The organism is Streptomyces sp. NPDC048361 (assembly GCF_040651795.1).
Lineage (GTDB): Bacteria > Actinomycetota > Actinomycetes > Streptomycetales > Streptomycetaceae > Streptomyces.
On record NZ_JBEZKW010000004.1, the window covers coordinates 1 to 57,671 of the forward strand.

Consider the following 57,671-nt stretch of genomic DNA (forward strand, 5'->3'; position numbering starts at 1 on the left):
TTCTGACGTGTGCTCTTCTGTTGTGGGTGTTGGTGGGGGGGCGGGCGTGGGGCGCCGGACCGGTCGGGCCGGTCCGGCGCTGCCCACTGGGCCGGGCGTCAGGCTCCGGTGCTCTCCATGCGCTCACGCAGGCTGCGGGGTCGCATGTCGGTCCAGACCTCGTCGACGTACGCGGTGCACTCGGCCTCGGTCCCTTCCTTGCCGACGGGCTGCCAGCCGGCGGGGACCTCGATGTCGACCGGCCACAAGGAGTACTGCTCCTCGTCGTTGCGCAGCACCTGGTAACGGGTGTTCTCGTCCATGATCGTTCCTCCGTGGTGAGGGGGTGGGTGAGGGGGTGACGCTCGGATGGGTGGGTCGGGGGGCGGGTGGGTCGGGGACGGCTCGGGGTGGCGCGCGCGGGGAGGAGGAGGGGATGTGTCTCTGGTCCCCTCCCCGGCCGGTCCGGGGCCTGGGTCCCTGGTTCCTGCCCCGGCGTACCCGGGGCCTGGGTCCCTGGCCCCCTCCCCCGCGCACCCGGCGTCGAGGCGGTTCGCTCATCGGCCGTCCCTGGCGTCGCCGGCGATGTGGCGCAGGGCCTCGGCGAATTCCTCGGCCAAGCGGCGTACCGTCTGCGTGTCGTGCACGGAGGGGCGGTGGTGCCAGGTGAAGGCGAGCCGGCCGTGCTCAACGGAGCCGACGACCTCCAGGGCATGGGAGCCGGGGTCGCGGGGGTCGTGGTCCTGGCCCAGGGGGCCGTGCTGGGCGCGGATGAGGCCGCTGCCTGCGGCTTCGGGGCGGGCGTCCCACTGGCCCAGGTAGTTGAAGACCAGCTCGCTGTGTGCGCCTGCGCCCAACTGCTCGCGCAGTTCCGGCGGCCCGAACGTGCGCAGGGCGCCGAAGCCCACGCCCTTGCCGGGTACGGCGCGCAGTTGACGGCGCACCGACTTCACCAGCGTCCGCCAGTCGCGGTCGGGTCCGAAGCGGCCCGGGTCGTCGACCTTGAGGGCGATGGGGTGGACGCTGGTGAACCAGCCCACGGTGCGGGTCAGGTCGACCCCTTCGATCAGGTCCTCACGACCGTGGCCCTCCAGGTCGAGGCGGACGCGCTCCTCACCGGTCCAGCGGGCGAGGGCCAGGGCCAGAGCGGCGAGCAGCACGTCGTTGATGCGGGTGCGGTAGGCCGTGGGTGCCGCACGCAGCAGGGTTTCGGTGTCCTTCTCGTCGAGTTCGACGCCGATCACGGCGGCCGGGGCGGTGTCGCCGGGCTCGGGTGTGTCCTCGGGGGCGGGCGCCGCGCGGACCACTTCGCGCCAGTGCGGCAGCTCGGCGTCGAGGCCGCCCGCGCGGACGTGTGCGGCAACTCCCCGGGCCCAGTCCCGGAAGCTGGTGCTCCGCTCCCCCAGGTCGACGGGAGCGCCCTGGACGGCTTGGCGGTAGGCGGTTTCCAGGTCGTCGCCGATGATGCGCCAGGAGACGGCGTCCACGACCAGGTGGTGCGCGATGAGCAGCAGGTACGCGGGGCGTCCCGGGCCGCCAGTGAAGAGGGCCGCCCGCAGGTGCGGGCCGCGGGCCAGGTCGAAGCCGGCGTGCAGTTCGTCGGCGGTCTTCTCCATGACCGCTTCCGCGTCCTCGGGCGACAGGCCCGCCAGGTCGTACCGGGTGAGCGGGTCGTCGTCGTCCGGCTCGTCGGTCGCGGGCGGCGGGTTGAACTGGTGCCAGCCGTCGGCGTCCCGGGTGAACCGCATGCGCAGCGCGTCGTGGTGTTCCAGCAGGGCGCGCAGGGCGGTGCTCAGGGCCTCCGGGTCGGGGGTGCCGTCGAGTTCGAGCAGCGTCGACTGGTTGAAGTGGTGGTGGGCGGCGCGGGGCGTGGTGAGGAACCAGTCCTGGATGGGGGTGAGCGGCACCGCGCCGGTCGCCGGGCCCTGAGCGGACTGTTGGGGGGCGGTGCGGACGACGGAGGCTAGCGCTCCGAGGGTCTGGTGGGTGAACAGGTCGCGGGTCGCCAGGTGGAGGCCGTCGCGGCGCAGCCGGGAGACGACCTGCATGCTGAGGATGGAGTCGCCGCCGAGAGCGAAGAAGTTGTCGTCGACGCCGATGTCCGTGACGCCGAGGACGTCGGCCCAGATCCGGGCGACCCGGCGTTCGGTGTCGGTACGCGGCTGTCGGTGCGGCCTGCCGGTGGCCCGGGCGGCCGGTCCGGGGGCGGGCAGCGCCCGCCGGTCGAGCTTGCCGTTCGGGGTGAGGGGCAGCCGTTCCAGTGGTACGAAGAGCGAGGGCACCATGTGGGGCGGAAGCAGTCCGCCGAGGTGCTCGCGCAGGTCCTCGACGGGGAGCGGGACGGGTCCGGCCGGCTCGCCGTGCGTCGCTCCGGCACGCTCAGCGGCCTCGCCGGACACGGCTTCGGCCGGTACGACGTAGGCCACCAGCCGAGCCGGGCCCGCGGCCGTCGCCGGCCCCTCGCCCCCGTCGTCGTGTGCGGGTGGGGCCGCGTCCGTGCGGACGACGACCGCCGCGTCCCGGACCAGGGCGCTGCGGCGCAGTGCGCTCTCTATCTCGCCGGGTTCGATGCGGAAGCCGCGCAGCTTGACCTGGTCGTCGGCGCGTCCGGCGTAGACGAGTTCGCCGTCCGTGCGCCAGCGGGCCAGGTCGCCCGTGCGGTACATCCGCTCCCCCGGCGCCCCGAACGGGTCCGGCAGGAACCGCTGGGCGGTCAGGCCGGGACGGCCGAGGTAGCCGCGGGCCAGGCCGGGGCCGGCCACGTACAACTCGCCCGTGACGCCGGGCGGTACGGGTCGCAGCGCTGTGTCGAGGACGTACAGGCGGGTGCTGCCCGAGGGGCGGCCGATGGTCGGTGTGCCGGCGTCGGGGGTGAGCGGGCCGGTCCAACTGGCGACGACGGTGGCCTCGGTCGGCCCATAGGAGTTGATCATGCTGCGGCCGGGTGCCCAGGTGGCGACCAGGTGGGCGGGGCAGGCCTCGGCGCCGACGATCAAAGTGCGCAGGGCGGTGAGTTCGGCGGCCTTCTCCGCAGGGACGGTGGCGAGGGCGGCCGGCGGGATGAGGGTGTGGCTGACGCGCCGGACGGCGAGCACCTCGGCCAGGCGTTCGCCGACCAGCGGTCCTTCCTCGCCGGTGACCAGGGTGGCCCCGCTGAGCAGCGAAGTGCACAGTTCGAGTACGGAGGCGTCGAAGCTCGGCGACGCGAACTGAAGGACCCGGTCGCCGGGGCCGGCCGCGTACCGCTCGGCCGCTGCGGTGGCGAAGGAGGCGAGACCCCGGTGGGTCACCACTACGCCCTTGGGTGTGCCGGTGGAGCCCGAGGTGTAGATGACGTAGGCGGGGTGCCCGGGCAGCAGGGGGGCGGTGCGGTCGGCGTCGGTGGGCGCGGTGTCCGGTCCGTCCGCGGTCAGGACCTCGGCCGGGTCGGTGACGACGCGGTGGACGCCCGCGTCGCGGATCATGAACTCCCGGCGGGCCGCGGGGTAGTCGGGGTCGACGGGCAGGAAGGCGCCGCCCGCTTTGGCGACCGCGAGCTGGGCCACCACCATGGCGGACGAGCGCGGCAGGGAGAGGGCGACCACCCGGTCCGGTCCGACGCCGTCGCGGATCAGACGGTGGGCGAACCGGTTGGCGGCCCGGTCGAGCTCCGCGTAGGTCACGTCCCGGTCGCCGTCGGACAGGGCGGCCACGGCGGGTGTCCGGGCCGCCTGCCGCTGGAACAGATCGGGCAGCGACGTCGGCGGTACGGCGCCGTCGGTGCCCCGGCCGTGCGCGAGGAGCGCACGCTCCTCGGCCCCCGTGGTCAGGGGCAGGGCGCCGAGCGGACGGGAGGCGTCGGTGGCGACGGCGTCCAGGAGGATGCCGAGATGTGCGGCGAGGCGGTCCGCCGTGGCCGCGTCGAACAGGTCGGTGTTGTAGGTGAACGCGCCGTGCAGCGTTCCGTCGGGCGCTTCGGCGAATTCGAGGGTGAGGTCGAAGGCAGCCTGGTGCAGGTCGGTGTCGACGTCGGTGACGTGCAGGTTCGGGAGGTCGAGGTCGGCGGCGGGGGTGTTCTGCAGGACGACCATGACCTGGAAGAGCGGGGTGCGACTGGTGTCCCGGACCGGCTGGACCTCGTCCACGACGCGCTCGAAGGGCACGTCCTGGTGGGCGAAGGCGTCGAGGACCGTCTGGCGCACCGTGTCGAGGAAGTCGGTGAAGGGCCGGCCGGTGTCGGCCTGGGAGCGCAGGACGAGGGTGTTGACGAAGAACCCGACGAGGTGCTCGGTCTCGGCCCGGTCGCGCCCGGAGGTCACGGTGCCCACTGCGATGTCGCTCTGTCCGGACAGCCGCGCCAGGTAGGCCTGGGCGGCGGCGACCAGGGTGGTGAACAGGGTGGTGCCGTGCTCCCTGGCGAGCCGGGTCAGCCGCGCGGTGGTGTCGGCCGGCACGACGAGACGGGTGGTGGCGCCGTTGCTGGTGCGGACGGCGGGGCGGGGCCGGTCGGTGGGCAGCTCCACTGGCGGTGTGTCGGCCAAGTGGTCTGCCCAGTAAGCGAGTTGTTCTTCCGCGTCCGCGGCTCCCGTGGTGCGTTGCCAGGCCGCGTAGTCGCCGTACTGGATCGGCAGAGGCGTCAACGCAGCTTCGCTGTGGCCGAGTTGAGTGCGGTAGAAGTGGGCCAGGTCGCCGAGGAGGACCGAGGTGGACCAGCCGTCGGTGACGATGTGGTGCAGGACGAGGGCGAGGACGTGGTCGTCGTCGGCGAGCCGGACCAGGCGGGTGCGCAGCAGGGGCCCTTCGCGCAGGTCGAAGGGGCGCTCGCGGTCCTCCGTGAGCAGTGAGCGCAGGGCGGGTTCCCGGTCCACCGCGGGCAGCGGGGACAGATCGTGCAGCGGCACCGGCACCGGCACCGGGAGCGGCGGGTGGACGCGCTGCACGCCGAGGCCGTCCACGCTGTCGAAGGTGGTGCGCAGCGACTCGTGCCGGGCTACCAGCGAGGTGACGGCGGCGGTCAGCGCGCCGGTGTCCAGGGGGCCGCGCAGGCGCAGGGCGAGCGCGGTGACGTACTCGCTGCCACCGGGCGCGAACTCCTCAAGGAACCAGAGGCGTTGCTGGGCGTACGACATGGGGAGCGCCGTGTCGCGGGCGGCCGGGGTGATGGCCGGGCGGGCGCTCCTGGTCTCCTCGGTGAGGAGGGCGGCGAGGGCGGCCGGGGTGGGGCGGGTGAAGACGTCCCGGGGGGTGAGGTCGGCCGCGAAGGCTTCGGAGAGGCGGGCCGCGAGCCGGATGCTGAGGATCGAGTCGCCGCCCAGGGTGAAGAAGTCGTCGTCGACGCCGGGCGGTTCGACCCCGAGCACCTGCCCGAAGACCTCGGTCGTGCGGCGCTCGGCCTCGGTGCGGGGCTCGGTGCGCTCGGCCCGCGGCGCGGCCTGCGGCTTCGGCAGGGCGGCGCGGTCGACCTTGCCGTTGGCGCTCAGCGGCAGCGCGTCGAGCGGGATGATGTCCGTGGGCACCAGGTAGTCCGGCAGCGTGCGGCCGGCGAAGGCCCGCAGATCGTCCGCGTTCCGGCCGGCCGGGCCGACGACGTAGGCGATCAGCCGCTTGGCGCCGGACCTGCCGGTGCCGGCGAGCACCGCCACGTCCGTCACGCCGGGGTGCCCGGCGAGGACGGCCTCGACCTCGCCGGGCTCCACACGGAAGCCGCGGATCTTGACCTGGTCGTCGGCGCGTCCGAGGAACTCCACGGTGCCGTCCGGGCGGCGGCGTGCCAGGTCGCCGGTGCGGTACATGCGGGCGCCGGACGGGCCCGCGGGGTCGGCGAGGAAGCGGGCCGCGGTGGCGCCGGGGCGGCCGAGGTAGCCGCGGGCGACGCCCTCGCCTGCGAGGTACAGCTCGCCGGCGCTGCCCGGCGGGACCGGTCGCAGCCGGCCGTCGAGGATATGGACGCGCATGTCGTCCAGGGGCTTGCCGATCGGCACGGTGTCGGGCACCTGGGACGCGTCGGTGAGCTCGTGGGACGTCGCGAAGGTGGTGGCCTCGGTGGGTCCGTAGCCGTCCACGACGCTCACTCCCGGGCAGGCGGCCAGGACGCGGCGCAGCGCGGCGGCGGGGACCACGTCACCGCCGGTCCACACCTGTCGCAGCCCGGCGAAGCAGTCCGGCGCGTCCTGGGCGAGGAGGCGGAACACTCCGGCCGTCAGCCACAGCGCGGTCAGCCCCTCGGTGTCGGTGAGCCGCCTGATGAGGGCGCCGTCGACGGTGCCGTCGGGGGCGACGACCACACAGCCGCCGTTCAGCAGGGGCGCCCACACCTCGAAGGTGGCCGCGTCGAACGCCACCGGGGAGTGCAGCAGCACCCGGTCGCTGACACCGCCGGCGAATCGGCTGTCGGTGGCCAGAGCCGCCACGTCCCGGTGGCGCACCGCCACCGGCTTGGGCCGGCCGGTCGAGCCGGAGGTGAACATGATGTACGCGAGGCGGTCGGGGTCGACGGTCGGCAGCGTTTCGTCCCCGGTGTCCGTGCGGGCCGCGGCGACGTCGGCGGCGGTGAGCCGGACCGTGACGCCCGCCGCTTCGAGCAGGATCCGGCGGCGTTCCTCAGGAGCGCGGGTGTCCACCGGTACGTAGGCGCCGCCCGCGGCGAGGACCCCGAGCTGGGCGACGACGAGGTCGGCGGAGCGGTCCATCAGGAGGGCGACCCGACCCTCGGGGGCGAGCCCTCCGGCCCGCAGTTGTGCCGCCAACCGTGCCGCGTGCGCTGTCAGTTGACGGTACGTCACCTCGTGGTCACCGTCGCGTACGGCGATGGCGTCCGGGGTGCGGCGGGCCTGCTCGGCGAACAGGGCGACCGGGCTTCGGGGCAGCGTGGGGCGGGCCGGGATGTTCCAGGATGCCAGCAGTCGCCGGTCGTCGTCGGTGAGCGCGTCCAGGCCGTCGAGGTCACCGTCCAGGCCGTCGGCGAAGGCGGTGAGCACGACCGCGAGACGCTCCACGGCCCGCTCGACGGTGACCGGGTCGAAGAGGGCCGGGTCGTAGACCAGGTCGAACCCGAGCCGCTCCGCGAGGTGGGCGCGCAGGCACCACGGGAAGGTCGGCGCGTCGTCGGCCCGCACCTCGGCCACCTGGACGCCGGTGCGAGCGGTGGCCGACTCGTCGACGGGGTAGTTCTCGAAGACGACCATGCTGTCGAACAGGGCTTCTCCGGACGGCACTTGGCTGCCTGCCTGGATACGGGACAGGGCGACGAAGTCGAAGCGGCGGGCCTCGGTCTGGGTCTCCTGAAGGTGGCGCAGCCAGGGCAGCACGTCCCCGCCGGGCAGCCGGACCCGGGTCGGCACGGTGTTGATGAACATGCCGATCATGCCCTCGACGCCGGGCAGTTCGGCCGGGCGGCCCGAGACGGTGGTGCCGAACACCACGTCGTCGCGGCCGCAGCCACGGGCAAGGAGCAGCGCCCAGGCGCCCTGGACCAGGGTGTTGACGGTCAGACCGGCACGGCCCGCGGCCGACCGCAGTCGCGCGGAGACCGGCTCGTCCAGTTCGCGGCGGACCTGGGCGGTGGCGCGGGCCCGGTGCGCCTCGCCCGGTGCGCGGTCGTACGGGAGCGGGGTGCGGACGGTGAATCCGGCGAGCGCGTCGTACCAGTGGCGTTCGGCGGCCACCTGGTCCTGTCCGCCCAGCCAGTGCAGGAAGTCCGCGAACGGCCGCCGTACCAGGGGCTCCGGGTCGGGGCCGCCGGTGAGCGCGGCGTAGCGCTCGCACACTTCGGTGAGGAGCTGGCCGGTGCTCCAGCCGTCCAGGGCGATGTGGTGGGTGGACCACAGCAGCAGCACCTCGTCGTCGGGCAGCGCGGCGAGGGTGAGGCGGGTGAGCGGCGCGGTGTTCAGGTCCATGCCCGCGGCGCGGTCCTCCTCGACGAGGCGCTCGGTGTGCTCGGCGCGTTCCGCCGTGCCGAGGGTGCGCCAGTCGAGGTGGCGTACGGGCAGCCCGGTCCGCCGGTGCACGACCTGGACCGGCTGGGGCAGGTCCCGCCAGTGCACGCTGGTGCGCAGCGCCGGGGTACGGTCGGCGACCTGCTGCCAGGCCGCGGCGAACGCCTGCGGGTCGGCCACTCCGGACAGGCGGACCGCGATCCGGTCGAAGTAGGCGCCCTCGGTGTCCACCAGGCCGTGGAAGAGCATGCCCGCCTGGAGCGGGGTGAGCGGGAGGACGTCCTCGACGTGCCGTCCGTCGCCGACGAGCCGGTCCAGGGCGTTCTGTGAAAGACCGGCGAGCGGGAAGTCCGAGGGCGAACGGCCGCCGGCTTCGGGGCTCGCGCAGTGCGCCACGATGGCGCGCAGCGCGGCGACCGTCTGCTCGGCCAGGGCGCGGACGGTGGCCTCGTCGTGGACGGCCGCCGGATAGTTCCAGCCCAGTTCGAGCCGTCCTTCCTGGACGATGCCGGTGATGTCGAGGACGTACGGGCGCGGGGCGTCCGGGTCGGTGTCGCGACCGGTCGGTGTCAGCGCGGTGCGCAGCAAACCGTCGCTGCCGCCGGTGCCCGCGTCCCACTGGCCGTGGTAGTTGAAGCCGACCTGGGGTGCGGGGGCGCCGGCGAGGGGGCTGTCCGGCAGGAGGTGGCGCAGCGCGCCGTGGCTCAGGCCGTGCACGGGGACGGCGCGGAGCTGTTCCTTCACCGAGCGGAGGGTGTCGTGCCAGCCGGCGCCGGGGTCAACGCGCAGGGCGAGCGGGAACTCCGCGGTGAACCAGCCGACCGTGCGGGACAGATCGATGTCGGCGAAGAGGTCCTCACGTCCGTGGCCCTCGACCCCGATCAGGACCGTGTCCCGCCCGCACCATTGCGCGAGGGTGTGGCCGAGTGCGCTGAGCAGGACGTCGTTGACCTGGGTGCGGTAGGTCTCGGGCACCCGGCGCAGCAGGGCTTCGGTGGTCTCCGCGTCGAGGGTGACGGTGACCGTGGCCGAGGTGCCGTACGTGTTGGGGCCGGGCCTGCCCGCAGGCAGCTCGGCCGGGGCTTCGGCGGTCTGCCGCCAGTGCTCCAGGTCGGCGGTGAACGCGCCGGTGCGGGTGTGTTCGGCCAGCCGGGTCGCCCAGTGGCCGTAGGAAGTCCCGGTGGGTGCCGTGTCGACGGGGAGTCCGGCCGCGGCCTGTTGGTAGGCGGTGGCGAGGTCGGCCGGCAGGATGCGCCAGGAGACGCCGTCGACGGCCAAGTGGTGGACGGTGACGACGAGTTGGCCCGGCCGGTCCGGGCCGCGGTCCAGGAACAGGAAGCGCGCGACCCGGCCCTCGATGGGGTCGAGTGCGGCCTGTGCGCGGTCGGTGAGGCGGTGTGCCTCGGCCTCCGCGGCGGCTTCGTCCAGTGCGGCGAGGTCGTGCCGGCTGAACACGCCGTCGGGTGCGGCGGGCAGCGCCTCCTGGAGCCAGCCGGACGCGGTGTGCGTGAACCGGGTGCGCAGGGCGGCGTGCCGGGCGACGACGGCGCGGGCGGCCCGGCCGAGCGCCTCGCCGTCCGTGCCGGGCGCCAGCTCGAAGCGTTGGGTCATGGTGAAGCGCATGGCGTCGCCCGGGCTGCGGCCGTCCAGGTACCAGTGCTGGATCGGGGTGAGCGGAGCCGGCCCGGCGGGGGTCTCGGTGACCGGGGCCGTCGCCGGAGTCAACTCGCCTGTACGCAGGGCGAGTTCGGTGATGGTCTGGTGGCGGAAGACGTCCTTGGTGGTGAGGGCGAGTCCGGCGCGGCGGGCGCGGGAGACGATCTGGATGCTGAGGATGGAGTCGCCGCCGAGCGCGAAGAAGTTGTCGCGGGCGCCGACGCGCGGGACGCCGAGCACGTCGGCCCAGATGGCTGCCAGCCGCTCCTCGGTGCCGGGCCGTGGCGCGACGTACGCGTCGTCGGTGCCGGGTTGCGCGGGCGGCTCCGGCAGGGCGCGGCGGTCGGTCTTGCCGCCGGTGGTGCGCGGGACGCGGTCGAGCGGGACGAACGCGGCGGGCACCATGTGGTCGGGCAGCGTGTGGCGCAGCCGCATCCGCAGCGCGTCGGCCGACGGCTGCCGCCCGTCGCCGGTGACGACGTAGGCGACCAGCATGGGGCGGCCTGCGTGCTCCCGTACGGTGACGGCGGCGTCGGTGACCTCCGGCAGGGCGCGCAGCGCCGTCTCGATCTCGCCGGGTTCGATGCGGAAGCCCCGGATCTTGAGCTGTTCGTCGGCGCGGCCGAGGAATTCGAGCTGCCCGGCGGTGTCCCAGCGGGCGCGGTCGCCGGTGCGGTACATGCGCTCCCCCGGCGCCCCGAACGGGTCGGCGAGGAAGCGGCCGGCGGTCAGGCCGGGCCGGTTCAGGTAGCCGCGGGCCACCTGGGCGCCGGCGAGGTACAGCTCGCCGGGCGTGCCGACGGGCACGGGGCGCAGATTGCCGTCGAGGACGTAGGCGCGCAGCCCGCCGCCGGGGCGGCCGATGACCGGCCGGTCGGGATGGTCGGTGCAGGGGGCGTAGACGGAGTCGACGGTGCACTCGGTGGGGCCGTACATGTTGAGGGCGGTGACGCCGAGTTCGCCGTGGGCCGCGACCAGGTCCCGCCAGGTGGCGGCGGAGACTGCTTCGCCGCCGACGAGCAGGAGTTTCGGGTGGTGGCGGCCGGGGGTGAGCAGTCCCGCGGCCAGGAGTTCGCGCAGGAAGGTCGGCGTGACGTTGACCAGGTCGAGGCGGTCGGTGGTGACCTGGGCGCAGAACGCCTCGGGGTCGAGGCGGGTGTCGTCGTCGATGAGGTGGACCTGCTGGCCGAGGGCGAGCAGCAGCGGTCCCTCCCAGGAGGTGTCGAAGGCGAAGGACGCACTGAGGGCGGCCCGCAGCCGGGTGCCTTCGCCGGTGTGCGGGGCGACGAGGCTCGCCTGGTGGTCGCGGCAGAGGTTGACGAGCTGCCGGTGTTCGACTGCTACGCCCTTGGGGCGGCCGGTGGAGCCGGAGGTGTAGACGATGTACGCCGTGTTCTCGGGCCGCAATGGACGGACGCGGTCGGCGTCGGTGGGGTCGTGTTCGGGCAGGCCGGTGGCGTCGGCGGCGCGCAGGGTGTCCTCGGTGAGGACGGTGACCGGGCGGGCGTCGTCCATGAGGACGCGGACGCGTTCGTCGGGCAGGCGCGGGTCGAGGAAGAGCAGCGCGGCGCCCGCCTTGGCGATGGCGAGGAGGGCCACGAACAGGCCGGAGGTACGCGGCAGGCGGACGGCGGCGACGGTCTCGGGGCCGGCGCCCCGGCGGATGAGGTGATGGGCGAGCCGGTTGGCCAGGCGGTTGAGGGTGGCGAAGTCGAGGGTGGCGTCGGGGGCGACCAGCGCGGTGAGGTGCGGGATGCGGGCGGCCTGCGCTTCGAACAGGGCAGGGAAGGTGGTGTCGGGCACGGGCAGCGGCAGGCCCCGGCCGAGTTCCAGGAGGCGCCCGCGCTCGGTGTCGGTCATGAGGGGCAGGGCGCCGACCGTACGGTCCGGGTCGTCGGCGGCGGCTTCGAGGAGGATGCGCAGCCGCTCGGCGAGGAGCTCCGCGGTGGCCGGGTCGAACAGGCCGGTGTTGTACTCCAGGTGCCCGGTGACGGCGCCGTGGTGTTCCACGAAGTCGAAGGCCAGGTCGAAGGTGGCGTGCCGGACCGGTGGGGTCACCGCTTCCACGGCAAGGCCGGGCAGCGCGGGGACCTCGCCGCCGAGGTTGTGCAGGGCGACCATGACCTGGAACAGCGGGGTGCGGCTGGTGTCACGTTCGGGCTGGACCGCGTCCACCACGCGTTCGAAGGGCACGTCCTGGTGGGAGACGGCGTCGAGGACGGTGGAGCGCACCTCGGCCAGCAGGTCACGGAACGACAGCTCGGGGCGGACCCGGGCGCGCAGCACCAGCGTGTTGACGAACATGCCGACCACGTCGTGCAGTTCGGGGCGTTCGCGTCCTGCGGTGACCGTGCCGACGGTGACGTCCTGCTGGCCGGCCCAGCGGGCGAGAAGTACCTGACAGGCCGTCAGCAACGTCATGAAGAGGGTGGCGTCCACCTCCCGTCCGCGGATGCGCAACCGGTCGGTGAGCGCGGCGGGCAGGGTGAAGGTGATGAGCGCGCCGTCCCGGGTGCGTACGGCGGGGCGCGGCCGGTCGGTGGGCAGCTCCAGGGGCGTCACGCCGTCCAGGGTCCGGCGCCAGTACCCGAGGTCGGCCTCGGCCTGCTCGGCACGTGCGCGCTGCCATGCGGCGTGGTCGGCGTACCGGACGGCCGGGACGGGCAGGCGGGGCGGCCGCCGGTCGAGGGCGGCCGCGTACAGCTCGCCGAGGTCCCGGCCCAGCACACCCATGGACCAGCCGTCGGTGACGATGTGGTGCACGGCCAGGACGAGGACGTGCTCCTCCATGTCCGCGGCGGCAAGACGGGCGAGGCGGGCGCGCAGGAGCGGCCCGGTGGCGAGGTCGAAGGGCTGCGCGGCCTCGCTCGCCACGAGGGCGTCGAGCGCGGCGGAGTGCGCACAGTCCTGGGCGCGCAGGTCCACGGACGTCGGCGGGTGGACGAACTGCCGTGCCTGGCCGTCATGTTCGGCGAAGGTGGTGCGCAGCGACTCGTGCCGGGCGACCAGCCCGTCGAGCGCCGTGTGCAGGGCGGCACGGTCGAGCGGGCCGGTCAGGCGCAGAACGGACAGGGTGGTGTATTCGGTGCTGCCCGGTTCGAACCGGTCGAGGAACCAGAGCCGCTGCTGTGCGTGCGACAGCGGGGCGGGGACGCCGGGGTCGGCGGCCGGGATGGAGTCGGCGGAGGCGGGCTCGTCGGACGGGTCGCCGAGGGCCGCCGCGAGTGCCGACAGCGTCGGGTGGGTGAACAGCAGGCGGGGCGAGACGTCCGTGCCGAACACGGCGCGCAGCCGCGAGACGACCCGGACGGCGAGGATCGAGTCCCCGCCGAGGGCGAAGAAGTCGTCGTCGGCGCCGACGTCGTCGGTGCCCAGGACGTGCTTCCAGGCGTCGGCCACGAGCCGCTCGGCCGGGGTGCGCGGCTCCGTGCGCTCGCCGCCGGTCGCGAAACCCTCGGGTCCCGGCGCGGGCAGCGCACGCCGGTCGAGCTTGCCGTTGGGGGTGAGCGGCAGGGCAGTCATCGGCACGTAGGCGGCGGGCACCATGTGCGCGGGCAGCAACTGCCCGAGGTGGGCGCGGAGTTCCGCGGCGGACGGTGGGACGCTGCCGGTGGCGACGACGTGGGCGACCAGGCGCCGCGTTCCTTCGGCGTCCTGGTACACGCCGACGGCGGCGCCGGCGATGCCCGGGTGGCCGTGCAGCGCCGCTTCGATCTCGCCGGGCTCGATGCGGTAGCCGCGGATCTTCACCTGCTGGTCGGCGCGGCCCAGGTACTCCAGGCTGCCGTCGGCCCGCCGGCGGGCCCGGTCGCCGGTGCGGTACATGCGGGTGCCGGGGCGGCCGAACGGGTCGGCGAGGAAGCGGGTCGCGGTCAGGCCCGGCCGGTTGAGGTAGCCGCGGGCCAGGCCCTCGCCCGCGACGTACAGCTCGCCGATGGCTCCGGGCGGAGCGAGGTTGAGCGTCTCGTCGAGGACGTAGGTCCGCAGGTCGGGTATGCCGGTGCCGATGGGGCTCGCGGGGCCTGCCTCCGCCGTCGCCCGGTCAAGTGGGGCGTAGGTGACGTGCACGGTGGTCTCGGTGATGCCGTACATGTTCACCAGGCGCGGCGCGGTGTCCGGGTGGCGCAGGTACCAGTCGCCCAGCCGGGACACGTCGAGCGCCTCGCCGCCGAACACGACCGTGCGCAGCGCCAACCGGGCACTCTCCTCGGGGTGTGCGGCATCCGCGCGGATCAGCGGATAGAAGGCGGACGGTGTCTGGTTGAGGACGGTGACCTGCTCGTCGGCGAGCAGGCGCAGGAAGTCCTCCGGGGAGCGGGCGGTGTCGCCGGGGACGACGACGAGCCGGCCGCCGTGCAGGAGCGGCCCCCACAGTTCCCACACCGAGAAGTCGAAGGCGTACGAGTGGAACAGCGTCCACACGTCGCTGGAGTCGAAGCCGAACCAGTCGCGGGTGCGGCTGAAGAGGCGGACCACGTTGGCGTGCGGGATCACCACACCCTTGGGGCGGCCGGTGGAGCCGGAGGTGTAGATGGCGTAGGCGGGGCTCTCGGGGAGTGGGTGCCGCTCCAACGGGGCGGTGGCTGGACGCCGTTCGAGGTCGGCGCGCACCTCGGGGTCGTCCAGGCGCAGTACGGGTACGGCGACGAAATCGGCCGGTGCCGCGCTGGTCACGTAGGCCACCGGGGCCGCGTCGTCCAGGATGCCGGTGATGCGTTCGGCGGGGAGCGCCGGGTCGATGGGCAGGTACGCGGCGCCTGTCTTGAGGACGGCGAGCACGGCGACGACCAGGTCGGTGGAGCGCGGCAGGGCGAGGGCGACGTACTGCTCGGGGCGGGCGCCGAGCTCGGCGAGACGGTGGGCGAGCCGGGCGGCGCGGGCATCGAGTTCGGCGTAGGTGAGCCGCTCGGCGCCGCAGGTGAGGGCCTCGGCGTGCGGGGTGCGGGCGGCCTGTGCCTCGAAGAGGTCGACCAGCGTCTGGGTGGGCCGGCCTTCTTCGGCGGCGTTCCCGAAGTCGAGGAGGCGCCGTTGTTCCCCGGGGGTGGTCCGGGCGAGGGCGGTGAGGGGACGCTCCATGCCGTCGGCCAGGTCGGTGAGGATCAGACAGAGCCGTCCGGCGAGGTCCGCCGCGGTGGCCGCGTCGAACAGTTCCGGGTCGTAGGCGAGGTCGAATCCGAAGCACTCACCGTGGTACGCGCGCAGAACCAGCGGGTAGTTGGTTGCGTCGCGCGAGGAGACGTCGGCGATGCGCACGCCGGAGCCGGCCGCACTCGTGTCGTCGAACGGGTAGTTCTCGAAGGCCACCATGCTGTCGAACAGGTCACTGCCGGACGGTACGTCGCTCAGGCCGGTCAGTTCGGCGAGGGACACCGCGGCGAAGCGCCGTGCCTCGGCCTGCTTCTCCTGGAGGTCGCGCAGCCAGGAGAGGGCGGAGTGGCGGCCGCTCACCTGGACGCGGGTGGGCAGGGTGTTGATGAACATGCCGATCATGTCCTCGGCGCCGGGCAGGTCGTCGGGGCGACCGGAGACGGTGGTGCCGAACAGGACGTCCGGCTCGGCCGCGTAACGGGAGAGGAGCAGGGCCCACGCGCCCTGGACGACGGTGCCGAGGGTGAGCCCGGCGCCGCGGGCGGTGCGCGCGAGGCGGGCCGAGACCTCGTCGGTGAGGGCGGCGGTGTGCACGGCGGCGGAGCGCGACTCGTGGCCTGTCGGGCGCGGGCGGTCGACGGGCAGCGGGGTCGGCGTGGCGAAGCCGGCGAGGACGCCCGTCCAGTGCGCGCGGACGGCTTCGGCGTCCTGGTCGGCGAACCAGCGCACGTACTCCCCGAACGGGCGGCGCACGGCCGGCGCGGGTTCGGTGCCGGTGGTGAGGGCCGTGTACTCGGCGAAGACGTCGGTGAGGACCTGAGCCAGGCTCCAGCCGTCCAGGATCAGGTGGTGGGAGGTCCACAGCAGGTGCAGACGGGCGTCGGGCAGCCGGACGAGGGTGAGGCGCATCAGGGGTGCGGCGCCCAGGTCGAGGCCGCGCGCCAGGTCGTCGGCGCGCAGCCGTTCCGTGCGGACGGCCTGCTCCCCCGCGTCCAGGGCGCGCCAGTCCAGTATCTCGACCGGCAGCCGTACGTCGCGGTGCACGCGCTGGAGCGGGACGGGCACGCCCTCCCAGACGACCGAGGTGCGCAGGGCCGGGGTGCGATCGGTGACGCGCTGCCAGGCGGCGGCGAACGCCTCGGGGTCGGCCACGTTGTCCAGGATCAGGGCGGCCTGGTCGAGGTAGACGTCGTCCGCGCCGCCGACCAGCCGGTGGAAGAGCATGCCCTCCTGGAGCGGGGTGAGCGGCAGCAGGTCCTCCACGGTCCTGCCGTCCCCGACGAGGCGGTCCACCGCTTCCTGGTCGAGCCGGGCCAGCGGGAAGTCGGAGGGGGTGCGGCCGCCGGCGCCGGGGCGGGCGCAGTGTTCGGTCACCTCGGTGAGGGCCCGCAGCATGCCGTCGGCGAGTGCGCGGACGGTGGGTTCCTGGTGCACCTGGTCGCTGTAGTGCCAGGTGATCTCAAGAGCGCCGTCCCGCACCACGGCCGACACGTCGAGGAGGTGGTCGAGCGGCTCCGCCGGGTCCATGTCGCCGGGCGGCACGTCGGCAGCGGGCGCGAAGTCGCCGCCCGCGCCGGACTCCCACTGTCCGTGGTAGGTGAAGCACACCTGCGGCAGCGTCAGTTCGCCCAGGGCGCGGGCCTCGGGCGCGGGCGAGCCGAGGCGTCCCAGCGCCTCGTAGCCCACGCCGCGGCGCGGCACGGCCCGCAGCACCTCCTTGACGGACTTCAAGGTCGCGGCCCAGTCGGGCGCCCCGGCCGGGCCCTGCGGGGTGAGAGTGACCGGGAACTGGCTGGTGAACCAGCCGATGGTCCGCGCCAGGTCGGCGCCCTCGACCAGGTGTTCCTCGCGACCGTGGCCCTCAAGGGCGACGGTGATGTGGGGCGCGTCCGCCCAGTCCGCGAGGACCCGGCCGAGAGCGCTCAGGAGCACGTCGTTGACCTGCGTGCGGTACGCGCCGGGGACGCGGCGCAGCAGGGCCTCGGTGGTGGCGGTGTCGAGGCGTCCGCGGACCGTGCGTACGGAGCCGGCCAGGGGGGTGCCGGACAGGTCGACGGGGAGCGGGGTGCGCGGGCGGGCGGCCTCTGCGCTCCAGTACGGCAGGTCGTCGTCGAGCGCGCCCGCGCGTACGCGCTCGGTCAGCTCGCGGGCCCAGGCGGACAACGGGGTTCGCTCGGGCTCCAGTTGGATGCTCTCGCCGTTCTCGATCTGCCGGTAGGCCCCCTCCAGGTCGGCGAGCAGCACGCGCCAGGAGACGCCGTCGATCGCGAGATGATGGACCGTCAGGAACAGCTGCGGGCGGGCGCCTTCGGCGGCCGGGAGCAGGGCCGCGCGCAGCATGCTGCCGGTGGTGGGGTCGAGTTCCGCACGGGCGGATTCGGCCGCCTCGGCGAGGGCCACCCTGTCGGCGCGGGTGAGGAAGCCGGTGGCCGGCCCGGTGCCGGGGTGCTGGCGCCAGACACCCTCTTCCTGTTCCTGGGCGAACCGGGCGCGCAGGGCGGGGTGGTGTGCCACGACCGCGTCCAGTGCGCGGGAAAGCTTCGCCGCGTCCGCGTCGTACGGCAGGTCGAGGAGCATCGACATGGCGAAGCGGGTACGCGGGCCGTGAGTGGCGAAGAACCATTCCTGGACCGGGGTGAGTGGGCCGGGCCCGGTCTCCTGCGGGCGGCGGGGCGCCGGCACCGCGGTGGCGCGGCGGGAGGCGGCGGCGAGTTCGGCGACGGTCTGGTGGCGGAAGACGTCCTGCGAGGACAGGGCGAGGCCGGCGGCCCGGGCGCGTGAGACGGCCTGGATGCTGAGGATCGAGTCGCCGCCGAGCTCGAAGAAGTTGTCGGTGACGCCGACGCGGCGCAGGCCGAGAATCTCGGTCCAGATCCCGGCCAGGGTCTCCTCGTCCGGGGTGCGCGGAGCGACGAACTCCCGTTCCCCTTCGGGGCCTTCGAGGTCGGGGGCGGGCAGGGCACGGCGGTCCAGTTTGCCGCTGACGTTGAGCGGCAGCGAGTCCAGCGATGTGAACGAGGACGGCACCATGTGGCCGGGCAGGACTCTGCGCAACGCGTCGCGCAGCTCGGCGGGTTCGGGCCGCGCGGTGCCCGGCGCGGGCACGGTGTAGGCGGCGAGCCGCAGGTGCCCGTGGGTGTCGGGCACGGCGACGACCGCGGCGGCGGCGACGGACGGCAGGTCGCTGAGGGCTGCCTCGATCTCGCCGGGTTCGATGCGGTGGCCGCGCACCTTGACCTGGTCGTCGGCGCGGCCGAGGTAGTCCAGGCGGCCGTCGGCGGTCCAGCGGGCCAGGTCGCCGGTGCGGTACATGCGGGTGGCGGGCGGCCCGTAGGGGTCGGGCAGGAAGCGTGCGGCGGTCAGGCCGGGCCGGCCGAGGTAGCCGCGGGCGACCTGTTCGCCGGCGAGGTACAGCTCGCCGCCGACGCCCGGGGGCACCGGTTGCAGGCGGTCGTCCAGGACGTAGGCGCGGGTGTGGGGAAGCGGGCGGCCGACCAGCGGCCGGCCGGTTCCGTCGACGCGGCAGGACAGCGCGTCGACGGTGCACTCGGTGGGGCCGTAGAAGTTGTACGCGGCGACCTCGGGGTGGGCGTTGAGTTCACGCCAGAGCGCGGGGCCGATCGCCTCGCCGCCGAGCATCAGCACCCGGGGGCGGTGGCGCGGGTCGCTCAGCAGTCCGGCGGGCAGCAGTTGGCGCAGGTAGGAGGGGGTGAGGTCGAGGAAGTCGATGCGGTGGCCGACGACGTAGTCGACGAGGGCCGGCGGGTCCATGCGTGTCGTCTCGTCCACCAAGTGCAGCGGATGGCCGTCGGCGAGGAGCAGCACGCCTTCGAGTGAGGTGTCGAAGGAGAAGGACGCGGTGAGGGCCACCCGCAGCGGTCCGCCGCCCGCCTCGGCGACGAAGCCGGCCCGGTGGGCGGCGAGCAGGTGGGCGAGGGCCCGGTGCGGGACGGCGACACCCTTGGGGCGGCCGGTGGAGCCGGAGGTGTGGATGACGTACGCGGTGTGCAGCGGGTCAAGGGGCGCGCGGCGGTCGGCGTCCGTGGGGTCGGTCTCCGGGAGGCCCTCGGGCAGGGCGGTCACCGCGGCCGCGTCCAGGACCAGGGCGGGGCGGGCGTCGTCCAGCAGGAAGCGGACGCGCTCCTCGGGCAGGGCCGGGTCGAGCGGGAGGTAGCCGGCCCCGGACTTCCAGACGGCGAGAATCGCGGTGATCATGTCGGCGGTGCGGGGGAGCCGGAGCGCGACGAGGCGTTCGGGGCCGGCGCCGAGGGCGATGAGGTGGTGGGCGAGCCGGTTGGCCCGGGCGTTGAGCCGTGCGTAGTCGAGCCGTTCGCCGCCTGCCACCAGTGCGAGCGCGTCGGGGGTCAGGGCCGCGCGCTCCTCGAAGAGCCGCGGGTGCAAGGTGTCCGCGACCGGCAGGTCGGTGGTGTTCCAGTCGTGGGTGACCTGGCGCACCTCCTGCTCCGACATCAGCGGCAGGGTGGCGAGCGGCCGGTCCGGGGCGGCGGTGGCCGCCTCCAGGAGGCGCAGGAGCTGGCCGGCCATGCGGCGGGCGGTGTCCGGGTCGATCAGGTCGGTGCGGTATTCGAGCAGTCCGGTCAGCGCCTCGCCGTCCGGTACGAACTCGATGCTCAGGTCGAAGGTGGCGGCCTGCCGGGGCACGGCGACCGGGGCGATGTCGAGGTCGCGGGGGGCGGTGGCCACGGGCGGGTCCGGGTGCAGCAGGACCATCACGTCGAACAGCGGGTTCCGGCCCGCTTCACGCGTGGCCCCCACCGCTTCCACGATCCGCTCGAAGGGCGTGTCGCCGTACGCGAAGGCGTCGTTGACGGTGTCGGCAGTGCGGGCCAGGAGGGCCCGGAAGGAGTCCGCGGGTGCCACCGCGGTGCGCAGCACTACGGTGTTCACGAAGAAGCCGACCGCCCGCTCCAGATCGGTGCGCGACCGGCCCGGGGTCAGCGACCCGACGGCGCTCTCGTCCTGCCCCGACCAGCGGGCGAGGAGCGCCTGGGCGGCGGCGACCAGCGCGGTGTACAGCGTGGTGTGCTGCTGCGCGGCGAGTTCGCGGAGCGTACGGGTCACTGCGGCGGGGACGGTGAAGGCGTGGACGGCTCCCGCGCCTGCCTCTTCGCCGCGCCGGGGCCGGTCCAGCGGGAGTTCGGGAAGGACCGCCCCCGTAAGGCGCTCCTTCCAGTGGGCCAGCTGCCGTTCGAGCCGGGCACCGGTGAGCTGCTCGCGCTGCCAGACCGCGAAGTCCGGGTACTGGGTCGACACCGCTGGCAGGTCGGGTTCTCCGCCCCGCGCCAACGCCTCGTAAGCGGTGCACAGTTCGTTCAGGACGATGCCCATCGACCAGCCGTCGGTGGTGATGTGATGGGCCGTCAGGACAAGTACGTGGGACGTGGGGCTCTCGCGCAGCAGCAGGGCCCGCAGCAAAGGTCCTGAGCTCAGGTCGAAGGGCGCCGAGTACGCGGCGAGCAGCGCCTCGTCGAGACCGTCCGCCGGTACGTCCCGGACGGGCAGAGGTACGGGGGCGGCCGGGTGCACCTGCTGGGCGGCGCGGCCTTCGCTCTCCTCGAACGTGGTCCGCAGTGCCTCGTGCCGGGCGACGACCGTGGCGAGAGCACGCTCCAGGGCCCGGTGATCGAGGGTGCCGGTGAGGCGTACCGCGACCGCGCTGTTGTAGCGGGCGTCGCCGGGGTGGAGCCGGTCCAGGAACCACAGGCGCTGCTGGGCGAAGGACAGGGGCAGCGGACGGGTGCGGTCGGCGGGCGGGATGCCGGCGGGCGCGCCTCCTGCGGCGCCCGCCGCCGTGCGTCCCGCCAGTCGGCGGCGCAGGGCTTCGCGCATGTCGTCGGGCAGGGCTGCGGCGCGGTCTCGTCTGGAAGGCTTCGAAGACGTCATGATCGTCGGATCCTCACCGTTCGTCGTGGTCGGGGCCGCCGTACGCGGCGTCTTCGAGTTCACTGAGCACTTGTTCCTCGACGTGTTCCGCGAGGGCGGCGACGGTCCCGGAGACCAGGACGTCGCGCGGGGTGAGGTTCACCCCGAACAGGTCGTTGGTGCGGGACGCGATGAGCAGGGCGCGCATCGAGTCGCCGCCGAGCAGGTAGTAGTCGTCCTCGGCGCCCACGGTCGTGCCGAGCACGTCCTCCCACAGCGAGGCCAGCGCCTCCTCGGTGGGCGTGCGCGGCGCCACGTACTCGGTTGTGGCGGCCGGCGCGCCGGGGTCCGGCGCCGGCAGGGCGGCCCGGTCGGTCTTGCCGTTCTCGGTGAGCGGGAAGTGTTCCAGGGCCACGAAGGCCGAGGGCACCATGTAGCCCGGCAGCGACCGGGCGGCGAGGGTGCGCAGTTCGCCGTCCGTCGGCGGTTGGGCGCCGGGGGCGGTGAGCAGGTGGGCGACGAGGCGGGGCAGGCCCGGTTCGTCCTCGCGGACGCTCACCACCGCGTCGAGGACATCCGGGTGGCGGGTCAGGACGGCCTCGACCTCGCCGGCCTCGATGCGGTGCCCGCGCAGTTTCAGCTGGTGGTCGGTGCGGCCGAGGTAGTGCAGCTCGCCGCGGCTGTCGCGGCGCACCAGGTCTCCGGTGCGGTACATGCGGGTGCCGGGCGGGCCGAACGGGTCGGCGGTGAAGCGTGCGGCGGTCAGGCCCGGACGGCCGAGGTAGCCGCGGGCCAACGCCGGTCCGCTGAGCCAGAGTTCACCGGGTACGCCGTCGGGGACGGGGCGCAGCCGGCTGTCCAGGACGTAGGCGCCGGTGGCGGGCAGCGGACGGCCGATGGGCGGGGCGGCGCCGTCCGGGGCCAGCGGCGCGGACCAGGTGGCGACGACGGTGGCCTCGGTGGGGCCGTAGGAGTTGACCATGCGGTGGTGGGGGGCCCAGCGGGCGACCAGGTCGGCGCCGCACGCGTCGGCGCCGACGATGAGGGTCTTGAGGTCGGGCAGGGTTCCGGGTGTGTCGGTCGGCAGGGTGGCGAGCGCGGCCGGCGGCAGCAGCGTGTGGGTGATGCGTTCGGCACGCAGCACCCGGGCCAGTGCCTCGCCGAGCAGCGGTCCCGGCTCGGGGACGACGAGGCGGGCGCCGTGCGGCAGTGAGGCGCACAGTTCCAGCACGGAGGCGTCGAAGCTGGGCGTGGCGAAGGCCAACACCCGGTCTCCTGCGGTGACTTGATAGTGGGCGGCCTCGGCGGCCGCGAACCCGGCGAGGCCGCGCTGGGTGACGACGACGCCCTTGGGGGTTCCGGTGGAACCCGAGGTGTAGATGACGTAGGCGGGATCGTCCAGGCCGAGCGGGCGCCCGCGGTCGGCGTCGGATGGCCGGTGGCCGGGGCCGTCCTCGCCCAATTCGGCCAGCAGAGCGGCGACTTCCTTGGCGTCCAGGGTGAGGGCGGGCGCCGCGTCCCGGAGCATGTGGGTGATCCGCTCGTCCGGGTAGGCGGGGTCGACGGGCAGGAAGGCCGCGCCCGTCTTGGCGACGGCGAGCTGAGCCAGGACCATGTCGAGGGAGCGCGGCAGCACCAGCGCCACGATGGTGCCGGGAGCAGCGCCGCGCCCGATGAGCCAGTGGGCCAGGCGGTTGGCCAGCTCCTCGGTTTCGGCGAAGGTCAGCAGCCGGTCCGGGTCGCCGAGCGCGGGCGCGTCCGGCAGGCGGTCCACGACGGCCTCGATGAGGGCCGGGAGGGTGGCCGTGGCCACCGGTTCCAGCTCTGGGCGGGCCGGTCCCCGCAGCAACTTCCCTCGCTGCTCGGGCGACAGCGTGTCGACGGCGTCGACGCGGGCTGCGCCGTCGGCGGCCAGGGAGCGCAGGGTGTGCAGCAGTTGTCCGGCGAGGGAGCGGGCCGTGTCCGCGTCGAAGTGGCGCGGGTCGTAGCCGAGTTCGACGGCGAGCCGGTCACCGGGTGAGACGACCACGGTCAGCGGATAGTTGGTCGCCTCGCGGGCGTCGAGGTCGCGCAGGGTGAGGCCATGGGCGCCGGCCGTGGCGTCCCCGACGGGATAGTTCTCGAACACCACCAGACTGTCGAACAGAGCGGCGCCGGGCGGCAGTTGAGTGAGGCCGGTCAGTTCGTTGAGGGGCATGTGGTCGAAGCGGCGGTCCTCCGCCCGCGCCTCCTGCAGGGCGCGCAGCCAGTCGGCACAGCGCGCCGCCCCGTCGACGTGGGCGCGGGCGGGCAGCGTGGTGATGAAGAGGCCGGTGATGGTATCGGCGCCGGGCAGGTCGGCCGGACGGCCGGAGACGGTGGTGCCGAAGCAGACGTCGGGCGTGCCGCTCCAGCGGGACAGCAGCAGCGCCCACGCGCCCTGCACCAGCGTGTTGAGGGTGAGCCGGTGACGGCGGGCGAACTCCTGCAGCTCCGTGGTCCGTTCGGCGCTGAGCCGTTCGGAGAGCCAGGTGCCGGAGCGAGCGGTGCTGTCCGGTGCGGGCCTGCGGTCGTAGGGCAGCGGGGTCGGGGCGGCCAGGTCGGCGAGGACGCCGCGCCAGTGGTCGCGGGCCCGCCCGGTGTCGCGGCCCGCGAGGTGGGCGACGTAGTCGGCGAACGGCCGGCGTTCGGCCGGCTGGGGTCGCTCGCCCCGGGCGAGCGCCGCGTGCGCCGCGAGGACGTCACCGAGGACGTGGAAGACGCTCCAGCCGTCAAGGAGGACGTGGTGGAAGGTCCACACCACGCGCACCGCGTCCGGGCCGAGCCGGACCAGCGCGAGGCGCAGCAGCGGCGGGCGTTCCAGATCGATGCCCAACGCCTTTTCCTCAGTGAGGAGTTGTTCGAGTTCTGCCGGATGGCGGTCGTCGGGCAGGGTGGTCCAGTCGTGCCGGGTGACCGGCAGGGTGACGTCCCGGTGCACGGTCTGGAGCGGTACGGGTGCGCCGGTCAGGACAACGGCGGTGCGCAGGATCGGGGTGTGGTCGACCACGTGCTGCCAGGCGGCGGCGAGCCGGTCCAGGTCGCGGGCCCCGTCCACCACGAAGGTGATCTGCTCGACGTACAGGCCCTGTGCTGCCTCGTCCATGCCGTGCACGACCATGCCGGTCTGGGTGGGCGTGAGCGGATACACGTCCCGTACGTCCCGGCCGGTGCCCACGATGGTGTCGACGGCGGCCTGGTCGAGTGGGGCCAGCGGGAAGTCGGACGGGGTGCGGCCGCCCGCGCCGGGCTCGGCGCAGTGCCGTACCAGTGCCCGCAGTTCGCCGGTGAGCTCGGCGGCGAGGCGTTCGACGGTGTCACGGCGGTGCAGGGCCCGCGAGTACGACCAGCCGAACTCCAGCCGTCCGTCGGTCACATGTCCGAGGACGTCGAGCAGGTGGGGGCGCTCGGCCGAGCGGTCCATCCCGCCGGTGAGGCCGCCGTGCGCGGCGTGCAGCAGGCCGTCGCTCGCGGCTTGGCGGTCCTGCCGTCCGAGGTAGTTGAAGCTGATCTCCGGCAGGGGCGGCAGGCCGTGGCCGGCGGTGGGGCTCAGATGGCGCAGGGCGCCGTAGCCGATGCCGCCCCCGGGCACGGCCCGCAGATTCTCCTTGACGGCCTTGAGTGCGGCGCCGGTGGCGGCGTCCCGTGCCACGTCCAGGGCGACCGGGTACAGGCTGGTGAACCAGCCGACGGTGCGGGAGAGGTCGACCTCCTCGAACAGGTCCTCGCGGCCGTGTCCTTCCAGGGCGACCGCCACCCGGTCCCGCCCGGCCCAGCGGGCCAGGACTCGGCCGAGGGCGTACAGGAGCACGTCGTTGACGCGTGTGCGGTAGGCGTCCGGGACGTTCTGGAGGAGCCGCCGGGTTTCGTCGGCGTTCAGCGCGGCGGTGACCGTCTCCTCCTCGGCGGCGGTGTTCGCGCCCCCGGGCAGGTCGACGGGGAGCGGACCCTCGGCCTGCTGGGTCTGCCAGTACGGGACTTCGGTGTCGAAGCCGCCCGCCGCGGTGTGCGCGGCGAGGCGCTGTGCCCAGGCGCGGAAGGACGTGCTCTTGGCGCCGAAGTCCGGGCGCTGCCCGGCGCGCAGGGCGCGGTACGCGGTGTCGAGGTCCTCCAGGATCAGCCGCCAGGACACCGCGTCCACGACGAGGTGGTGGGCGGCGAGCGTCAACACCGGCTGCCCGGTGTCCGCGTCCCGGCGCAGGACGGCCCGTAGGAGCGGACCGTTGGCCAGGTCGAAGCCGTCGGTCGGGCTTGGTGCCGCGTCGGCGGTCGGCGGGCCGTCGTGCACCTCCAGGTGCGGCTCCTCGCCGGGCGCGGTGCCGTGCTGGCGCCACGCTCCGGTGGTGTCCCGCTCGAAGCGCAGCCGCAGGGCGTCGTGCCGTTCCAGGACGGCGGCCAGGGCGCCCCGCAGCAGCGATACGTCGGTGTCCTCGGCCAGTTCGTAGGAGACGGCCTGACTGAAGTCCGCCGGATCGCCGGGGAGCGTGTCGAGCAGCCAGTGCTGGACCGGGGTCAGTGGTGCCTCGCCGACGACCGGCCCCTGCTCGGCCACGACCGTCGAGTGCGTCAACTCCTGTGCTGCTGCTGCCAGTTCGGCGAGGGTCTGGTGGGCGAACAGGTGGCGGGGGTTGAGGGCGAGTCCGGCCCGGCGGGCGGCGGAGACGATCTGGATGCCGAGGACGGAGTCGCCGCCGAGCTCGAAGTAGTTGTCGTCGGCGCCGACTTCGGGCAGGCGCAGCACCTCGCACCAGATGGCGGCGAGGGTGATCTCGGCCGCGGTGGCGGGGGGACGGCCCGACCGGGCGCCCGCGGTCCACTCGGGGTCGGGCAGAGCCCGCCGGTCGAGCTTGCCGGTGGCGCCGAGCGGGAGGTGGTCGAGGGGCACCACGAGCGCGGGCACCAGATGGTCGGGCAGGGTGCGGGAGAGGAAGGTCCGCAGCTCGGCCGTGTCCGGCAGACCGGCCGGGGCGGCCCCGTCCGGCACACCGGCCGGGGCGGGCACCACGTAGCCGACGAGGCGACGGTGGCCGTCGCGCTCCACGACCCGGGCGGCGGCGTCCGCCACCCCGGGGTGGCGGGTCAGGGCCGCCTCCACCTCGCCGAGTTCGATGCGGAAGCCGCGCACCTTGACCTGGTCGTCCGCGCGGCCGAGGTAGACAATGTCGCCGTCGGCGGTCCAGCGGGCCCGGTCACCCGTGCGGTACATGCGGCTGCCGTCCGGCACGAACGGGTCGGGCAGGAAGCGGGACGCGGTCAGCCCGGGGCGGCGCAGGTAGCCGCGGGCCACGCCGGTGCCCGAGAGGAACAGTTCGCCGGGCACGCCGACGGGCACCGGGCGCATCCGGTCGTCCAGGACGTAGGCGCGGGCGCCGCCGAGCGGCCGGCCGATCGGCGGGTCGCGGTCGGGGTCGGCGGGGTCGCAGGTGAAGGAGGTGGCGTAGACGGTGGCCTCGGTGGGGCCGTAGATGTTGCGTACCTGGCAGCCGGGGACGGCCGCGCGGACCTGCCGTACGGTCCGGGCGGGCAGCCCCTCCCCCGCGAGCACCACGGTGTCGGCGCTGACGTGCACGGTGTCCTCGGCGAGCAGCCGGCCGAGGGCGGAGGGCACCGCGCTGAGCAGTCCGGCCCGCCAGGGGCCGGGCCGCTCGGCGAGGGCGAGCAGGTCGCGGACGATCTCGACGCAGCCGCCGGACATGAGCGGCGAGAAGATCTCGAAAACCGACACGTCGAAGTTGAGCGACGTGGAGGCCACCACATGCTCAAGTCCCCGGCCGGTGAACTCCGCCGCCGCCCAGTCGGTCAGGGCGAGCACCGAACCGTGCGCGACGACCACGCCCTTGGGGCGTCCGGTGGAGCCCGACGTGTGGATGACGTACGCGGGATGCTCGGGCAGCAGCGGGGCGCGCCGGTCGCCGTCGCCGACCGGGGCGGCCGAGGCGGCGGCGAGCAGGCGCGCGTGGCCGGGGTCGTCCAGGACGATCCGGGTGAACGTGCCGTCGGGCAGCCGCCCGGCCGTCGCCGTTGCCGTCACGACGGCGAGGGGTTCCACGTCCTCGAAGAGGAACGCGATGCGTTCGGTGGGGTATCCGGGGTCGACCGGCAGGTAGCCGGCGCCGCTCTTGAGGACGGCGAGCAGCCCGACGACCAGGTCGGCGGTGCGGGGCAGGGCGAGCGCGACGTACCGCTCGGGTCCTGCGCCGGCGTCGATGAGCAGCCGGGCGAGCCGGTTGGCGCGCTCGTCCAGTTCGCGGTACGAGAGCAAGTCCTCGCCGTGGCGGACGGCTGGGGCGTCGGGCGTCAGGGCGGCCTGTCGGGCGAAGGCTTCCGGCAGGGTGTCCCGGGGTGCGCTGACGTGGGCTCCGCCGAACCGGTCGAGCAGTGCGCGGCCGTCCTCGGGGTCGGTGAGCGGCAGTTCGGCGAGGATGCCTGCGGGCGCGGTGGCCATCGCGGTCAGCAGGGTGCGCAGGCTCTCGCCCAGTGCCTCGACGGTGGACGGGTCGAAGGCCGCCGGGTCGTAGTCGAGGCTGACATCGAGGGTGTCGCCCGGCGCGACGACCACGCTGAGCGGGTAGTTGGTGGGTTCCAGGTCCCGTTCGGTCTCCATGGCCAGGCCGTGCCGGGCCAGCGCGCCCTCGTCGAAGGGGTAGTTCTCGAACACGACGATGGAGTCGAACAGGTTGGTCCCGCCGGGCACCTCGCTCCAGGTCCCCAACTGGGCAAGCGACACGAAGTCGTGGCGCCGGGCCTCGGACTGGGCGGCCTGGAGGTCGCTCAGCCAGTCGAGCAGCGGGCGGCGCCCGTCGATCCGGGCGCGGGTGGGCAGCGTGTTGATGAACAGGCCCACCATCGTGGTGACGCCCGGGAGTTCGGCGGGCCGGCCGGAGACCGTGGTGCCGAACACCACGTCGTCGCCGCCGCCGTAGCGGGACAGCAGCAGCGCCCAGGCGCCCTGGAGGACGGTGTTGACGGTGAGTCCGGCGTGCTGGGCCGTGTCCCGCAGCTGTGCCGATACGTCTCCGTCGAGTGTCACCCGTACCGTGCCGGAGGAGGAGCTGTGGTGGGCGCCGGTGGCACGGCGGTCGCGCGGCAGTTCTGTGGGGGCGCGGAAGCCGGCGAGGGTGGTCCGCCAGTACTGCTCCGCCTTCGTGGTGTCCTGTCCGGCCAGCCACCCCAGGTAGTCGGCGTATGGCCGCCGTGCCGCGATCTGGGGCGGGCGTCCCGCGGTGAGGGCCGCGTAGCGCTCGCACACCTCGTCGAAGACCTGGGCGGCGCTCCAGCCGTCCAGCAGGATGTGGTGGAACGTCCACACCATGCGTACGCGTTCGGGGCTGAGCCGGATGAGGACGAGCCGCATCAGCGGTGCGGTGGCCAGGTCGATGCCGGCTTGGCGGTCCTCCTCCATGAGCCGGTCGAGGTCGGCGGCGCAGAGGTCGGCGGGCCGGCCGCTCCAGTCGTGGTGGACGACGGGCACGGTGGCCCGGTGCCGGATCACCTGGACGGGTTCGGTGCTCTCCTGCCAGGCCGGGTGGGAGCGCAGCACCGGGTTGGCGTCCACGGTCCGCTGCCAGGCTTCGGCGAGGGCATCGGGGTCGGTGACGCCGTGCAGGACCAGCTGCACCTGGTTGACGTAGGTGCGTCCGTCGGGGTCGAGCAGGCTGTGGAAGAGCATGCCGGACTGCATCGGGCTCAGCGGCAGGAGGTCGTCGACGGCCCGTCCGTCACCGGCGAGCAGGTCCACGGCCTTCTGGTCGAGCCGGGCGAGGGGGAAGTCGGAGGGGGTGCGGCCGCCGGCGCCGGGGCCGGCGCAGTGGGCGAGGATCTCCTCCAGGGCGTGCAGCATGCCGTCGGCGAGGCCGGTGACGGTGGCCTCGTGATGCCGGGCGCGGCTGTAGTGCCAGCTGATCTCCAGACGGTCGTCCTCGATCCGGGCCACCACGTCGAGCAGGTGCGCGCGTTCGGTGTCGGGCGCGTCGGCGCCGCCGAGTCCGCCGGGCACCGCGCGGATCAGGGTGGCGTCGTCGGTGGACCAGTCGAAGCGGCCGAGGTAGTTGAAGCTGATGCCGGGCATCGGCGCGGCGGCAAGGCGCGGGGTGTGTGCGAGGTGGCGCAGGACGCCGTGGCCGAGCCCGCGTTCGGGCACGGACCGCAGTTGCTCCTTGACCGCCTTCAGGGCGCTGCCCCAGTCGTCGGCCGGGACGCGCAGGGCGACGGGGAACAGTGTGGTGAACCAGCCGACCGTGCGGGACAGGTCGATGTCCTCGAACACCTGGTCCTCGCGGCCGTGCCCTTCGAGGCCGACGGCCACGGTGTCGCGGCCGGTCCAGTCGGCCAGGACCCGGCCGAGCGCGGTGAGCAGGACGTCGTCGATGCGGGTGCCGTAGACGGCGGGGACCTGGCGCAGCAGTTCGTCGGTGCGCTGCCGGTCCAGCCGTACGGTGACCTCGCGGACGTCGGCCGTGGTGTTGCCGCCCTCGCCGTCCACGGGCAGCGGCTCCGCACAGTGCCCGGCGACGCGGGTCCAGTGGGCGAGCTGGTCCGTGAAGCCGCCGGCGTCGGCTCGGGCGCGCAGGCGCCGGGCCCACTCCCGTACCGAGGTGGTGCGGGCGGGCAGCCGTAGGGGCTCTGCGGTCAGGATCTGGCGGTAGGCGGTCTCCAGGTCCTCCAGGAGGATGCGCCAGGACACGCCGTCGACCGCCAGGTGGTGGACGACGAGGAGGAGCCGGGCGGTCGGGCCGCCGTCGCCGGTGAACAGGCGCGCGGTGAGCAGCGGACCGGTGTCGAGGCGGAACGCGGCGTGCGCCTCGGCGGTGGCACGCTCCTCCCGCTGCCGGGCCGCGGCGGGGTCGAGGCCGTCCAGCGGGCAGACGGACAGCAGGTCGGGGGCGTCGGCGGCGCTTACGTCCTGGTGCCAGGTGCCGTCGTGCGTGACGGTGTACCGGGCGCGCAGGGCGTCATGCCGGTTCCACAGGGCGGCCAGCGCCTGGCGCAGGACGTCCGGGTCGGTGTCCGGGGCGGTCTCCACGAGGACGGACTGGTTGAAGAAGCCGGGACGGTGCGGTGCCGGGTCGAGGAACCAGTGCTGGATCGGGGTGAGGGGTACCTCGCCCTCGACGGGCTCGGTGCCGGCGACCGTCACGGGGGTGCCCGTGTTGGTGGCGGCCGCGAGCCGGGCCACCGTGGGATGGCGGAACAGGTCGCGCGGGGTGAGGGCGACACCGGCGGCGCGGGCACGCGAGACGACCTGGATGCTGAGGATGGAGTCGCCGCCGAGCATGAAGAAGTTGTCGTCGACGCCGACCCGTTCGACGCCCAGCAGATCGGCCCAGATGTCGGCGAGCGTCTGCTCGATCTCGCCGGCGGGGGCGCGGTAGGCGCTGTCGCCGCCTGCCGTCCAGTCGGGTTCGGGCAGCTTTCGGTGGTCCACCTTGCCGTTCGAGGTGAGCGGCAGCCGGGGAACAGTGACGAACGCGGCGGGCAGCATGTAGTCCGGCAGGTCGGCGGCGAGGTGCGCGCGCAGCTCGGTCGCGGCGGGCATGACGGCGCCGTCGGCCGGGACGAGGTGGGCGGCGAGCCGCTTGCGTCCGTCGAGCGTGTACGGCGACACGACGGCCTCGGCGACGGCGGGGTGCGCGGTGAGCCGCGCCTCGATCTCGGCGGGTTCGACGCGGAAGCCGCGGATCTTGATCTGGTCGTCGGCACGGCCCACGAAGTGCAGTTCGCCGTCGGCGCTCCAGCGCACGATGTCACCGGTGCGGTACATGCGTGTTCCGGGTGGACCGAACGGGTCGGCGAGATAGCGGGCGGCGGTGGCTCCCGGGCGGCCCGCGTAGCCGCGTGCGAGGCCCGCGCCTGCGATGTACAACTCACCCGGGATGCCCGGAGGTTGAGGCTGAAGCACGTCGTCCAGGACGTAGACGCGTGTGTTGTCGAGGGGGCGGCCGATGGGCAGGACGGCGGGCAGCGGGTCGCCGGCGCGGAAGGGGCGCCGGGTGGCGAAGGTGGTGGTCTCGGTGGGCCCGTAGCCGTCGACGACGGTCAGGCCGGGGCAGGCGTCCAGGACGCGCCGGACGACGGCGCCGGGCACGGCCTCGCCTCCGGTCCACACCTCGCGGGCGCCGTCGAGGCAGGTGGGGTCCTCCTGGGCGAGCAGCCGGAACAGACCTGCCGTCAGCCACAGGCTGGTGACGTGCCGCTCGGTGATCGCGTGCCGGACCGCTGCGGCGTCCAGGGCGCCGGGCGGGGCCAGTACGGCGGTGCCGCCGCGCAGCAGCGGCACCCACACCTCGTAGGTGGCCGCGTCGAAGGCGTGCGGGGAGTGCACGAGGACCCGGTCGTGTCCGGCGAAGGCCCGGTCGAGGGCGAGCGCGGCGACATCACGCTGGCGGACGGCGACGCCCTTGGGGATGCCGGTGGATCCGGAGGTGAACATCAGATACTGCACGTGGTCGGGGTGGAGGCCGCCGGTGGCGGGCGCCGGCCCGGGCTCCCCCGCCGCCGTGAGGTCGCCGACGCGTCGTACGCCGTCCCCGGGGAGCAGGTCCCGGGCGATCGCCTCGCCTTCGGCGTCGGTGAGCAGCAGGGTGATGCCGGCCTCGGTGAGCATGCGGCGCAGCCGCTCGCGCGGCGCGCGGCCGTCGAGGGGGACGTACACCCCGCCGGTACGCACGAGCGCGAGCTGCGTGACGATCAGTTCGACGGACCGGTCCATCAGGACGCCCACGGCGCGCTCTGCGGCTACGCCGAGGGCGGCGAGGCGTTCACCCAACTCCTGCGCACGCGCGTCGAGTTCGCGGTACGTGAGTCGTTCGTTGCCGGCTTCCAGGGCGATGGCGTCGGGGGTGCGGCGCACTTGCGCGGCGAAGAGTTCGGCGACGGTGGTCTCGGGCAGGTCGCTGGTGGTGTCGTTCCATGTGCTCAGGACCTGTTCGCGTCGCTCTCCAGTCAGCAACGGGAGCCGGGCGGGCGCCAGTTCGGGCGCGGCGGCCATCCCGGTGAGCAGCACGGCGAGGTATTCGGCGAGCCGCTCCACGGTCGAGGCGTCGAACAGCTCGGGGTCGTAGCCGAGGCGCAGTGCGAGTTCGGTGCCCGGGTAGGCGACCAGGCCGAGCGGGTAGTTGGTCGTCTCGATGCCGTCCACGTCGCTCAGAACGAGGCCGTGCGCGGAGAGGTCGTCCTCCCGCGGGTAGTTCTCGAAGACGACGATGCTGTCGAACAGGGCGGCCCGCTCGGGGAGTTCGGTGAGTGCCTTGAGCCGGTTGAGCGGCAGATGGTCGTGGCCGCGGTCCTCGCTCTGGTCGCTCTGGAGCGAGCGCAGCCAGTCCCGCAGGGTGCCGTCGGCGGGGACGGTGACGCGGGTGGGCACGGTGGTGATGAACAGGCCGGTCATGGACTCGGCGCCGGTCAGTTCCGCCGGCCGGCCGGACACGGTGGTGCCGAACACCACGTCGGCGCGGTGCGCCTGACGGCTCAGCAGGATGGCCCAGGCGCCCTGGACGAGGGTGTTGAGGGTCAGACCCGAGGTGCGCGCCAGTTCCTCCAGGGCTCCGGTCGTGGCCTCGGGCAGGGTGGCGGTCACGGCTTCGGTGGACTCCGCGCGGTGCGCCTCGCGGGGTTCGCGGTCGTAGGGCAGCGGGGTGGTCTCGTCGAGCCCGGCGAGTCGCCCGCGCCAGTACTTCTCGGCCTCGTCTCGATCGCGCTCGCCGAGCCACGCCACGTAGTCCCGCCAGGGCCGGCGGTCCGGCAGGGGGGCGGCGCCGGGCCTGCCGGTGAGGGCGCTGTGGCAGGTGAACACGTCCGACAGCACCTGGAAGAGGCTCCAGCCGTCGAGGAGCAGATGGTGGAAGGACCACACCACGCGCACGGCGGTGTCGGAGACCCTGGCAAGGACCAGGCGCTGGAGCGGACCGCCGACCAGGTCGATGCCGGCCGCACGGTCCTCGCGCAGCAGTACGTCCAGCCGGTCGCGGCACTCGGCGCCGCTCAGGCCGCGCCAGTCGAGAACGGTCACCGGCACGGACACCGCGTGCCCGACGACCAGCAGGGGTTCGGGTACGTCCTGCCAGACCACGCGGCCGCGCAGGACGGCCGAGGCCTCGGTGACCCGCTGCCAGGCCGCGGCGAGGTGGTCGGTGCGGGGCACTCCGTCCAGGACGAAGGTGACTTGCTGGAAGTAGACGCCGCTGTCGTCCTGGGAGAGGCCGTGGAAAAGCATGCCGGCCTGCGTCGGAGTCAGCGGCAGGATGTCCTCGACCGTGGCGGGTGCGTCACCCACGAGGCGGTCGACGGCCCGCTGGTCGAGTGGGGCCAGCGGGAAGTCGGACGGGGTACGGCCGGCGGTGTCCGGTTCGGTGGCGTAGCGGGCGAGGTCGCTCAACGCGTGGGCATATCCGTGGGCGAGAGCCGTGACGGTGTCCTCGTGGTGTACCTGGTCGGAGTAGAACCAGGTGAATTCCAGGGCGTCGCCGTCCAGCCGGCCCACCAGCTCCAGAGTGTGCGGGCGTTCTGCCTCCGGGTCGGCGTCCAGTTCAAGGGGGCGGAAGGTGCCCCGGTAGAGCCCGGTGCCCGTCTCTCCCGGGGACATCCGCCCCAGGTAGTTGAAGCTGACGGGTGCGGACGGTGCGGAGGGCCGGTCGCCCGGGCCGGTCAGATACCGCAGCGCGTCGTGGCCGACGCCGTGCCGCGGCACGGCGCGCAATTGCTCCTTGACCTGCTTGAGCACGGTGTCCCACGAGGCCTGCGCGGGGACGGCGAGGGCGACGGGGTGGCGGGTGGTGAACCAGCCGACGGTCCGGCTGAGGTCGAGTTCGGGAAAGAGGTCCTCGCGGCCGTGGCCCTCGACCTCGACCGTGACCCGCTCCTGTCCGCTCCAGGCACACAGGGCGCGGCCGAGCGCGCCGAGCAGAACATCGTTGGCCTGGGTGCGGTAGGTCTCGGGCAGCAGACGCAGCAGGGTGGCGGTGTCCTCGGCACTGAGTCGTACGGTGACGGCGCGGGCGGAGGCGTAGGTGTTGCGGCCCGGCAGGTCGACGGGCAGATCGTGTGCCGCCGGCGGGGCCGCCTGGGCCCAGTAGGCGCGTTCGTCGTCGAAGCCGCCACCCGTGGTGTGCGCGGCAAGGCGTCGTGCCCACTGCCGCAGCGGTGAGGACTTGGCGGGCAGGGCGGGCGTGCCGCCCGTGCCGTCGCGGCGGGCGAGGTAGGCGGTGTCCAGGTCCTCCAGGAGCACCCGCCAGGACACCCCGTCCACGACGAGGTGGTGCCCGGCGAGGTGCAGAACGGGGGCCCGGCCGGTGCCCCGGTCGTGCAGTACGGCCCGCAGCAGGGGCCCGCGCGCCAGGTCGAAGGCGCCGAAGTGGGGTGTGTCGGTGTCCGGGCCGCGGTGCCGGGTCAGGGTGATGCGGTCGTCCCGGTCGGTGATGTGGCAGGCCGGCGCGGCGCCGGGGCCGGACTCGAAACGTGAGCGCAGGGCGTCGTGATGGGCCACGACGTCGTTCAGGGCGCCTTCGAGCGCCTCCGGGTCGACGTCGTCGGGCACCAGCACCGACACGGCCTGCGCGAAGTGCGCGGCCCGGTCGCCGTCCGTGGCGAACAGCCAGTGCTGGATGGGGGTGAGCGGAGCGGGCCCCGTCGGGTCGACCCGGGTGAGAGCGGGCCGCGGCGGGCCTGCGGCGTCGGCGCATCGGGCCAGGGCGGCGAGCGTCTGGTGGCGGTAGACGTCGCGGGAGGTGACGGTGAGTCCCTCCTGCCGGGCCCTGGCCACCACTTGGAGGCTGAGGATCGAATCGCCGCCGAGTTCGAAGAAGTTGTCGTCCACGCCGACGCGTTCGACGGACAGTGCTTCCGCCCATACGGCTGCCAGCGTGCGCTCCGTGGCCGTACGGGGCGCCACATGGTGTGCGGCTCGGGTGGCCGCGGGGCCGGGCTGCGGCAGGCGGGCGCGGTCGACCTTGCCGTTGGGGTTGAGCGGCAGCTCGTCCAGGAGCAGCACGGTGGCGGGGACCATGTAGTCGGGCAGTGTCCTGCCGAGCGTGCGGCGTACGGATTCGGGCGTGACGGTGTGTCCGGGCACACTCACCACGTAGCCGGTCAGACGTCGGTTGTCGTCCTTACCGGAGACGAGGACGGCGGCCTCGGCGACGCCGGGGCAGCGGCGCAACGCCTCCTCCACCTCGCCGAGTTCGATCCGGAAGCCGTGCACCTTGACCTGCTGGTCGGTGCGGCCGACGTATTCCAGTTCGCCGTCGGCGGTCCACCGCACCAGGTCTCCGGTGCGGTACATGCGCGTCCCGGGCCCGCCGAACGGGTCGGCGACGAACCGCCGGGCGGTAAGGCCGGAACGTCCGAGGTAGCCGCGGGCGAGCCCGCCCCCGCCGAGGTACAACTCACCGATGACACCCGGTGGTTGAGGGCGCAGCCGACGGTCCAGGACGTAGGCGCGGGTACGTGCCACCGGGCGGCCGATGGGCGGTGCCTGGTCAGGTACTCCATCACCGGCGAACCAGGCCGTGGCGTAGACGGTGGCCTCGGTGGGCCCGTAGGCGTTGACGACGGTGCAGGACGGCAGGGCCGCCTTCAGGTCGTGGACGGTCTGCGCGGACAGGGCCTCGCCGGCGAGGACGGCCGTGTCCGCCGCCACCGGTGCCACGTCCCCCACGAACAGCCGGGACATCACGGAGGGCACGCCGCTGATGAGTCCGCTCCGCTGCTCCCCCGCGTCGGCGAGTGCGGTCGGATCGGCGACCACCTCCACGCTGCCGCCGGCCAGCAGAGGGCACAGCAGCTCGAACACCGAGACGTCGAAGTTGAGGGAGGTCGCGGCGATCACCGGGCCCGGTGTGCGGTCGCCGAACCGCTCCTCCGCCCAGGTGGCCAGGGCGGCGACCGTGCGGTGGGTCACGACGACACCCTTGGGCCGGCCGGTCGAACCCGAGGTGTAGATGACGTACGCCGGGTGATCCGGCAGCAGGGGCTGGGCCCGGTCCGCGTCGGTGACGTCCTGCGATGACCGGGAGCGCGCCGTGACGCCGCCGTCGCCGCCGTCGCCGCCGGGGACCCCGATGATCAGTGGTGCGCAGTCCGGGGGCAGCGCGGCGGCTGTCTCGGGGGTTGCGACGACGAGCGCGGGCCGGGCGTCGGACAGCATGAAACGGATGCGGTCGGCCGGGTAGTTGGGGTCGACGGGCAGATATCCGGCGCCGGACTTCAGCACCGCCCACAGCACGACGGGCAGCTCGACCGTGCGCGGTAGACACAGCGCGACCAGCGTCTCGGGCCTCGCGCCGCGGGCGATCAGCTCCCGGGCCAGGCGGTTGGCGCGGCGTTCGAGCTCGGCGTAGTCGAGCCGGTCCGTGCCGTGGGTGACGGCGGGCCGGTCCGGAGTGCGGGCCACCTGGGCCCGGAACAGGTCGGGCAGGGTGAGGTCGCCGTCGGCGTCCCGTTCCGCGTCGACCGGCGGGTTCCAGGCGTCCAGGAGGGTGCGCTGCTCGTCCTCGGAGAGCAGGGACAGTTCGGCCAGGCTACTGCCCGGGGCGTCGGCCATCGCCTCAAGGAGGCGATGCACATGCCGGGCCATGCGGGCCACGGTCCGCGTCGCGAACAGGTCGGTGTTGAACTCGGCGGTCAGTACGCAGCCGCCGTCGGCGTCCGGCGTGAACTCCAGGACGAGGTCGAAGCGGGCGGCGGGCCGCGGCAGCGGATGGTCGTCGAACCGTACGCCGCCCGCACGCGGTGCGGTGGTCGCGGTCTGCTGGACGACGAGGGCCTGCACCAGCGGGGTGCGGCTCGGGTCGCGGGGCAGTGCCAGCTCCTCGACCACCCGGTCGAAAGGCACCGCGTCATGGGCGAAGGCGTCGAGGAGCGTCGTGCGCATGCTCTCCACGAACCGGTCGACGCTGGCCCGTTCGTCCACGTCGGTGCGCACCACCACCGTGTTGGCGAAGAAGCCGACCACGTCTTCCAGGTCCTGGCGGTCGCGGCCGGTGGTGATGGTGCCGAACGCGACGTCCCGCTGCCCGGAGTAGCGGGCGAACAGGAGGGCACAGACGCCCGCGAGCACGGTGAACACGGTGGTGCCGCGGCCGGTGGCGAGCGCACGCAGGCGGGCCATCAGGGCGGGCGACAGATGGTGGCGGTGTCCTGCACCGGCGGTGGTGCGCACGGCGGGCCGGGGGCGGTCGGTGGGGAGTTCCAGCTGCTGGATCCCCTCCAGGTGTCTGCGCCAGTAGCGCAGATGCTCGTCGTCCGCTGCCGAGCGGCGCTGCGCCTGTTCCCACACCGCGAAGTCCGGGTATTGCAGGGCCGGTTGGGCCAGGCCGTCGGGCTCGCCCGTGGTCTCGGCCCGGTAGAGCGCGGCCAGTTCCCTGGTGAGGATCGAGACGGACCAGCCGTCGGTGACGATGTGGTGCTGGGAGAGCAGCAGCAGATGGTCGGCGTCGTCGAGCCTGACCAGGAGGGCGCGCGTGAGGGGGCCGGTCGCCAGATCGTGCGGGCGGCCCAGCTCTTCGGTCAGCAGCCGTTCGGCGGCCTGGTCGCGCCGAGCGTGGGGCACGTCGGCGATGTCGACGGTCCGCAGCGGCAGTTCCGCTTCGGCGGCGATGTGCTGGGTGCCCTGTCCGCCGTCGGTGCGGAAGGTGGTGCGCAGCGCGTCGTGCCGGCCGGCGAGTCTGCGCAGGGCCCGGCGCAGGGCTTCGGTGTCGAGGGCGCCGCGCAGCCGCAGGGTGAGGCCGGTGTTGTATTCGGGTCCTCCGTCGGCGAGGTCGTCGAGGAACCACAGCCTGCGTTGTGCGCTGGACAGCGGCAGGCCGTCGCCGGTGCGTGGGGCGGGCGGGATCGGTTCGGCGGGCGCGGCGGCGGAGGGGTCGCCGAGCAGCGGGGCGAGGGCTTCGACCGTGCGCGAGGTGAAGAGGTCGCGGACGGTCAGCCGTATGCCCAGGTCGTCACGGATCCGAGCGAGGACGCGGGTGGCGAGGATGGAGTCGCCGCCCAGGTCGAGGAAATCGTCGCGGACACCGATCTCGCCCATGCCCAGGACGTCGGCCCAGATCGCGGCGAGGGCTTCCTCCTGCGGAGTACGCGGAAGGACCCGGTCGGCGCGTGCGGTCGGCCCGGGCGCGGGGAGGGCCGCGTAGTCGGTCTTGTTCTGTGCGGTGAGCGGCATGCGCTCCAGGACGACCAGGGCGGACGGCACCATGTGGGCGGGCAGTACGGCGGCGAGTGCCGCGCGCAGCGACGCCGGGTCGAGGCGGGCGCCGCGCTCGGCGGGGGTCGCGTAGGCGACGAGGCGGGGGCGGCCCGGTTCGTCCTCGCGGACGACGACGGCGGCTTCGCCCACCCGCGGGTCCCTGCCGAGCGCGGCCTCGATCTCACCGGGTTCGATGCGGAACCCCCGGATCTTGACCTGGCGGTCGAAGCGTCCCAAGTAGTCCAGTTCGCCGTCGGGCCGCAGCCGGGCCCGGTCACCGGTGCGGTACAGCCGGGTCCCGGGCGCTCCGAAGGGGTCCGCGACGAACCGGGACGCCGTCAGGCCCGGCCGGCGCAGATAGCCGCGGGCGACGGCGTCGCCGCCGATGTACAGCTCACCGTCCGCGCCGGGCGGGACGGGCCTCATCGCCGCGTCGAGGACGTGGACGCGTGTGTGGGGCAGGGCCGCGCCGATGGTGGGGGTGCCCTGCCCGGCGGCGAGCGGTCCGGTCCAGGTGGCCACGATGGTCGCTTCGGTGGGACCGTACGAGTTGATCATGCGGCGGTCCGGCGCCCAGCGGTCCACGAGCCCCGCGGAGCAGGCCTCGGCGCCCACGATCAGGGTGCGCAGATGGCGTCCGGTGCCCTGGGCCGGGTCCGGCAGGGTCGCGAGCGCGGCCGGCGGGATGAGGGCGTGGGTGATGCGGTGCTCGTCCAGGACCGCGGCGAGTTCGTCGCCCAGCCACGGGCCGTCCGGCGGGATCACGAGCGTGGCGCCGGTCAGAACGGAGATGAACAGTTCGAGGACGGAGGCGTCGAAGCTGGGCGAGGAGAACTGCAGCACCCGGTCGCCGGGACCCACGGCGTACCGGTCGGCGGCGGCCCCGCTGAATCCGCCGATGCCGCGGTGGGTGACCGCCACGCCCTTCGGGGTACCCGTCGAACCCGAGGTGTAGATCACGTAGGCGGCCCGGTCGGGGCCGGCTCCACGCGCCGCGCGCTCCTCCGCCTCCCCCGAGGGCGCGTGGTGCTGCTTGCCCACGAGCTCCACAAGCGCGGCGACCGCATGCGGATCGTCGAGGGTCACCGCGGGGAGGCTGTCGGCGAGCATGAGCGCCCGCCGCTCCGCGGGGTATGCGGGATCCACCGGCAGGAAGGCCGCTCCCGTCATGGCCACGGCGAGCTCGGCGGCGATCAGCTCCATGGACCGGGGCAGCACGAGGGCGACCACGCGGTCCGGCCCGGCGCCCGAACGGACCAGGTGCGCGGCCAACCGGTCGGCGCGCTCGGCGAGTTCACGGTAGGTCCAGGTGCGCCGTCCGTCGGTCAGGGCCGGAGCGTGCGGGGCGCGGGCCACCTGCTGCGCGAAGAGGTCCTCCAGCGTCGAGGGCTCCTCCGGTCGCGCGGTGGAGCCGTCCTGGGAACGCGGGGCCGCCTGTGCGGGGGTGACGTGCGGGTCCGTCATGGGTCCAGTCCTTTGAAAGCGCGGGGGCGGCCCGAAGGGGCGGCGAGGTGGGGGGCGTCGGCACCGGCTGCGCCGTGGCGGCGGGTGGGGTGCGCGGGGCGCTGCCGGGCGCCGGTCGGCCGGGAGGGCGCCGCACGGCGGGCGCGGCCGGACGACGGCCAGTGAGGCCGGGCGGCCGGACCGCCGTCGGGGCGCGCGGCCGTCATCGACCGACGGCGTCCGGCCGGCCCGGGCACTGTGTTCTGCCCGGCGGCAGCGGCCTTGCGGGGCTCAGCCGTCGTCGGTACGGCGCGCCGTGCGTCCGGATACCTGGACGCGCTCGATCCGGCCGGTGACGGGATCGCGGTGGAAGCGTCCGCCGGGCTCGCGGCGACCGGTGTCCGGGTCGACCAGGTCGTACGTCAGGTCGGAGTAACAGACCAGCGGCAGCGCCAAGTCACCGTTTATCGAGAGAACCGGCGAACCGTCGGGCCCGCCGGTGATGCGGTAGTCGGCGCCACCGTTGCGGTACGTGCCCCAGCACTCGGGCAGACGGACCGGGCGACCCCGGTCTTCGGCGGGGGCGGGCCCGGCCGGGACTCGTATGCCCGCCAAGTCCTCCAGTTCCGCGGCGAGTTCGCGCCACAACGCGGTGGCCCCGCCCGCGTTGCCGGTGAAGGCCACGACCACGCCGCTCGAAGGGTCGACCCTGAGGTGGCAGGAGGTGCCCTGGGCGTTGCCGTCGTGACCGCACCACAGGTCCTCGCCGTGGCGATAGTGGGCGATACCCAGACCCCAGCCGTCGGCGAGGGCGCCGGGCCGGGCGGCGCGCTCCGCGCGAAGCATCCCCTTGGCGACCGCGGGCGGCAGCACGTGGGACCTGCCGATCAGCGCGTTGCCGAACGCGGCCAGATCGTCGGCGCCGGCCATCAGAGCCCCGGCCGGGGCCTCGAGCGAGGCCAGATTCTGCTGTACGGGACGGACCCGGCCGGTGGCGGTGTTGACGGCGTGCCCGGCGGCCCAGGGACGGGTGACGGTGCTGTCGCCGATGAACGCGGCCGACGTCCCCAACGGCTCCAGGAGCAGCACGCGAACGGCTTCGTGCCACGGCATGCCGGTGATCTCCTCGACCAGCAACCCTGCGGCCACATAGCCGGCGTTGGAGTAGGAGAAGTCGGTGCCGGGCGGGAACAGCGCCTGGTCCGGGGTGCACAGCGAGGAGAGGTAGCGGGCGCCGAAGGTCGCCGAAGCGGTGTCGGAGTCGGGCCCCGTGGGCAATCCGCCGGTGTGGCTGAGGAGGTGACGTATCGTCACCTCCGGTAAGCCGCGCAGGGCGGTCAGGTGGTCGGCGACGGGCTCGTCCAGATCGAGGTCGCCGTCGTCGACGAGGAGAAGCACCAGAGCGGCGGTGTACGGCTTGGTGAGCGAGCCGAGGGCGACGGCGGTGTCCGGTGTGAACGGCGTTCCGGTGGCCGCGTCGGCGATCCCGGTGTGCAGTGAGACGGTCTGCGTGCCGGTGGCGAGGGCCAGCTGGGCGCCGGGCACCCCGTGCGTCGCGGCAAGGGCGTCGAGTCTGTTCTGCAGGTCTTGGCGGAGCTGACCCGGCGCGCAGGGGACGGCCGGGACGGAGGGGACGGAGTAGGGCATGAGAAAGGCGCTCCCCAGTGAGTTTCCTCTTGCACGGGTGGCTTTTCCGGCCGAGGCGAGCGGTGCCGGGCCGGGTCGGTGCGCGGACGTACCGGCAGGCGCTAGGTCCTGCCGACTTCCACGGGCAGGTGCCGTACGCCGATGAGCACGGCCGGATTCTGCAGGACGATGTCGTCGTACGACGGGATCGCCAGAGAGCGGAAACGTTCATGCAGCATCCGCAGCGCGATCCTGGCCTCCAGCCGGGCCAGGGGGGCACCGAAACAGAAGTGGATGCCGTGCCCGAAGGTCAGGTGCGGGTTGGGGTGACGGTCGGCGAGGAACACGTCGGGCTGCTCGAACCGCGCGGGGTCGCGGTTGGCGGCGCCGAGGTGGGTCATCACCATGCTGTCGGCGGGCAGTTCGTGACCGCCGAGGACCACGGGCCGGGTGACGCGGCGCCCCAGCTCGGGGAAGGGGGGCAGCCAGCGCAGCACCTCCTCGACGGCCGCGGGAATCCGGTCCGGGTCCTTGCGCAGTGCGGCGTCCGCCTCGGGGTGGCGGTCGAAGGTGACGACGGCGTTGCCGAGCAGAGCGGTGGTCGTGATGTGTCCTGCCACGAGGAGCAGCGCCACGAAGCCGACCATCTCCTGGTCGGTGAGCCGGACACCGTCCACTTCGGCGGAGATGAGTCTGCTGGTCAGATCGGAACCGGGAGCAGCCCGGCGAGACCGTATGTGGTCGAGCATGTAACTGTTCATCTCGCGGACCGTGGGAGCGATCGCGGCCAGGGCCCGTTCCAGGTCGGCCATGTCGGGTGCCTCGCCGAGCTGATCACCTCCGAACAGGACGCTCGCCCAGTCCTGGAAGGTGCGGTGCTCTTCGGCCGGGATGCCCAGCAGCTCCGCGATGATGATGATGGGCAGCGGATACGCCAGGGTGTCGACGAGGTCGAAGCGGTCGCGGTCCTCGACGGAACCCAGCAGCCGGTCGCACACGGCCTCGATGCGCGGCTCCAGTCCCTGGACGACGCGCGGGGTGAAGGCCTGGCTCACCAGTGCACGCAGTTTGCGGTGCTCCGGCGGGTCCATCCCCACGAAGTTCCCCTGGGTGAAGGTCGCGAAGTCCTCCTGCGTGGGGGCGAGGGAGGAGAGGTCGGAGGAGTAGGTCGCCGGGTCGGCGAGCACGATGGAGGCAGTCTCGTGGTCCACGACCTGCAGGACGCCCTGCCGGTCGTCGTGCCGCACCGGGCCGCCCGCGCGCAGGTCGCGCCAGACTCCGGGTAACTCGTCCAGCAGAAAGGCACCGCTCGTCTTCTGGTCGGTGGACACCATTACTCCTCGGCTACGGCACACGGACACGGCCCTTCCGCGTACGCGCGCGGCAGGGAACTACGGCAGGGCGGTTCGGGGTGTCATTCGGAGGGCGGGCGCGAGGGTCCGTCGGCGCGATGGGCCCCGCCGGGCCGGCGACCCGTTCCGGCGGCGATTGACCCGCGTAGCGTGCGCTGACCAATGCCTCTCGGGGCGCAGGAATTACCGTGCGGATCTCCTATGAGCGGAGTCAACACTTCCTGCGCGACGCGTCGATGCATTCCTGACTGTCGCGGCATTCCTGACTGTCGCGGCGCGCATTCCACGCGACAACTCCACCCGGCATGACATATCCCCCTCGGCGTTGCTTGCGCGTGACGGTCACGCGTGCGCCCCACCAGTACTCGGCCAGACAGTAGAACCCAACCCCGGAACGCGAACGTGACGGTACATATTTACCGCTCGGTAAGGCCAGGGTTGGCGAAATTCAGGTATCTTGCACGGCTTCGCTCCATCCAAACTCAGCCACAGTCTCCACACAAGGCTCGTTCCAACGCAACCCCACCTTTTTTGACGCAAAGCAACTTTGACGTGTTGTTTGCATAGCCATCAAGACGCATTGATGCGGTGTGGCAGTGCGTAGAAGACCATGGCCGGGCCCGCTGCTGCGCGAGTTCCCCGCCGATTCGGCGACAAACAGCTCAGCGCACGGGACCTCTCCGGACAACCTGTCTCGGCTGATTTCGTTCGGTGCGGCGTGGCCGACATGCCGGGCCGCATCCGGGGCGCGAACTGCGCAGTCACCCGAGAGCGCGCAGGAGCTGTTCGAGCGAATCGAAAGGCCGAAAACGAACCGTGCCGGGAGCGTGTGGCCTGAACTCCGCATGTGCTTTCGGCCGGAACGTCTCTGAGCCGCACATCCCGATCACGACGATTACACGCCATGCACCGCACATCTTCCGCCATTGCACCGTCTCGTCTTCGGGACGGGCAGGCGACGGGTGGGCGACGGGTAGGCGGTGGTCCATATGCACGCTTTTACCGTAGACGCCACAGACCATGAGAAATGGACACAGGCGACACCAGCCGGCCTGGGCCGTCCGTCGCGCTTCCGCACAGGGCCGCCAAGTGATGATTCCGGTACCGAAGGTGTCAAGGGGCGCCGACGCCGGGGAGTACCGGGCCGGTCAGCGGGCGATCGAGATCGCGAAGGGCGCGAACCCGCTGGAGCGGATCACGTGCGGTACGAACAGGATCGCCGCCTCCGTGGCGCGCGCGGTTCGGATTCCCCCGAGGTCAGTGATCCACTCCTCGTGCCAGCCGAGTTCGATGAGCAGGGCACGGACGGTCGCCTTGGCCTCGGGGTCGTCGCCGGAGAGGAAGGCGTCGGGCGCCTGGGTGAGCGTGGCCGGCGCGGTCATCACCGGGAAGAGCATGGTGTTGAGTGTCTTGACGACGTGCGTTTCGGGGAGCGCTTCCTGGAGTTGCTCGGCGAGGCTCGATCCGGGGTGGATCAGGTCGGCGGGGAGTCCGTCGGGTCCGTCGATGGTGGCGTTGGAGACGTCGACGAGGATCTTGCCGCCCAACTCCGCACGCAGGGCCGTGAGTCGCTCCAGCGAGCCGGCGCCCGGGGTGGCGTTGATGATGATCTGGGCCCCGCGGGCCGCGTCGGCGGCCGCACCCGGCGTGCGGTCCGCCACGGTCACCTCATGGCCTGCGCGGATGAGGGCTGCGGCCAGATTGCCGCCGACGCGTCCGTTTCCGAGAACTGCGATCGTGGTCATGATGCTCTGCTTCCTTCGATGAGTGTGGGCTGCCAGGTGTTCCGGTTGGGGGTGCGGCGTCAGCGCGTGAGCGTGGCGACGGCCTCGGCTTGGACACCGGGTGCGGCGGCCAGGAAGCTGTCGCTCTGCGGGGTCCAGGGCCGGCCCTCGGCGTCGGAGATCCGGCCACCGGCCTCGGTGACGAGCAGCGCCCCGGGCAGCAGGTCGGCCCGAGCTCCGGCGAACTGCCAGAAGACGTCGATGCGGCCGGCGGCCACGTTCACCAGATGCAGGGTGGCGGGTACGGAGGTGCGGACGACAAGCGCGTCGAAGAGCATCGCCGTGATCGAGGAGCCGACGCGCCGCACGACCCTCTCGTCCTCGTCCGGCCGGGCCTGGCTGGTGGCCACGATGCTCAGACCGAGGTCCGCCGTCGGGGAGACGCGCAACGGCCGGCCGTCGAGGTGGGCGCCGGCTCCCCTGAGCGCGGTGTAGGTCTCGCCGGTCAACGGCAGGTGGACCACGGTGAGCACCGGCTGGTTCTCCCGCACCAGGGTGGCGGTCACCGCCCAATCCGGCAGGGCATGCAGGTGGTTGACGTTTCCTTCGGCCGGATCGACGACCCACCACTCCCCCGCCGGCAGCGCCCCGCCGTCCAACTCGTCCTCCACCCAGCCGGCTTGCGGACGCAGCCGAGTGAGGCGGGGGCGCAGGATGTTGAGGGCCGTGTCGTCATTGGCGGCGAGCGCGCGCATCAGCTCGTCGCGCGTCTCGTGGCGGACCACGTCACCGAAGCGCTCGCGCAGCGCCGTACCCGCCGCGCGTACGGCACTCGCCGTCTCGCGGAGCAGATCGGCGTCAAGAGCGGCGATGTCGGTGGTCTGGAGCGTTTCGGACATGGTGGAACTCCCGTATGAGGAAGGGGTGATGGGGCCGGTTGCGCCGGGCGGGCGTTCCCGCCGTGCGCTCTGCTCTCGAAGGTATAGAGCCCCACAGTTAACTTCAAATGCATGTCAAGCACGCGTAGAGTTACTCCCATGCAATTGGATTTGAATCTGCTCGCCGCGTTCGACGCGCTGCTCGAGGAGGGGAGCGTGGCCGGGGCGGCGGCGCGCCTGCACGTCACCGCCCCCGCGATGAGCCGGAGCCTGGGGCGGATCCGGCGTACGACCGGGGACGAGATCCTGGTGCGCACGGGCCGCACGATGACCCCGACGCCGTACGCGGTCGCCGTCCGGGAGCAGGTGCACGAGCTGCTGCACCAGGTCCACGGCGTGCTGGCACCGAGCCGTGAACTCGATCTGGCCACGCTGGAGCGCACCTTCACCCTCCGCTGGCACGACTCCCTGGTGGCCCTGAGCGGCCCCGCACTGCTGGCGGCCGTACGCGCACAGGCGCCGGGTGTGCGTTTGCGCTTCGTCGCGGAATCGACCGTCGACACCGTCGAGTTGAGGCGCGGCGAGGTCGACCTGGAGGCGAACGCCAACCGTCCGAGCGCCCCGGACATCCATGCCGATAAGGTGGGCGAGACCCGCCTCGTCGTCGTCGTGAGGAACGGACATCCCCTCACCCGCCTCAAAACCGTCACCGCGCAGAGCTACGCCGCCGCGGAACACGTCACCGTGTCGCGGCGCGGAAACCTCAGCAATGCGCTCGACGATGCCCTGGCGCGGCTCGGACTCACCCGCCGTGTGGTGGCCGCCGCGCCCACGGAAGCGGCGGCGCTGGAGTTCGCGCGCGACTCCGATCTCCTGGTCAGCGTCCCCGAGGCCACCACGCGATCAGCCGCCGACCTCGGCCTGGTCGTACTCCCACTCCCGCTCGAACTGCCGTCGGCGCCGGTGTACCTGTCGTGGCATCAGCGATACGACACCGACCATGCGCACGCCTGGCTACGCGGACTGGCACGCACCGCACTGACCGTGACGCCGTCGCCCACCGGTCAGGGGTGAGCGCCGTCCTGGTAAGTGCCCGAGGAGAAACCGTCGTTCCAGTGCTCGCTCCATTCGGCGAACTCAAGGCACAGGTGCTTCAGGCAGCGCCAGCGGCGAAGGTAGTCGGGGTGTTCGGAGAACTGGGCAGCGGTCAGGCACAGTTCGTTCCACCACATCTGGACGTCCTGGCGCAGCCGTTGGGTGAGCCCGGGCTCGTTGGTACGTCCCTCGACCACCTCCATGCCCCAGCCGGTCAGCAGATCGGAGAGGCACAGAGCGGTACGGTCCGTGCTCTGCCGGAGCCGTAAGGCGGCCCAGGCCGCATCGCTGCCCTCCTCCTGCCGTTCCGCGAGCTCGGTCAGCCGGGCGCGCAGGAACTCGCGTAGCGGCTCCGTATCAGAGGAATGCAGGTCGTCGGAGAACTCCAGGATCTCGACAGGCTCGCGGTCGGACATGGCGGGCTCCCCTCCCGGTCGGATGCGCAGTCCGCAAGGAGGCTACCCAAGTAGGGGCCGGTGTCGGCCAGTTCACGCACTGGCGCCCCCAGATGAGCCAAGGCGATCAGGAGAGGGAATGCGGTGGCCGCCTGGACAAACGTCTCGACCTCAAACAGCTACGAAACGATCGCGAGCCCCCTTCACCCAGGGCCCAGTTCGCTCCACCTGCCCGACCCGGCGGGCGCGGCATGGCACAATCACGCCACATGATCAGGAGCGTGATGGGAGTGATGGGCACCGCCCCATGTCAGGCCCGGTGCGGCCAGGGGGAGGCGTCATGGGTGTGCGCCCGGTCCTGATCGTCGATGCCGCGAACGTCGTCGGGTCGGTGCCCGACGGGTGGTGGCGCGACCGCAGGGGCGCCGCCGAACGGCTGCGGGATCTCCTCGCTCTGCGGGACGCCGACGAGGAGGTCATCCTCGTCGTCGAGGGGGCCGCCCGGGGCGTCGAGTCCGTGCCCGGCGTGCGGGTCGAGTCCGCGCCCGGCAGCGGGGACGACCGCATCGTGGAACTCGCCGCCGCTCACTCCGGCCGGCCCTGCACGGTGGTGACCGCCGACCGCGAGCTGCGCGAACGCGTCAAGGCCCACGGCGCCCACTGCGCCGGACCCCGCACCGTACGACCCGCTTGAGGTCACAGCGCCGGGCCACGCCCCTGTAAGACGAGAGCGCCAAGGAAGCCCGGCTATTTCTCCTTGCGGGATGCCTCGTAAGCGTCAAGCTCTTTCGAGGAGGCCGCCCACTCCCCGTCGGGGTCGAAGCGGGCGTCCAGCCACACGTCGAGCAGTTGTTTTGCCAAGCCGGGCCCGACGACCTGACCGCCCATGGCGATGATCGGGGCATTGTCTATCTCCACCGCTGCCTTCGCGGCCAGCAGATTGTCCGCCAGCACCGCGCGCACGCCCGGCACCTTCCCCGCGGCCATCGCCACTCCCGTACCGCTGCCACAAAGGACCACGGCCCGCTCGACCTCGCCGGACTGCACCAGGGTCGCCACGTCAATACCGACCCGCACGTAAGAGGACGGGTTGTCGGGATCCGTGCCGACATCGACAATCTTGCCTACGCGATCGTCTTTGGCCAGGTACGCCTTGAGCGCATCCTTGAGTTCAAGAGCAAGCTCGTCGCCACCGATGGCCAGAGAGATTCCAGGCATGAGAGAACTCGCTCCCGGGAGACAGCAAAAGGAACCGGCCCGCTCTTCCAGAGTCGCGTCATCCGGACCGGCTCGCCAGTCGGCACTCCCGACACCGCCTCAAAGCCGACCACCCCCGGGCGGACCTTCGCACTGGCCCCACCGCCCTGGACCTACCTGGGACCCACCGGGGACCACGTCAGGCGCAGGGCGACCCCAGGACTACGTCAGGCGCAGGGGCAGTGCAAGCAGGCCGCGGTGGCGGGGGTTGGCCTGCCAGCGTGGCTCGTGGTCTTCGCTCAGGCGCAGACCCGGATAGCGGCTCAGCAGCTGGGTGAAGGCGATCTCGGCCTGGAGGCGGGCCAGCGGGGCGCCCAGGCAGTGGTGGATGCCGTGGCCGAAGGCGAGGTGCTTGGCGGCGTTCTCGCGGCTGATGTCGAACCGGTCGGGTTCCGCGAACACCCGGGGGTCTCGGTTGGCGCCGAGCAGCGAGATGTGTACGAACTCGCCTTTTCCCAGGGTTACTTCGCCGACCTCTACCGGTTCGGCGGCGTACCGCAACGAGGCGAGGGCGGACGGAGATTCGTACCGCAGGAGCTCTTCGACGGCGCCGGGCATGAGGGTCATGTCGGCGCGCAGGAGGGCGAGTTGATCGGGGTGGGTCAGCAGGGTGTGGATGCCGTTGGCGATCAGATTGACCGTGGTCTGATGGCCCGCGATCACCAGCAGGAACGCCATCGAGGTGATCTCGTCCTCGCTGAGTGCTTCCTCCCCCTCCGCGCGCGCCTCGACCAGCGCGGAAAGCAGCCCGTCGTCGGGCTCCTCGCGTTTGAGGGCGAGCAGCGCCCGGAGGTAGCCGAGCATGGAGTCGGCGGTGAACACCGACACCTCGCCGTCGCCCTGACCGCCGTCGAGCGTGTTGCCACGGACCTGGAGGGTCTCGTGGTCGGCGTCCGAGGCGCCGAAGAGGTCGAACACGACGGCCAGGGGCAGCGGCAGCGCGAACTCGCTGATCAACTCGACGTCGTCCCGCCCTTCCCACGCGTCCATGAGCCGCGCCACATGGGTCTCGATCGCGGGGCGCAGCGTCGCGGTGCGCCGCTGGGTGAACGCCTTCTGTACGAGCTTGCGCAGGCGGGTGTGGTGCGGTGGATCGGTATTGAGCATGTGGCTGAACAGAGCACTGCCGGGGCCTTGGGTGAGCCCCACATGGTGCCCGAATCTCTGCACCGCGCCGTTCTTGGAGAGCCGCTGATCGGCCAGGAGTTCCTTCGCGTCGGCGTACGAGGTGACGACCCATCCCTCCACCGGGGCCGGGCCGGGATAGCGGGCTTGGCGCGGCCCGCCCCCTTCCCGCCACGCGCGGTAGGTGGCGTGGGGGTGGTCGAAGAACTCCGGGGCGAGGGTCCGCATGCCGGGGGCGGCGGATGTCTCGATCTCAGGCATGGCGGACCTTGCTGCGGTGGCCGATGCGGACGGTCTTCACACCGAGCAGTCCCACCAGCGGTACGTCGGCGGTCCGCTGGCCCGGAGCCACCACAAGGCCGGTGCGCCGTATGTGGTCCAGGAGCAGTTCGGCCAACGGCATCACCATGTGGCGGCCCCAGCAGCGCTCCGATACATGCCCGAACGGCATGTAGCCGGAGGTGTTGTCCGGGTCGAGGCCGCCCCAGCGTTCGGGCCGGAAATCGTTGGGCGCGTCCCACAGGGCGGGGTCGCGATGGGTGAGGAGCGGCAGCATCAGCAGGTCGTCCCCGAGCCCGATGCGGTCGTCGATGGCCGGGTACTCCGGTGAGCGGTTGCGCAGCAGGTTCCACGACGGGGGCAGCAACCGCATCGCCTCAAGAAGGATGTCGCGGTTGGACACGTCGTCGTCGAAGGGCGAGCCGAGCCAGAGGGCGTTGGCGACCAGCGTGGAGACCGTGAAGCAGACGGGCGCGGCCGCGCGCCGGTAGATGCCCATCGCATAGCGCCGGTCGTCGTAGGTCCGCGCCTCGGCGAACAGGTTGGCCAGGTGTGTCAGTTGGGGCCCCGGGGCCGGCCGGCGGGGCAGGGCGGCGCCAGCCACGATGGTGCTCCAGGTGAGTCTGGGGTCGATCTCCAGCGTGCGGGACATGAGGATCCGTAGCCGGTACGGGTCGTCACGCAGCACGAGGGCGCTCAGGAACCGGTGCCCGGTGATCGGCCAGGGCCCGGACAGATCGGTTCGCTCCGGCAGCGGCTCGGGCTGCTCGAGCGCGGCACGGACGTCCCTGCCGACCGTGCGCATCACCGACGAGGCCTCCGCCTTGGAGATCGACCGGCCGTGCAGGGGCTTGAAGGTGGGCCGTTCGGTCTCCGTCGCCCGTCGCGCGGCAAGGATGCGGTCGGAGAGTTCCGCCCCGGCGACGCCTATGGTGTCGGGTTCGAGGCGGACGAGGTCCTTGCCGAGGTGTTCGTCGAGCAAGGCCTGCAGACGAGGGGCGAAAACCGTGGTGCGGCGGCTGGGGCGGGTCATGACGGGTGGCATACGGAGCGCTCCGGAAATGAAATGCGGAGGGCCCGCACACGCGACTGACCGAAATTCAGTCGGCCTGCCTCGTGTGCGGGCCCAGGATTGGCCTTCGGTTTAGTACCAGAAGTACCAGGCGGCCTGCTTCAGGCTCGGCTCGCTCTTCTTGGCACGCAGGGCGGCGATAATCTTCGACATGATTAATCCCTTCCTCTCGTTGATTTCCGGATGTGAACCGCAGCACAGAGACCGTCTATTCACACACCCGAGGCGTGTTCATTTCCAGTCACCGACCGCTGAGGGGAAGTGAAGCGGGCCACGCCGAGCGTTGTCAATGGTTCCGCTTTTCTTTGTCCGCGCGCGTTCTGGCGTTCATGTACGTCCGCGCGAAACATTCATTTTGACGGTCGGGACAACAGTGCCCGAACGGTCATGGGCGATTGCCCGGGAATACCTTTCGGCGAGCGCGCTCAGTCCGCTAACCAGGACTGGTACTCCAGCTGTAGATCGCGATCTTCATAGTGCGGGGTCTGCCGGGCGGCGGGAGCGGCCGCCTTGGGCTTGGTGGCTGTGGTGGTCTGGCGCGTAGGGTGCCGGGATGATCGCGATGCCATCGGAGTTCGCGCAGAGCACCGTCGACCGAGAGGGGGAGGCCGGGGCGGCGTGGCTCGCCGAGCTGCCCGGGATCGTGGAGGAGTTGCTGGGGCGCTGGCGGTGCGTGCCGGATGGCGAGGTCATGCACGGAGGCGTTGGCGTCATCGTTCCGGTACGGCGGCATGCTGGGGAGAGCGCCGTGCTGAAGGTGTCATTTCCCCATCCCGGCAACGTCCATGAGCCGGATGCGTTCGTTGCGTGGGCCGGGTGCGGTGCCGTGCTGCTGCATGAGCGCGACGACGAGCGGTTTGCGATGCTGCTGGAGCGGGTTCAGCCGTCGACTCTGGCGGAGGTCGAGGACGGCGACGAGGTGGTGACAGTCGCCGGGCGGCTCAATCGCCGCCTGGCCATCCCCGCACCGCCCGGTCTGCCCCGGCTGCGTGAGCAGGCCGACGCCTGGGGGGAGCAGTTGTGCATGGATGCCGAGGAGCTGCCGCATGCATTGCCGCGCCAGGTGCTGGATGCCGCCGTGGCGACCGTTCGGGAGCTGGGTCGGGCCCAGCCGGACACCCTCATCCACGGCGACCTGCATGCCCGGAACATCCTGCGTGCCAGCCGCGAGCCGTGGCTGGCCGTCGACCCCAAGGGGTATGCGGGAGATCCGGCTTACGACGGCGGCACATTGCTCAAGTCCCGCGCGCTGACGCTTCTGGAGGCGGATGACCTGCGCAAGGCAGTCGACCGTGTCTTGGACGTCTTTGCCGAGGCCGCGGAACTCGACCGCGGATGCATCCAGCGGTGGGCGCAGTTCCATGCTGTCCAGGCTGCTTTCTGGGGTCGCCGTCACGGGTTCCGTATCGCCCGCAGTGGACCTCGGCTGGACTGGCTCACCGATTTTGCCGACCGTCTGGCGGAGTTGCTCACCGAACGCTCGTAGTGCGTGATGGTGCCGGCCGGGCCCGGTGCGGAGACGGGCGCGGCCGCTGTTGATCATCGTGACTTGTATCGCGGAATGGGTCGGGGAGTCCAGCCCGCACGGCATGCGGCATCTGCTGTGCCGAGCCGTCTGGGACGCCGATGGAGTCCGTGACGACGTGCGCGAACACGTCGTCGAGCACCTCTATGACGAGGCCGCGGTCCTGGTGGTCGATGAGACCGGCGACGTGAAGAAGGGCACCCCCACGGTCGGGGTCCAGCGCCAGTACACCGGAACGGCTGGACGAATCGAGGACTCCCGGGTCGCGGTCTACGCCGGGACGCGCGGGCACGCGGCGGTGGACCGGGAGCTGTACATCCCACGCGCTTGGATGTGCGGCCCGGACCGCTGCCAGGCAGCCGGCCTCGGCCAGGACACCGTCTTCGCGACCAAGCCCGACCTGGCCCGCACGATGATCGAACGGTACTTGGACGCCGGACACCACGTCGGCTGGGTTACGGGGACGAGGTCTACGGTGGCAGCCCAAGACTCCGTACGGGCTCTTGAGGTACGCGGCACCGGCCATGTCCTCGCGGTGGCCTGCTCGACCGAAGTGCCCACCGGCGCAGGCACCTTCCGCGCCGGTACCCTGGCGCGGAAGGTGCCGAAGCGGGTCTGGCAGAAGCTCTCAGCCGGGCGCGGCGCGAAGGGACAACGGTTCTACGACTGGGCCGTCGTCGACCTCGCCGAAGCAGCACCGTGGCCCACCTGATTGCCTGGTCCAACTGGCGCCGCCGCCAGGCACGATCACGCACCAGTCGCTACCGGCGGCGAGCCGCATCCCCGACATGGAGATCACGATCTACAGCTGGAGTACTAGCGATGGTCCTGCGGCTTCGGCTTCGGCTCCGACGTCACCTCAGTCGGGTCCGGTACGCCGCCCGGGTCGCGGCCGCGTACGGCGTTGAACTGGGCTCCCGAGAGCAGCGCCAGGTTGCTGAACCACAGCCAAACGAGGAACACCACCACGCCGGCCAGCGACCCGTACAGGCGGGTGTACGAAGCAAAGTGGCCGGCGTAGAGCGCGAACCCCGCGGACGCCGCGAACCAGAGCACCACGGCGACCACACCCCCCGCCAGGTTGCGGCGCACGCCTCGCACCTCAGCCGGTCCGGTACGGAAAAGCACGAGGACCAGGACCGTGACCACACACAACATGACCGGCCAGCGCAGCACGGGCCACGTCCCCAGACTGCCCACGCCCAGCAACGCCGCGGCCCTGCGGTCGAGAGGCCCCGAGACCACGATCGCGGCCGACCCGGTGAGGAGCAGAGCGAGCAGAACAAGCGCGGTGGCGACGATGGTGTGCGCGGTACGCAGGGCGGGACGGCGGTCCGGCAACTGGTTCATGGAGTGCAGGGCGCGGCGGAAGACCGCCAGATAACTCGCCGCCGACCACAGGGCACTTACCGACCCGGTGACGACCAGCAGCCACACAGCGGACTGCGCCGCGGTCATCTCCCGCAACGCGTCGCGCAGGGCGCCGGCCGACTGCGCCGGTGCATACGAGGTCAGCTCGTCGATCAAACGACCCGTCGCCTGGGGTGCGGCCAGCCCGATGACGGAGACAGCGACCAAGAGCGCCGGCACCAGGGCGAGTACGGCGTAATAGGTCAGGGCGGCCGCACAGTCGGAGACGTTGTCGTTCCACATCGCCACTGCGGTCGCACGCAGATGACTGCCCAACGACTTCAGCGTGGCAGCGGCGTTGACGCGTCTTCCGCTCCCGCGCGGGACTGCTTCAGGCACGGAGCTCTCTCTTCGTGGGGCGGCTTGTGAAGGGCGGGTGCCCACCACAGCAAACTCCACGCCATGCCTGACGTCGGAAGTCGAGGGTCAGTGTGCGGTCCTGGGCCGGTCCGTGAGCAGCGACCAGATCACGAAGACACCGATCGCGATGGCGATGACGGCCCAGATGGGCTGGTAGGGCAGCCAGATGAAGTTCGCGACGATGCTCAGTGCCGCCATGCCGACGCCGAGCGCGCGGGCCCATGCGGCGCCCCTGAGGATGCCTGCGCCGGTGACGATGAGCAGGACACCGATGACCAAGTGGATCCAGCCCCAGGTCGTCAGGTTGAACTCGTAGGTGTAGCCGCCGATGCGTGCGTACACGTCGTCCTTGGCGATACCGGCGATGCCGTTGAGCACGGCCAGCACTCCGTCGACGAACAGCAAGACCCCGGCGAAGACGACGCCGCCGCTCGCCCAGCCTCCCGCGCCGTGGTCGGGACGGGTGGTGGATGCGGGTGTGGTGGGTGTCGGTCCCCCGGGCGGGGGTGCGGTCTGGGCCATGACAGCCTCCTCGGCCAAGCATGTCGGTGGTCTCGACGTGTGACCGACACTCCGCCCCGCCGATGGCGTCGACCACCCGTACAGGGCCATCCGGGTGAATCTGAGCTCAGGCCGGACCCACGTGCTCAACGGTCGAGACGACCCGGACCAGGGCGGGTGCGGCAGGAGCGGAGCCGAAGCCGAAACGCACCGGTGGGGAGACGGGCGCGAGCGGCCCGAGATCGCTGCCGCCGAGCCGTACCTGGGCAGCGACGATCGGCCGCAGGTCACCGGCCGCGTACCACTGGCGATACCCCGGGCGGGAGCTGCCCCGGGTGCGAACGCCGGCCATCAGCCGGGCGGGGACGTCGGCGACGGTCGCCCACAGCGGGCTCCGAACCAACGGTCGCGGGACCGCCCGCAGGGCAAGGCCGAGAGCTCCCCTGCGCCCGACCTCGAAACGCAGGTCCAGGGGGCCCGCCGCGACCTCCCACACACCCTCGCGCACGACCACCGTCACCGCGACGCTCCGGACGTCGTCGAAGTGGTAGACGGCGGAGACGTACGCGGCCGTCTCCGCCGTCGGTGCCAGGAGCGTCCGCCATCCATCGGCGTGCTCCACCATGACGTCGCTGAACGAGCCGAACGGGGACCGGGGCCAGTGGCCGACGACGACACGGGTGCCCGACTCCGTTCCTACAGCGGCGATCCATCCGTCGAAGGTCAGCCGTTCGGTTTCCACCCCGTCTGAATACCGCATGCTCCCTCCTGTCGGGCGTACGGCGCCCCGAGGGGCTCGTACGAACGGGTCCCGGGCCCACTCGGGCGTACGGGCGCCCCGACGGCCGTTCGAACGTGTCCCCGGGCTCGCATAGGCTCGGTCGCTGAACTGCACGGATACGGGGGGTCGCATGAGCCAGACGCTCTATACGGAACGATCGTGGAATCCGCTGGCGCGGACAGTCGAGCTCACCGAGGAGGAGCTGCGGCGCGGCGGCCACGTCACGCCGCTGACCGAGTTGAACCTGCCGGCCATGGCCGAGGTGTTCCGGCGCGGCCACTGGCTCGGCGGCGGCGGTACGGAACGTCCGCTGGACCAACTGGCCTCAGGCAGCGGCGTCGTCCCGGTCACGCGCGTCACCGGGACGACCACCGTCGTGAAGGTGCGCCGGGCGGCGGAGTTCGCCCAACGACTTGGTGAAGTGGCGGTACGGCACTGTGGCGGTCCCGCGCAGCTCGATGTGCTGGCCGAGCAGGCCAGGGCGGTGGGCGTGCCGCTGTGGATGGCCCGCCGGTACGCTCCCGGCCCGGCCGGCCGGATCGCCGTGGCGGTGGATCGCCGGCTGATGCGCGTGGACGTGTGGGGGCCGAGCGCTCCACCCGTACGGCTGCGGGCTCCCCTCGGCTTCCTGAGCAGAAGCGCCGACCAGGCGCAGGGGCTACAGCTGACGGTCGGGGACGTACCGGCTGCCCTCGTCCTGAAGAAGAAGCTGCGCAAGTCCAAGAGCTACGCACAGGTGCGGCTGCCCCAGGGTGTCTGGGAGCTGCGACGGGCGGACCTCATGAGCTCCTTGCTGCTGCGCGACGAGCAGCGCGTCGCCCTTATACGACGTCCGCCGCGACGCCCCGCCCCCGACCCCGACACGGTGCTGCTGCCCTTGGCGCCGGTGCACTACGAGAGTCCGGATCCGCTGGACGCCGTCATGGCCCATGCGTTCGCCGCCGCCTTCGGCCTGGGTGACACGACGGGCACGGCCCGCTTCCGCCTCCAGCACACGCCCACCCGCGCAGGGGAGCCGGTCGCCACCGACGATGCGTGGGACCGTCCCTGGTTCAGCAATCTGGGCAGCGGCGGCGAGGACAACGAAGCGGGTGGCTCGGACGGCTGGGGCTCCGACGGCGGAGACGGGGGCGACGGCGATGGGGGCGGCGGCGATGGGGGCGGGGACAGCGGCGGCGGAGACGGCGGAGACTAGGGATGCGTTGCGGGCTCGCCGTGGGCTCGTCGGCTCGTCGGCTCGTCGGGGCAGTTGCTCGTCGGGGCAGCTGCTCGGCCGGACAGTTGCTGGTCAGCGCAGTTGCTCGGCCAGTCCCACGATGATGCCGTCCGGTCCACGGAGGTAACAGAGCAGATAGCTGTCCTCGAACCGGGCGATCTCGCCGACGAGTTCGGCGCCGTGAGGGCGCAGCCGGGCCACCGTGTCCTCAAGGTCGTCGACGGCGAACATGACGCGGTGCGTGCCCAGAATGTTGTGCGGCGCGTTGCGCGGGCCCGCGCTGATCGGCGCCGGGCTGCGGTACTTCGCCAGCTCGATCCGGCTGTGGCCGTCCGGGGTCCGTACCATCGCGATGTCGCAGCGGACGCCGTCGAGTCCGGTGCACTGGTCGGCGACGAGGCCCGCGACCTCGGCCCTGCCCTCCAGTTCCATCCCGAGCTCCACGAAGAACGCGATGGCGGCCTCCATGTCCTCGACGACGATCCCGACATTGTCCATCCGCCGAATGGCCATGCTGCTCTCTCCTTGTACTTGTACTTGTACTTGTACTGTGCTGGTGCTTGTGCCCTGTGCGGCCGGTCCTGGCCGTGGGGCGCTGCTGTCCCTGGGACGCCGCCGGTCGCACGTTCTCGACATGGACGGCCCGCGGAATCCGCAGGCATTCTGGGTCGCACCTCGTGCCGTTCGCCGCCGACTTGGCCGCGCCGCACCGGCGCGGCCAAGTCGTGGGCACGGTGATGAGCGGACGTACGTAGGTGTCGTCTGGCCAGAACGGGCCCACCGGCCCCTCCCCCAGGGCACGAAGGCCCTGAAGCGAGGGTCGAAGGAAGGGGATGGATACCGCGGGCCGGGCCAGAAATGAGGGGGAGTTCCCGCGACGGACACGTATCGCGCGCGGACCAACGGCGGGCACCGGAGCGCCCACGACCAGCCACCACCCACACCACGCCCGAGCCGGCACCCGAACCCGAACCCGAGCCGGAACCCGAACCCGAGCGGAACCCGAACCCGAGCGGAACCCGAAGAGAAAGTAGCGGCCGCATGCAACTGGAAGGCAAGACCGTCGTCATCACCGGGGCCGGCAGTGGCCTGGGTCGCGCCATGGCGCGGCGCCTCGCCAGGGACGGCGCCACCGTCGTCGCCGCCGGCGAGAGCGCCGGCCCGCTTGCCGAGACCGTCGCGCTGATCGAGCGGGACGGCGGACGCGCGCAGGCGGTCACCGCCGACGTGAGTCGCGAGGACGACGTCGTCGCGCTGATGCAGCGGGTCGGGGACGAGCTCGGCCGGCTCGACGTCCTCGTCAACAACGCCGGGGTCGAGTTCTCCAAGCCCGTGCTCGACACGACCGTCGAGGAGTGGGACGCGCTCATGGGCGTGAACCTGAGGGGTGTCTTCCTGTGCGCTAAGCACGCGATTGCCGCAATGCGCGGGTACGGGAACGGCGGCGTCATAGTGAATGTGGCATCCGAGCTGGCTCTCACGGGCTCGGAGAACGTGGCGGCCTACTCCGCGTCCAAAGCCGGCGTCGTGCAGTTGACCCGGGCCCTCGCGGTGGAGCACGCCGCGGACGGGATCAGGGTGAACGCCCTCAGCCCCGGCGTCATCCTCACCGCGTTGCTGCAGACCGCCCTGGACGCGACGGGCGACGCGGAGGCGCGACGACGCGCGTTCGAAGACCGCACGCTTCTCAAACGGCTCGGCACACCGGAAGAAGCGGCGGAGGCAGCACTGTTCCTGGCCTCCCCGCGCTCCTCCTACATGACCGGCGCCAACCTCGTACTGGACGGGGGCTGGACCGCCCACTGACATGAGCGGTCACGGGCACGGACACGCCGGTACGGATCTTCAAGACCAGCCGCGCGGCTAATCCGTCCAGGTCCAGTCGGCGACCTCGGGCAGGTCGGTGCCGTGTTCGCGGA

22 protein-coding genes (1 of these 22 running past the window's edge) are annotated in these 57,671 nt (G+C 72.7%); 6 read left to right on the forward strand and 16 right to left on the reverse strand.

Going from position 1 to position 57,671, the window contains the following annotated elements:
* Window positions 1-98 precede the first annotated feature (98 nt).
* The 7 genes from AB0D31_RS03350 to AB0D31_RS03380 form a co-directional block, all read right to left on the reverse strand.
* Entirely contained in the window at window positions 99-302 is a 204-nt protein-coding gene (locus AB0D31_RS03350; protein ID WP_161291453.1) for an MbtH family NRPS accessory protein, read from the reverse strand.
* A 234-nt stretch (window positions 303-536) separates the two neighbouring features.
* Complete coding sequence (locus tag AB0D31_RS03355) at window positions 537-20,540, reverse strand: non-ribosomal peptide synthase/polyketide synthase (protein ID WP_362716295.1); 20,004 nt, start codon at window positions 20,538-20,540, stop codon at window positions 537-539.
* A 13-nt stretch (window positions 20,541-20,553) separates the two neighbouring features.
* Entirely contained in the window at window positions 20,554-39,177 is an 18,624-nt protein-coding gene (locus AB0D31_RS03360; RefSeq protein ID WP_362716298.1) for a non-ribosomal peptide synthase/polyketide synthase, read from the reverse strand.
* A 270-nt stretch (window positions 39,178-39,447) separates the two neighbouring features.
* A complete protein-coding gene (locus AB0D31_RS03365; RefSeq protein WP_362716301.1) occupies window positions 39,448-40,803 on the reverse strand; it encodes a serine hydrolase domain-containing protein in 1,356 nt (451 codons plus the stop codon).
* 101 nt (window positions 40,804-40,904) lie between these two features.
* The gene (locus AB0D31_RS03370; RefSeq protein ID WP_362716304.1) at window positions 40,905-42,113 is read right to left on the reverse strand and encodes a cytochrome P450; all 1,209 of its coding nucleotides are present in this window, start codon (window positions 42,111-42,113) and stop codon (window positions 40,905-40,907) included.
* 1,169 nt (window positions 42,114-43,282) lie between these two features.
* A complete protein-coding gene (locus AB0D31_RS03375; RefSeq protein WP_362716307.1) occupies window positions 43,283-43,879 on the reverse strand; it encodes an NAD(P)-binding domain-containing protein in 597 nt (198 codons plus the stop codon).
* 59 nt (window positions 43,880-43,938) lie between these two features.
* Window positions 43,939-44,757 carry a 3'(2'),5'-bisphosphate nucleotidase CysQ gene (locus AB0D31_RS03380; RefSeq protein WP_362716310.1) on the reverse strand — a complete coding sequence of 273 codons (819 nt, stop codon included), beginning with the start codon at window positions 44,755-44,757 and terminating at the stop codon, window positions 43,939-43,941.
* A 138-nt stretch (window positions 44,758-44,895) separates the two neighbouring features.
* Here AB0D31_RS03380 and AB0D31_RS03385 point away from each other — a divergent pair, with 138 nt between their 5' ends.
* Window positions 44,896-45,810 carry a LysR family transcriptional regulator gene (locus AB0D31_RS03385; RefSeq protein WP_362716313.1) on the forward strand — a complete coding sequence of 305 codons (915 nt, stop codon included), beginning with the start codon at window positions 44,896-44,898 and terminating at the stop codon, window positions 45,808-45,810.
* Here the strand turns inward: AB0D31_RS03385 and AB0D31_RS03390 are convergent.
* On the reverse strand, window positions 45,801-46,247 hold the full coding sequence (locus tag AB0D31_RS03390; protein ID WP_362716316.1) for a hypothetical protein: 447 nt from the start codon (window positions 46,245-46,247) through the stop codon (window positions 45,801-45,803). The genes AB0D31_RS03385 and AB0D31_RS03390 overlap by 10 nt on opposite strands.
* A 319-nt stretch (window positions 46,248-46,566) precedes the next feature.
* On the opposite strand from AB0D31_RS03390, the gene AB0D31_RS03395 reads away from it, so the two are divergent.
* Window positions 46,567-46,920, forward strand: a complete 354-nt coding sequence (locus AB0D31_RS03395) for an NTP pyrophosphohydrolase (RefSeq protein WP_362716319.1) — start codon at window positions 46,567-46,569, stop codon at window positions 46,918-46,920.
* Window positions 46,921-46,973: 53 nt separating this feature from the next.
* Here the strand turns inward: AB0D31_RS03395 and AB0D31_RS03400 are convergent, their stop codons facing one another.
* The 3 genes from AB0D31_RS03400 to AB0D31_RS03410 form a co-directional block, all read right to left on the reverse strand.
* Complete coding sequence (locus tag AB0D31_RS03400; RefSeq protein ID WP_362716322.1) at window positions 46,974-47,444, reverse strand: RpiB/LacA/LacB family sugar-phosphate isomerase; 471 nt, start codon at window positions 47,442-47,444, stop codon at window positions 46,974-46,976.
* Between the two features lie 201 nt (window positions 47,445-47,645).
* On the reverse strand, window positions 47,646-48,869 hold the full coding sequence (locus AB0D31_RS03405) for a cytochrome P450 (protein ID WP_362716325.1): 1,224 nt from the start codon (window positions 48,867-48,869) through the stop codon (window positions 47,646-47,648).
* A complete protein-coding gene (locus AB0D31_RS03410) occupies window positions 48,862-49,920 on the reverse strand; it encodes a cytochrome P450 (RefSeq protein ID WP_362716328.1) in 1,059 nt (352 codons plus the stop codon). The genes AB0D31_RS03405 and AB0D31_RS03410 overlap by 8 nt, the downstream gene beginning before the upstream one ends.
* A 592-nt stretch (window positions 49,921-50,512) precedes the next feature.
* On the opposite strand from AB0D31_RS03410, the gene AB0D31_RS03415 reads away from it, so the two are divergent.
* Together AB0D31_RS03415 and AB0D31_RS03420 are read left to right on the forward strand one after the other, a co-directional pair.
* Window positions 50,513-51,445: an aminoglycoside phosphotransferase family protein gene (locus AB0D31_RS03415; RefSeq protein ID WP_362716331.1), complete on the forward strand. Its 933-nt coding sequence runs from the start codon at window positions 50,513-50,515 to the stop codon at window positions 51,443-51,445.
* 58 nt (window positions 51,446-51,503) lie between these two features.
* A complete protein-coding gene (locus AB0D31_RS03420; protein ID WP_362716334.1) occupies window positions 51,504-52,196 on the forward strand; it encodes an IS701 family transposase in 693 nt (230 codons plus the stop codon).
* A gap of 104 nt (window positions 52,197-52,300) precedes the next feature.
* Here AB0D31_RS03420 and AB0D31_RS03425 read toward each other — a convergent pair whose 3' ends face one another.
* From AB0D31_RS03425 to AB0D31_RS03435, 3 genes are all read right to left on the reverse strand, one after another.
* A complete protein-coding gene (locus AB0D31_RS03425) occupies window positions 52,301-53,179 on the reverse strand; it encodes a YihY/virulence factor BrkB family protein (RefSeq protein WP_362716683.1) in 879 nt (292 codons plus the stop codon).
* 141 nt (window positions 53,180-53,320) lie between these two features.
* Window positions 53,321-53,776, reverse strand: coding sequence for a hypothetical protein (locus tag AB0D31_RS03430; RefSeq protein ID WP_362716336.1), 456 nt, complete (start codon window positions 53,774-53,776; stop codon window positions 53,321-53,323).
* Window positions 53,777-53,882: 106 nt separating this feature from the next.
* Window positions 53,883-54,497 (reverse strand): hypothetical protein, encoded by a 615-nt coding sequence (locus tag AB0D31_RS03435; RefSeq protein ID WP_362716686.1) that lies wholly within the window; start codon window positions 54,495-54,497, stop codon window positions 53,883-53,885.
* Between the two features lie 169 nt (window positions 54,498-54,666).
* Between AB0D31_RS03435 and AB0D31_RS03440 the strand changes: the two genes are divergently transcribed.
* Entirely contained in the window at window positions 54,667-55,731 is a 1,065-nt protein-coding gene (locus tag AB0D31_RS03440) for a hypothetical protein (RefSeq protein ID WP_362716339.1), read from the forward strand.
* 93 nt (window positions 55,732-55,824) lie between these two features.
* On the opposite strand, the gene AB0D31_RS03445 is transcribed toward AB0D31_RS03440, so the two are convergent.
* Complete coding sequence (locus AB0D31_RS03445) at window positions 55,825-56,265, reverse strand: VOC family protein (protein ID WP_362716342.1); 441 nt, start codon at window positions 56,263-56,265, stop codon at window positions 55,825-55,827.
* A 528-nt stretch (window positions 56,266-56,793) separates the two neighbouring features.
* On the opposite strand from AB0D31_RS03445, the gene AB0D31_RS03450 reads away from it, so the two are divergent.
* Window positions 56,794-57,558, forward strand: coding sequence for a glucose 1-dehydrogenase (locus tag AB0D31_RS03450; protein WP_362716345.1), 765 nt, complete (start codon window positions 56,794-56,796; stop codon window positions 57,556-57,558).
* 57 nt (window positions 57,559-57,615) lie between these two features.
* Here the strand turns inward: AB0D31_RS03450 and AB0D31_RS03455 are convergent, their stop codons facing one another.
* On the reverse strand, window positions 57,616-57,671 hold the final stretch of the coding sequence (locus AB0D31_RS03455) for a phosphoketolase family protein (protein WP_362716347.1). Its footprint extends 2,305 nt past the window's final position; the window shows 56 of its 2,361 coding nt (coding positions 2,306-2,361); its start codon lies off the right edge, out of view; the stop codon is at window positions 57,616-57,618.

Bases quoted from the DNA above. Each gene is read 5' to 3' on its own strand.
- AB0D31_RS03350 (WP_161291453.1), bottom strand. From the start codon at position 302: ATGGACGAGAACACCCGTTACCAGGTGCTGCGCAACGACGAGGAGCAG.
- AB0D31_RS03355 (WP_362716295.1), bottom strand. From the start codon at position 20,540: ATGACGTCTTCGAAGCCTTCCAGACGAGACCGCGCCGCAGCCCTGCCC.
- AB0D31_RS03360 (WP_362716298.1), bottom strand. From the start codon at position 39,177: ATGACGGACCCGCACGTCACCCCCGCACAGGCGGCCCCGCGTTCCCAG.
- AB0D31_RS03365 (WP_362716301.1), bottom strand. From the start codon at position 40,803: ATGCCCTACTCCGTCCCCTCCGTCCCGGCCGTCCCCTGCGCGCCGGGT.
- AB0D31_RS03375 (WP_362716307.1), bottom strand. From the start codon at position 43,879: ATGACCACGATCGCAGTTCTCGGAAACGGACGCGTCGGCGGCAATCTG.
- AB0D31_RS03380 (WP_362716310.1), bottom strand. From the start codon at position 44,757: ATGTCCGAAACGCTCCAGACCACCGACATCGCCGCTCTTGACGCCGAT.
- AB0D31_RS03385 (WP_362716313.1), top strand. From the start codon at position 44,896: ATGCAATTGGATTTGAATCTGCTCGCCGCGTTCGACGCGCTGCTCGAG.
- AB0D31_RS03390 (WP_362716316.1), bottom strand. From the start codon at position 46,247: ATGTCCGACCGCGAGCCTGTCGAGATCCTGGAGTTCTCCGACGACCTG.
- AB0D31_RS03395 (WP_362716319.1), top strand. From the start codon at position 46,567: ATGGGTGTGCGCCCGGTCCTGATCGTCGATGCCGCGAACGTCGTCGGG.
- AB0D31_RS03400 (WP_362716322.1), bottom strand. From the start codon at position 47,444: ATGCCTGGAATCTCTCTGGCCATCGGTGGCGACGAGCTTGCTCTTGAA.
- AB0D31_RS03405 (WP_362716325.1), bottom strand. From the start codon at position 48,869: ATGCCTGAGATCGAGACATCCGCCGCCCCCGGCATGCGGACCCTCGCC.
- AB0D31_RS03410 (WP_362716328.1), bottom strand. From the start codon at position 49,920: ATGACCCGCCCCAGCCGCCGCACCACGGTTTTCGCCCCTCGTCTGCAG.
- AB0D31_RS03415 (WP_362716331.1), top strand. From the start codon at position 50,513: ATGATCGCGATGCCATCGGAGTTCGCGCAGAGCACCGTCGACCGAGAG.
- AB0D31_RS03430 (WP_362716336.1), bottom strand. From the start codon at position 53,776: ATGGCCCAGACCGCACCCCCGCCCGGGGGACCGACACCCACCACACCC.
- AB0D31_RS03440 (WP_362716339.1), top strand. From the start codon at position 54,667: ATGAGCCAGACGCTCTATACGGAACGATCGTGGAATCCGCTGGCGCGG.
- AB0D31_RS03445 (WP_362716342.1), bottom strand. From the start codon at position 56,265: ATGGCCATTCGGCGGATGGACAATGTCGGGATCGTCGTCGAGGACATG.
- AB0D31_RS03450 (WP_362716345.1), top strand. From the start codon at position 56,794: ATGCAACTGGAAGGCAAGACCGTCGTCATCACCGGGGCCGGCAGTGGC.